General features: G+C 68.4%; 35 protein-coding genes and 1 pseudogene (1 of these 36 only partly in view). 22 read left to right on the top strand and 14 right to left on the bottom strand.

The genetic code is table 11. The features are described from left to right. Window positions 1–462, top strand: a pseudogene (locus A5694_RS23950) (hypothetical protein); the annotation flags it as partial. Here the strand turns inward: A5694_RS23950 and A5694_RS06140 are convergent. Then, a complete protein-coding gene (locus A5694_RS06140) occupies window positions 459–1,433 on the bottom strand; it encodes a quinone oxidoreductase family protein (RefSeq protein ID WP_064920939.1) in 975 nt (324 codons plus the stop codon). The pseudogene A5694_RS23950 and the gene A5694_RS06140 sit on opposite strands and share 4 nt — an antisense overlap. Before the next feature lie 31 nt (window positions 1,434–1,464). On the opposite strand from A5694_RS06140, the gene A5694_RS06135 reads away from it, so the two are divergent. Further along, the gene (locus tag A5694_RS06135) at window positions 1,465–2,163 is read left to right on the top strand and encodes a hypothetical protein (protein WP_064920960.1); all 699 of its coding nucleotides are present in this window, start codon (window positions 1,465–1,467) and stop codon (window positions 2,161–2,163) included. Here the strand turns inward: A5694_RS06135 and A5694_RS06130 are convergent. The 4 genes from A5694_RS06130 to mptB all read right to left on the bottom strand — a co-directional run bounded on the left by A5694_RS06130 (window position 2,119) and on the right by mptB (window position 6,651). After that, window positions 2,119–3,054 (bottom strand): COX15/CtaA family protein, encoded by a 936-nt coding sequence (locus tag A5694_RS06130; protein ID WP_064920938.1) that lies wholly within the window; start codon window positions 3,052–3,054, stop codon window positions 2,119–2,121. The two genes, A5694_RS06135 and A5694_RS06130, sit on opposite strands and share 45 nt — an antisense overlap. 62 nt (window positions 3,055–3,116) lie before the next feature. Further along, window positions 3,117–3,902 (bottom strand): ABC transporter permease, encoded by a 786-nt coding sequence (locus tag A5694_RS06125; protein WP_064920937.1) that lies wholly within the window; start codon window positions 3,900–3,902, stop codon window positions 3,117–3,119. Further along, window positions 3,899–4,837, bottom strand: a complete 939-nt coding sequence (locus tag A5694_RS06120) for an ABC transporter ATP-binding protein (protein ID WP_109535610.1) — start codon at window positions 4,835–4,837, stop codon at window positions 3,899–3,901. The genes A5694_RS06125 and A5694_RS06120 overlap by 4 nt, the downstream gene beginning before the upstream one ends. Beyond that, window positions 4,834–6,651: a polyprenol phosphomannose-dependent alpha 1,6 mannosyltransferase MptB gene (gene mptB / locus A5694_RS06115; protein ID WP_267887739.1), complete on the bottom strand. Its 1,818-nt coding sequence runs from the start codon at window positions 6,649–6,651 to the stop codon at window positions 4,834–4,836. The genes A5694_RS06120 and mptB overlap by 4 nt, the downstream gene beginning before the upstream one ends. A 61-nt stretch (window positions 6,652–6,712) precedes the next feature. Here mptB and A5694_RS06110 point away from each other — a divergent pair, with 61 nt between their 5' ends. The 9 genes from A5694_RS06110 (at window position 6,713) to A5694_RS06070 (ending at window position 15,813) form a co-directional block, all read left to right on the top strand. Continuing rightward, the gene (locus A5694_RS06110; RefSeq protein WP_109535609.1) at window positions 6,713–7,513 is read left to right on the top strand and encodes a helix-turn-helix transcriptional regulator; all 801 of its coding nucleotides are present in this window, start codon (window positions 6,713–6,715) and stop codon (window positions 7,511–7,513) included. A gap of 67 nt (window positions 7,514–7,580) precedes the next feature. Next, window positions 7,581–9,041, top strand: a complete 1,461-nt coding sequence (gene sufB, locus A5694_RS06105) for a Fe-S cluster assembly protein SufB (RefSeq protein WP_064920935.1) — start codon at window positions 7,581–7,583, stop codon at window positions 9,039–9,041. After that, on the top strand, window positions 9,041–10,222 hold the full coding sequence (sufD, locus tag A5694_RS06100) for a Fe-S cluster assembly protein SufD (protein WP_064920934.1): 1,182 nt from the start codon (window positions 9,041–9,043) through the stop codon (window positions 10,220–10,222). The genes sufB and sufD overlap by 1 nt, the downstream gene beginning before the upstream one ends. Window positions 10,223–10,251: 29 nt before the next feature. After that, window positions 10,252–11,034 (top strand): Fe-S cluster assembly ATPase SufC, encoded by a 783-nt coding sequence (sufC, locus tag A5694_RS06095; RefSeq protein WP_064920933.1) that lies wholly within the window; start codon window positions 10,252–10,254, stop codon window positions 11,032–11,034. Window positions 11,035–11,037: 3 nt separating this feature from the next. Continuing rightward, a complete protein-coding gene (locus A5694_RS06090; protein ID WP_064920932.1) occupies window positions 11,038–12,294 on the top strand; it encodes a cysteine desulfurase in 1,257 nt (418 codons plus the stop codon). A gap of 4 nt (window positions 12,295–12,298) precedes the next feature. After that, the gene (gene sufU / locus A5694_RS06085; RefSeq protein WP_064920931.1) at window positions 12,299–12,796 is read left to right on the top strand and encodes a Fe-S cluster assembly sulfur transfer protein SufU; all 498 of its coding nucleotides are present in this window, start codon (window positions 12,299–12,301) and stop codon (window positions 12,794–12,796) included. Continuing rightward, window positions 12,793–13,134, top strand: coding sequence for a metal-sulfur cluster assembly factor (locus A5694_RS06080; RefSeq protein WP_064920930.1), 342 nt, complete (start codon window positions 12,793–12,795; stop codon window positions 13,132–13,134). The genes sufU and A5694_RS06080 overlap by 4 nt, the downstream gene beginning before the upstream one ends. A 14-nt stretch (window positions 13,135–13,148) precedes the next feature. After that, the gene (locus A5694_RS06075) at window positions 13,149–13,961 is read left to right on the top strand and encodes an MBL fold metallo-hydrolase (RefSeq protein WP_064920929.1); all 813 of its coding nucleotides are present in this window, start codon (window positions 13,149–13,151) and stop codon (window positions 13,959–13,961) included. A 118-nt stretch (window positions 13,962–14,079) separates the two neighbouring features. Further along, window positions 14,080–15,813, top strand: coding sequence for an amidohydrolase (locus A5694_RS06070; protein WP_064920928.1), 1,734 nt, complete (start codon window positions 14,080–14,082; stop codon window positions 15,811–15,813). 137 nt (window positions 15,814–15,950) lie between these two features. On the opposite strand, the gene A5694_RS06065 is transcribed toward A5694_RS06070, so the two are convergent. Next, a complete protein-coding gene (locus A5694_RS06065) occupies window positions 15,951–16,526 on the bottom strand; it encodes a helix-turn-helix domain-containing protein (protein ID WP_064920927.1) in 576 nt (191 codons plus the stop codon). A gap of 230 nt (window positions 16,527–16,756) precedes the next feature. Between A5694_RS06065 and A5694_RS06060 the strand changes: the two genes are divergently transcribed. Both A5694_RS06060 and A5694_RS22410 read left to right on the top strand, forming a co-directional pair. Continuing rightward, complete coding sequence (locus A5694_RS06060) at window positions 16,757–17,269, top strand: hypothetical protein (RefSeq protein WP_064920926.1); 513 nt, start codon at window positions 16,757–16,759, stop codon at window positions 17,267–17,269. Window positions 17,270–17,318: 49 nt separating this feature from the next. After that, window positions 17,319–17,666 (top strand): helix-turn-helix domain-containing protein, encoded by a 348-nt coding sequence (locus tag A5694_RS22410; RefSeq protein ID WP_131809527.1) that lies wholly within the window; start codon window positions 17,319–17,321, stop codon window positions 17,664–17,666. Window positions 17,667–17,796: 130 nt separating this feature from the next. On the opposite strand, the gene A5694_RS06050 is transcribed toward A5694_RS22410, so the two are convergent. From A5694_RS06050 to A5694_RS06025, 6 genes are all read right to left on the bottom strand, one after another. Continuing rightward, the gene (locus A5694_RS06050; RefSeq protein WP_131809525.1) at window positions 17,797–19,788 is read right to left on the bottom strand and encodes a hypothetical protein; all 1,992 of its coding nucleotides are present in this window, start codon (window positions 19,786–19,788) and stop codon (window positions 17,797–17,799) included. 91 nt (window positions 19,789–19,879) lie between these two features. Beyond that, a complete protein-coding gene (locus A5694_RS06045; protein ID WP_064920923.1) occupies window positions 19,880–23,992 on the bottom strand; it encodes an Eco57I restriction-modification methylase domain-containing protein in 4,113 nt (1,370 codons plus the stop codon). Further along, complete coding sequence (locus A5694_RS06040; protein ID WP_082952528.1) at window positions 23,989–26,889, bottom strand: helicase-related protein; 2,901 nt, start codon at window positions 26,887–26,889, stop codon at window positions 23,989–23,991. Before A5694_RS06040 ends, A5694_RS06045 begins: the two co-directional genes overlap by 4 nt. Further along, window positions 26,889–31,997, bottom strand: coding sequence for a DEAD/DEAH box helicase (locus A5694_RS06035; protein WP_064920922.1), 5,109 nt, complete (start codon window positions 31,995–31,997; stop codon window positions 26,889–26,891). Before A5694_RS06035 ends, A5694_RS06040 begins: the two co-directional genes overlap by 1 nt. A gap of 114 nt (window positions 31,998–32,111) precedes the next feature. After that, window positions 32,112–33,239 carry an endonuclease/exonuclease/phosphatase family protein gene (locus A5694_RS06030; protein WP_131809523.1) on the bottom strand — a complete coding sequence of 376 codons (1,128 nt, stop codon included), beginning with the start codon at window positions 33,237–33,239 and terminating at the stop codon, window positions 32,112–32,114. A gap of 63 nt (window positions 33,240–33,302) precedes the next feature. Further along, window positions 33,303–33,953, bottom strand: coding sequence for a DUF5666 domain-containing protein (locus A5694_RS06025; protein WP_064920920.1), 651 nt, complete (start codon window positions 33,951–33,953; stop codon window positions 33,303–33,305). Window positions 33,954–34,131: 178 nt separating this feature from the next. Between A5694_RS06025 and trxA the strand changes: the two genes are divergently transcribed. From trxA to A5694_RS06005, 4 genes are all read left to right on the top strand, one after another. Then, the gene (gene trxA, locus A5694_RS06020) at window positions 34,132–34,497 is read left to right on the top strand and encodes a thioredoxin (RefSeq protein WP_064920919.1); all 366 of its coding nucleotides are present in this window, start codon (window positions 34,132–34,134) and stop codon (window positions 34,495–34,497) included. A 26-nt stretch (window positions 34,498–34,523) separates the two neighbouring features. Continuing rightward, window positions 34,524–35,345, top strand: a complete 822-nt coding sequence (locus tag A5694_RS06015) for an enoyl-CoA hydratase (protein WP_064920918.1) — start codon at window positions 34,524–34,526, stop codon at window positions 35,343–35,345. 23 nt (window positions 35,346–35,368) lie between these two features. After that, a complete protein-coding gene (locus A5694_RS06010; RefSeq protein WP_064920917.1) occupies window positions 35,369–37,006 on the top strand; it encodes an ABC-F family ATP-binding cassette domain-containing protein in 1,638 nt (545 codons plus the stop codon). Between the two features lie 89 nt (window positions 37,007–37,095). Further along, window positions 37,096–37,293 (top strand): helix-turn-helix domain-containing protein, encoded by a 198-nt coding sequence (locus A5694_RS06005; protein ID WP_064920916.1) that lies wholly within the window; start codon window positions 37,096–37,098, stop codon window positions 37,291–37,293. A 76-nt stretch (window positions 37,294–37,369) separates the two neighbouring features. Here the strand turns inward: A5694_RS06005 and A5694_RS06000 are convergent, their stop codons facing one another. Beyond that, window positions 37,370–37,933 (bottom strand): TetR/AcrR family transcriptional regulator, encoded by a 564-nt coding sequence (locus A5694_RS06000; RefSeq protein ID WP_064920915.1) that lies wholly within the window; start codon window positions 37,931–37,933, stop codon window positions 37,370–37,372. A 23-nt stretch (window positions 37,934–37,956) separates the two neighbouring features. Next, window positions 37,957–40,752, bottom strand: a complete 2,796-nt coding sequence (gene acnA, locus A5694_RS05995) for an aconitate hydratase AcnA (RefSeq protein ID WP_064920956.1) — start codon at window positions 40,750–40,752, stop codon at window positions 37,957–37,959. 196 nt (window positions 40,753–40,948) lie between these two features. On the opposite strand from acnA, the gene A5694_RS05990 reads away from it, so the two are divergent. From A5694_RS05990 to A5694_RS05970, 5 genes are all read left to right on the top strand, one after another. Next, entirely contained in the window at window positions 40,949–41,455 is a 507-nt protein-coding gene (locus A5694_RS05990) for a DUF6676 family protein (protein WP_328589405.1), read from the top strand. Between the two features lie 244 nt (window positions 41,456–41,699). After that, window positions 41,700–43,106, top strand: a complete 1,407-nt coding sequence (gene ripA / locus A5694_RS05985; protein WP_064920914.1) for an NlpC/P60 family peptidoglycan endopeptidase RipA — start codon at window positions 41,700–41,702, stop codon at window positions 43,104–43,106. 11 nt (window positions 43,107–43,117) lie between these two features. Further along, entirely contained in the window at window positions 43,118–43,813 is a 696-nt protein-coding gene (ripB, locus tag A5694_RS05980; protein ID WP_064920913.1) for an NlpC/P60 family peptidoglycan endopeptidase RipB, read from the top strand. A 121-nt stretch (window positions 43,814–43,934) separates the two neighbouring features. Then, on the top strand, window positions 43,935–45,044 hold the full coding sequence (locus A5694_RS05975; RefSeq protein ID WP_064920954.1) for an AAA family ATPase: 1,110 nt from the start codon (window positions 43,935–43,937) through the stop codon (window positions 45,042–45,044). 59 nt (window positions 45,045–45,103) lie between these two features. Continuing rightward, window positions 45,104–45,461, top strand: partial view of a DUF58 domain-containing protein gene (locus A5694_RS05970; RefSeq protein WP_064920953.1) — the beginning only. The gene runs 554 nt beyond the window's last position; the window shows 358 of its 912 coding nt (coding positions 1–358); its start codon is at window positions 45,104–45,106; its stop codon lies off the right edge, out of view.

The raw sequence follows: 45,461 nt of genomic DNA, 5'->3' as shown, positions 1-45,461 counted from the left end.
GTGCTTTCCTGCTGGCGCTCGCTGGGGCACTCGCCCCCGCCGCTGCCCACCCGCCGGCCCCCGCCGGCCCCGGCGCCCCCGCCGGCGGCAGCACAGGCGTTTGCCTACCCGTACCTGGTCGGCGGCGGGCCCGGATGCACGCCGCGGGTCGGCACCGGCGCCGGGGCGAGTGCCCCAGCGAGCGCCAGCAGGAAAGCACCGGAGCCGGATGCTGCCGCTGTGGCGGCTGCGGCCACCGCACGAGCACGCGCGCGCCGCCGCCGGCGCGCGATCAAACGCGACCACGGCGACGCCGTAATCAAAGTCGGCGCCGACTCGGGCCAGGGGGCGGGGCCGCTGGGCGACAGCGGGAGCGTGAGCAGGCCGGGCGTCAACGCGACCGGCTTGACCCGGCTGGCCGCGGCGGAATTCGCCGACAGCCCACGGCTGCCATTGCTGCCCGACGGTTGGCGGGCCGGCTAGGGCACCAGCACAATCGAGCCGGTGGTCTTGCGGGCCTGCAGATCCCGGTGCGCCGCGGCCGCCTCGGCCAGCGGGTAACGCCGGCTCACCGTCACCGCGATCAGGCCTGTCGCGATCGCGTCGAACAATTCTGCTGTGCGCCAGGAGAATTCCTCGGCGGTACGGGTGAAGTGAGCCAGGTTCGGCCGGGTCAGGTACACCGACCCGGCGGCATTGAGCCGTTGCGGATCCACCGGCGCAACCGGACCGCTGGCCGCACCGAACAGCGCCAGCGTGCCCCGGATCGCGAGACTGGCCAAGCTGGCGTCGAAGGTCGCCGCACCTACGCCGTCGTACACCGCAGCGGCCCCGCTGCCGCCGGTCAACTCCCGGATGCGGGCGCCGAACCCGGCGGCATCAGTGGGGTAGTCGAGTACCTCGACCGCGCCGGCCCGACGCGACAATTCGGCCTTGGCCGGAGTCGACACCGTGGTGATCACCCGGGCGCCAAGCGCCGTGGCCCACTGGGTCAGGATCAGCCCCACCCCGCCCGCGCCGGCGTGCAACAACACCGTGTCGCCGCGTTGCACCGGATACACCGACGTGATCAGGTAGTGCGCGGTCAGACCCTTGAGCAGCGCGGCCGCCGCCACGCCGGAGTCGACGCCCGCGGGGATCGCGGCCACCAAAGATGCTGGCGCCGTGCAGTATTGGGCATAAGCGCCGGTCGCGGCCGCAGTCACCACGCGGTCACCCACGCTGAGCGACGTCACCCCCGCCCCGACCGCGGCCACGGTGCCGGCGGCTTCGCTGCCGACCACGAACGGCAGTTCTGCCGGGTATATCCCGGAGCGGAAATAGGTGTCGATGTAGTTGACCCCGACCGCCTCGGCCTGGATCACCACCTCACCGGCGGCGGGGGAGGGCTGGGGCCTGTCGACCAGGGTCAAGACCTCTGGGCCGCCGGTCGCGGCGACTTCCACGGCGTACATGGTGACTATCATCTCCGACTGTGAGGTCTGCATGAAGCTGGCCCGGCCCGATATCCTCCACCCGCGCATCGTGCTGGCGGGCGATCCGCGGCGCGGTGACGATGACGGTGCGGCCGCGGCCGACGACGCGGGCCTGGTCGCCGCGCTGCGGCATCGGGGGCTGCACGCCCACCGCTTGCCCTGGGACGATCCGGGCACCGTCGAGGCGGACCTGGTGATTCTGCGCACGGCCGGCGGCGCCCCGCACCGGCGCGCCGAATTCGCGGCGTGGACCCAGCGCGCGCGCAACCTGCTGAACCCGCCGGAAGCGGTGGCCTGGAACGCCGACCGGCGCTACCTGGCCGATCTGCAGTGTGACGGGGTGCCGACCTCGCCCGGCGGATCGAGCAGCCACACGGCGCTGGTGTTTTTCGGCGGAGGCCGCTCGCACGCGTTCGGCGCGGCCGGTAGCGACCCGGACTTCGAGCTGTGGGATGTCGGTCGCGCCGCCCTGCGCGCAGCCGCCGAACGGTTGAGCATCCGGATCGAGGAGCTGCTCTACGCCCGCGCCGACGTCACCGGGACCGCCGCCGACGCGCGACTGGTCGGCCTGGACCTGGTTGCGCCGCAACTGGGTTGGGCCGATATCGATGCCGACGAACGTGACCGGGCGCAGCGCCGCTTCGCCCGCGAAGTCGGGGCGGCGTTAGAGCGGCTCGGGCTGGGCCCGCTCGCGCAACGACACCCATAGCGCCGCCGTCGCACCGGTGACCAGCACCGCGCCGGCCACATGCATGGTGACCAGCACGGCGGGCACCCCGGTGAAATATTGGACGACGCCGATCAGCCCCTGCCCGAAGGTCAACACGATCACCACCGCAAGCCGGCGCAGCACCGGCGTGGCCGCCCGCACCGCAGCCAGCCCGAACGCCAGGCCCACCAGCAGCCCCAGGAACGCGATCAGCAAAGACTCGTGCAGGTGAGCCAGCGTGGCCACCTCGACTTTGAGCCGGGCCACCGTGCGGGTCGCGCTCTTGTCGCCGGCGTGCGGCCCGGCGCCGGTGACCAGGGTCCCGGTGACCAGCACGGTGGCCAGCGTGGCGGCGCACAACCCCGTCAACGTGCGTAGCGGCGCCGGCACCCGCTGACGCACCACCGTCGCAGCCCCGTCGGGTTCGCCGACCTTGACATAGAGCAGCACCGCCAGCCAGACCATCAGCATCGAGACCAGCAGGTGTACGGCCACCGTCCACCAGGCCAGCCCGGTGCGCACCGTGATCCCGCCGATCACCGCCTGTGCCACCGTGGAGGCCGGCATCAACCAGGCGTAGACCAGCACCTCGGTGCGCCGCCGCGCCCGGATCAGCGCCAGCACCGCCAGCGCCGAGGTGATGACCACCGCGAAGGTCACCATCCGGTTGCCGAACTCGATGGCCTGATGGATCCGCGGCACTTCCGAAACCGCCACCGGGACGTAACTGCCCGGGAAGCACTGCGGCCAGGTGGGGCAGCCCAGCCCGGAGGCGGTGACGCGCACGATCGCACCGGTCACCGAGATGAAGCCCTGGGTGAAGACGACCGCGGCGGCCAGCAGCCGCTGGGTGCGCAGGCTCGGGTCCGGCAGCAGATCCACCAGGCGCATCAGGAATCGTCCCACGCAGGGATCGTAGAGGATCGGTAACTACAGGTCGTAGTAGGCCGGCGTCAGCTGAAGCGGAACCAGCGCACCGCGCCGGCCCCGGCCAACAGCCCCCACACCGCCACCACCGCGACCCCGAACCAGTCGAACGAGACGGTCAGCGCTTGGGCCAGCGCCTCGGTGAGCGCCCCCGACGGGGTGAGCCGGGCGAGCCAGCGGATGGTGCCGGGCACCAGATCGGTCTCCACCGTCAGCGCCGAGAATCCGCCGAACACGAACCACATTAGGTTGGCCAGGGCCAGCACGATCTCGGCCCGAAGACTGCCGCCGAGCAGCAGGCCCAGCGCCGCGAAGCATGCCGTGCCCAGCGCGATGACCACCGCACCCAGCCCCAGCCCGATCAGCGGTGGGCGCCAGCCGAGCGCGACGCCGATCACCCCGAGCAGCACCGACTGCAGCAGTACCACCGTCGCCACCGACAGGGACTTACCGGTGATCACGCCCCACACCGGCAACGCGGTGGCGCCCAGTCGTTTCAGTGCCCCGTAGCGGCGGTCGAAGGCCACCGCGATCGCCTGGCCGGTGAAGGCGGTGGCGATCACGGCCAGCGACATGATCACCGGCAGCAAGGTGGTAGCGCGCTCGGCGTGGCCCTCGCCGAACGGGCCCAGCGGCAGCACCGACATCCCGATCAACAGCGTGATCGGAATGAACATCGTCAGCAGCAGCTGCTCGCCGTTGCGCAGCAGCAGGGTCAGCTCCAGCCGGTATTGCGCGGCCAGCATGGCCGGTACGCCGGCCGGCCGGGGGGCGGGGGTGAAAGTGCCCGGTGGGAACGACTGATGGCTCATGCGCGCAGCTCCCGCCCGGTCAGCTCCAAGAACACGTCCTCCAGGCTGCGCTGTTCCACCCGCAGCTGGGTGGCCAATACGTCGAGGCGAGCGCACCAGGCGGTGACGGTCGCCAGCACCTGCGGGTCGACCGGTCCTTCGACGAGGTATTCGCCGGGCTGCACCTCGCTGGCCCGGTAGCCCTCCGGCAGCGCGGTGGTCAGCAACGACAGATCCAGGCGCGGGGGTGCGGTGAACCGCACCTGTCCCTGGGCGCCGCTGCGGGTCAGCTCCGCCGGGGTCCCGGCGGCCACCGCCGTCCCGTGGTCGATGATCAACAACCGGTCGGCGAGCTCCTCGGCCTCCCGAAGATGGTGCGTGGTCAGCACCACGGTCACACCGTCGCGGCGCAGCGCGTCGATCAGCTCCCAGACCAGCAGGCGCGCGTGGGCGTCCATGCCGGCAGTGGGCTCATCGAGGAACACCAGTTCCGGGCGACCGACCAGGGCGCAGGCCAGGGCGAGTCGCTGTTGCTGGCCGCCCGAGAGCCTGCGGTAGGTGGTGCGCGCCGCATCGGTCAGGCCGAGGGTGTCCAGCAGCCACTGCGGGTCCAGCGGGTTCGCCGAATACGACGCCACCAGCTTGAGCATCTCGCCGGCGCGGGCGGCCGGGTAGCCGCCGCCGCCCTGCAGCATCACCCCGATGCGTTCCCGCAGCCGGGCGTTGTCGGCAACCGGGTCGAGTCCGAGCACTTCGATGGTGCCGGCGTCCGGGCGGACGAAGCCCTCGCACATCTCGACCGTCGTCGTCTTGCCGGCACCGTTGGGGCCGAGCAGCGCGAATACTTCGGCAGTGTGCACCTCGAGATCAAGGCCGGCGACCGCCTCGGTCGCTGACGGACCGGCCCCGTAACGTTTGCGCACTCCGCGCAACCGCACCGCGACAGCTGAGTTCACGGGGAATCAGCGTAAGCGTCGGCAACGGCGGCGGACCGCGGGGTGGGTCCCGGGCTCGGCTCATCGGCCGGGCGGCCGGGCGGGGCGGGCAGCTCCCGCCACGGCAGGTGCCGGTAGGTCAGCAGGAACAACGCCAGCACCACGACGGCGCTGGCCAGGGTGGCGTCGACGATCTGGAACAACGCGAAGCGGTCGCCGTTGGCGGTCGGCCCGAAGATGCCGACCACCAGCGTGACGGCGATCACCGCGATGCGGAAGCTCGGGCGGGTTGCCCAGGCGGCGAGCGGGATGATCGCCCACAGCAGATACCAGGGCTGCACCACCGGGAACAGCAGCACCGTGATGCCCAGCGCGACGCCGAGTCCGCCGACCGGATGCAGCCGGCCTTGGAACACCACCAGCAGCAGCCAGATGACCATCACCGCGATGATCAGCACGCCGATGCCACGCGTCAGCGAGAGCACCGCGGTGGTGTGATCGCCCAGGCCCAGCAGGATGCCCACCTGGCCGGTGCCCAGGGCGAGCAGCGTCGGGGGCGACATCCAGCTGCGGACCACGTTGGCGGTGCCGAGGGTGAACACCCAGCCAAAGCCCAGCCCACTAGCCCAGCCGATCAGACCCATCACCGCCGCCGCCAGCGCGCTGCTTCCGAGCCCGGCCAGCACAAACGCCCGCAGGTCACCGCCCCAGCGCCAGCCCAGGGCCATCGCCACGAAGCCGAGTGCCAGCAGTGACGGCAGTTTGACCTGCGACGACATCGTGATCAGCACCGCGCCGAGGAGCAACGCGGCCAGCGGAGCCCAGTCCCGCCGGCGGTTCAGCGAGGCTCGACGGAGGAGAGGCGAAGCTGGGACCGCCGCATGAACCCGCCGGCACCGACCCGGCAGCAGGGGCTTGGCCGCGGTGATCCCACGCAGGGCGAACTCCGTGCCGGTCAGCATCAGGCCAAGCATCAGCGCCTCGTTGTGGATCCCGGCGACCAAATGCATCAGCAGCAGCGGATTGGCCGCGCCCAACCACAGGGCGCTGACCTCGGCCACCCCGCAGCGGGCCGCCAGCCGCGGCACCGCCCACACGATCAGCCCGACGCCCAGCAGCACCACCGCCCGGTGGCACAACACCGCGGTGACGATGTTCTCGCCGGTCAGTGCCGAGATTCCCCGGCCGATCCACAAGAACAGCGGTCCGTAGGGGGCCGGCGTCTCCCGCCACAGGCTGGGCACCGACAGGGTGAACACGTGGTCGAGCCCCAGCGCCGGCGCCGGCCCCACCCGGTAGGGGTCCAGTCCCAGCCGGGAGATCTGACTCTGGGCCAGGTAGGAGTAGACGTCCTTGCTGTACATCGGCGGGGCGACCAGCAGCGGCAGCATCCACAGCAGCAGGGTGCGGTCGAGCTGGCTGCGTGACATCCGCCGCTTGCCGAGAGCGAAACGGCCCAGCATCAGCCAGGCCAGTGCCATCATCACCGCGCCGGTGGTGGTCATGGTCAGCGCCACCGTCTGCAGCCGGGACGGCAGGTTGAGCAGCCGCACCCCGAAGGTGGGGTCTTGGATCACCGGCCGCGCACCGGCCCCGAGCGCCCCGATCGCCATCAGCACGGTGCCGGCCGCACCGAACAGCCGGGTGCGCCGCAGCGCGACCAGTTCGGCGTCGTTGAGGGGGGTGCCGACGGTGCGCTCATCGCCGTGCAGGTGCGCGATCGACGTGCTCAGCGAGTGCCGGCGGGCTGCCATCCCAGCAGCGTAACGGCCGCCCGCCGAAACCCTCGGGCCCCGCCGGTAGGCGCGCGGGCTGTGACCAGCGTAACTGCCGATTCCGGCCGAACTGAGGTAACCCTTTCTAGACCCGGCCCCGGAATTGCGTCACACTGGTGTTGTGAAATTCGAGGCTGAGGCGAAGGCCGCCACCGAAACCGCCGGGCAACGTCCCGGCGGTGCGGTTTCGCCTGCGACTCAGCCGGACGTCGCCGGTGGTCACGACTCACCGGAGGGCCGGACCCGTCAGGCGGTGGTGCGCCTGCTGATGGAGTCCGGTTCCATCACCGCCGGTGAGATCGGCGCCCGGCTGGGATTGTCGGCCGCCGGGGTGCGGCGCCACCTGGATGCCCTGATCGAGATGGGTGACGCCGAGGCACATGCGCCGGCGTCCTGGCAGCAGGTGGGGCGCGGCCGGCCGGCCAAGCGGTTCCAGCTCACCGCTGCCGGTCGGGGCAAGCTCGGCCACCGCTACGACGACCTCGCGGTGGCCGCGATGCGTCAGCTGCGCGAGATCGGCGGCGAGGACGCGGTGGTCGCCTTCGCCCGCCAGCGCATCGACGGCATCCTGTCCGAGGTCGCCGCCGTCGCCGCCGGTGCCGACAGTGACTCCGACGAGGACCTGGAGGCCACCGCAGAACGGATCGCCGCGGCGTTGACCGAGGCCGGCTACGCCGCTTCCACCGCCCGGGTGGACGGCGGTGTCCCGGGGGTGCAGATCCTGCAGCACCATTGCCCGGTGGCCAACGTCGCCAAGGAGTTCCCGGAGCTGTGCCGGGCCGAACGGCAGGCCATGGCCGAAGTACTCGGCACCCACGTGCAGCGGCTGGCGACCATCGCCGACGGCGGCTACGTCTGCACCACCCACGTACCGCTGATCAACAAGACCACCAAGACCGGCAAGAGCAGCAAACGTCGCTGACCGCACTTACCGACCTTCGGCGCACAGCCTGCGCCGAAGCCACCACGAGCATCAAAGGAGCGTCACCATGACACTCACCCCCGAGGCCGCCGCAGCGGTCTCCCCGGCAGGCGCCGAGCCGGCGACCCAGGAAGAGACGATCGCGTCGCTGGGCCGCTACGAATACGGCTGGGCCGACAGCGATGTCGCGGGCGCCGCCGCCCAGCGTGGCCTGACCGAGGACGTCGTGCGCGACATCTCCGCAAAGAAGAACGAGCCGGAGTGGATGCTGGAAGCCCGGCTGCGGGCGTACCGGACGTTCATGAAAAAGCCCATGCCCAACTGGGGTTCGGATCTGTCCGGCATCGACTTCGACAACATCAAGTACTTCGTGCGGTCCACTGAGAAGCAGGCCCAGACCTGGGATGACCTGCCCGACGACATCCGCAACACCTATGACCGCCTCGGCATCCCGGAAGCCGAGAAGCAGCGCTACATCGGCGGGGTAGCCGCCCAGTACGAATCCGAGGTGGTGTACCACAAGATCCGCGAAGACCTTGAGGCGCAAGGGGTCATCTTCCTCGACACCGACACCGCGCTGCGGGAGCACGAGGAGCTGTTCCGGGAACACTTCGCCACCGTGATCCCGGCCGGGGACAACAAGTTCTCGGCGCTGAACACCGCGGTGTGGAGCGGCGGATCGTTCATCTACGTGCCCAAGGGCGTGCACGTGGACATCCCGCTGCAGGCCTACTTCCGGATCAACACCGAGAACATGGGCCAGTTCGAGCGCACCCTGATCGTCGTCGATGAGGACGCCTACGTGCACTACATCGAGGGCTGCACCGCACCGGTGTACTCGAGCGACTCGCTGCACTCGGCGGTGGTGGAGATCGTCGTCAAGCCGCGCGGCCGCTGCCGCTACACCACCATCCAGAACTGGTCGGTCAACGTCTACAACCTGGTCACCAAGCGGGCGCGGGCCGAAGAGGGCGCCACCATGGAGTGGGTCGACGGCAACATCGGCTCCAAGGTCACCATGAAGTACCCGGCGGTGTGGATGACCGGCGAGCACGCCAAGGGCGAGGTGCTCTCGGTGGCGTTCGCCGGCGAGGACCAGCACCAGGACACCGGCGCCAAGATGCTGCACCTGGCGCCCAACACCTCATCCAACATCGTCTCCAAGTCCGTGGCGCGCAGCGGCGGCCGCTCCTCCTACCGGGGCCTGGTGGAGATCCACAAGGGCGCCCACGGCGCGAAGTCGAGCGTGAAATGCGATGCGCTGCTGGTCGACGACGTCAGCCGCAGCGACACCTACCCGTATGTCGACATCCGCGAGGACGACGTCACCGTGGGCCACGAGGCCACCGTGTCCAAGGTCAGCGAGAACCAGTTGTTCTACCTGATGAGCCGGGGCCTGACCGAGGACGAGGCGATGGCGATGGTGGTGCGCGGCTTCGTCGAGCCGATCGCCAAGGAACTGCCGATGGAGTACGCCCTGGAGCTCAACAAGCTGATCCAGCTGCAGATGGAAGGCTCGGTGGGCTAGTGACGACCTCCCTCTCCGGAACCAACCTCACCGAAGCGGCCGAAAGCATCAACAAGGGAACCCAATTCACCTCGTTCGACGTCGACGCCTTCGAGGTGCCGCACGGCCGCGACGAGATCTGGCGATTCACCCCGCTGCGCCGGCTGCGCGGCCTACACGACGGTTCCGCGGTCGCCGACGCCGCGGCCACGATCGAGGTCTCGGCGGATGCGGCGGTGCGCACCGAGACCGTGGCGCGCGGTGATGACCGGCTGGGCGCCGCGGGAGTGCCCGCCGACCGTGTTGCGGCCCAAGCGTTCTCGGCGTTCCGCGAGGCGACGGTGGTCACCGTGCCCAAGGGCGCGAGCATCGAGGAGCCGATCACCATCACCGTCACCGGTCCGGGTTCCGGTGCGACGGCCTACGGGCACCTGCAGCTGCGCGCCGAGGAACTGTCGCGTGCCACCGTCGTGATCGACGTGCGGGGCAGCGGAACCTACGCCGACAACGTCGAATTCGTCGTCGGTGACGCCGCGCAGCTGACCGTGGTGTGGCTCGCCGAGGCCGCCGCCGACCTGGTGCACGTCAGCATGCACCACGCGGCGCTGGGCAAGGATGCGGTGTTGCGCCACACCGCGGTGCAGCTGGGCGGGGAGGTGGTGCGGCTGACCGGCCGGGTCCGCTTCGACGGTCCGGGTGGCGACGCCGAGCTGCTCGGCCTGTACTTCGCCGACGACGGCCAGCACCTCGAATCGCGGCTGCTGGTCGACCACAGCCAGCCCAACTGCCGCTCCAACGTGCTCTACAAGGGTGCGCTGCAGGGCGACCCGGATTCGGCGCTGCCGGACGCGCACACCGTCTGGGTGGGCGACGTGCTGATCCGCGCGGCGGGCGTGGGCACCGACACCTTCGAGGTGAACCGCAACCTGGTGCTGGCCGACGGGGCCCGCGCGGATTCGATCCCCAACCTCGAGATCGAGACCGGCGAGATCATCCAGGCCGGCCACGCCAGCGCCACCGGGCGCTTCGACGACCTGCAGCTGTTCTACTTGCAGGCCCGCGGCATTCCGGAAAAACAAGCCCGGCGCCTGATCGTGCGGGGTTTCTTCGGCGAGATCATCGCCAAGATCCCCGTGCCGTTCATCCAGGAGCGCCTCTCCGAAGCCGTCGAGCGTGAACTCGCGGTCACCGAGAACAACTAGCCACCACGACTTAAGGACACCAATCACCAATGAGCACACTGGAAATCAAGGGCCTGCACGTCAGTGTCTCCCCGGGCGGCGCCGATGACGGCACCTCGGCTATCCCGATCCTGCACGGCGTCGACCTGACGGTGAACTCCGGTGAGACGCACGCCCTGATGGGGCCGAACGGGTCGGGCAAGTCCACCCTGTCGTACGCGATCGCCGGCCACCCCAAGTACACCGTGACGTCCGGATCGATCACCCTCGACGGCCAGGACGTGCTGGAGATGACCGTGGACGAACGCGCCCGCGCCGGTCTGTTCCTCGCCATGCAGTACCCGGTCGAGGTGCCGGGTGTGTCGATGTCGAACTTCCTGCGCACCGCGGTGACCGCCGTGCGCGGGGAGGCCCCGAAGCTGCGGACCTGGATCAAGGAGCAACGCGCGGCGTTCGCCGAGCTGGGCATCGATTCGGGTTTCGCCGAGCGCAACGTCAACGAAGGCTTCTCCGGCGGGGAGAAGAAGCGCCACGAGATTCTGCAGCTGAGCCTGCTCAAGCCCAAGATCGCGATCCTGGACGAGACCGACTCGGGCCTGGACGTCGACGCGCTGCGGGTGGTCAGCGAAGGGGTGAACCGCTACCAGGAGGCCGAGAACGGCGGCGTGCTGCTGATCACGCACTACACCCGCATCCTGCGGTACATCCAGCCGCAGTTCGTGCACGTCTTCGCCGGTGGGCGCATCGTCGAGTCGGGCGGTCCGGAACTCGCCGACGAGCTGGAGGAGAACGGCTACGAACGCTTCACCGCCGAGGCGACAGCGGAGGCCTGAGAAATGACACTGTCGGTCAGTCGTCCGGCGCCGCCGGACCTCGACGCGATTCGGGCGGACTTCCCGATCCTGCATCGCGTCATGCGTGGCGGAAGCCGGCTGGCCTACCTGGATTCCGGTGCCACCTCCCAGCGCCCGCTGCAGGTGCTCGATGCCGAGCGCGAGTTTCTGCTGAACTCCAACGGCGCGGTGCACCGGGGGGCGCACCAGCTGATGGAGGAGGCAACCGACGCCTACGAGGACGGCCGCGGCGCCATCGCGGCCTTCGTCGGCGCCGACACCGACGAGCTGGTGTTCACCAAGAACGCCACCGAATCGCTGAACCTGGTGTCCTATGCGCTCGGTGATGACCGCTTCGAGAACGCGGTCGGCCCCGGCGATGTCATCGTCACCACCGAGCTGGAGCACCACGCCAACCTGATTCCGTGGCAGGAGCTGGCGCGGCGCACCGGCGCCACCCTGCGCTGGTACGGCGTGACCGACGACGGCCGCATCGACCTGGACTCGCTGCAGCTCGATGAGCGGGTCAAAGTCGTTGCTTTCACCCATCATTCAAACGTGACCGGTGCACTGGCCCCAGTCGGCGAGCTGGTGTCGCGGGCCCGCGCGGTGGGTGCGCTCACGGTGCTCGACGCCTGCCAATCGGTGCCGCACCAGCCGGTCGACCTGCACGCCCTCGACGTCGACTTCGCCGCGTTCTCCGGCCACAAGATGCTGGGCCCCAACGGGATCGGGGTGCTCTACGGCCGGTCGTTGGCGGCGCTGCCGCCGTTTATCACCGGCGGCTCGATGATCGAGACCGTGACGATGGCGGCGAGCACCTATGCGCCGCCGCCGCAACGTTTCGAGGCCGGTACCCCGATGACCTCGCAGGTGGTGGGGCTGGCCGCGGCCGCCCGCTACCTGGACGCGATCGGGATGGACGTGGTGGAAGCCCACGAACGCGAACTGGTGGCCGCCACCCTCGAGGGGCTGGCCGGCATCGACGGGGTGCGCATCGTCGGGCCGACCACGATGGCCGACCGCGGGTCGCCGGTCTCGTTCGTGATCGACGGCGTGCACGCGCACGATGTCGGCCAGGTGCTCGACGACGACGGGGTCGCGGTGCGGGTGGGTCACCACTGCGCAATGCCGTTGCACCGCAAGTTCAACGTGGCGGCCACCGCCCGGGCGTCGTTCGCGGTGTACAACACCCACGACGAGGTCGAGCGGCTGCTGGCGGGGATTCACCGGGCCGTGAAATTCTTCGGGGGAGCGTGACCGGATGCGGCTGGAGCAGTTCTATCAGGAAGTGATCCTCGATCACTACAAGCACCCGCAGCACCGTGGCCTGCGCGAGCCGTACGGCGCCGAAGTGCACCACGTCAACCCGACCTGCGGTGACGAGTTGACCCTGCGGGTGGCGCTCTCCGATGACGGCACGACGATCGCCGACATCTCCTATGACGGGCAGGGCTGCTCGATCTCGCAGGCGGCGACCTCGGTGCTGGCCTGCGAGGTGATCGGAACGACGATTCCGCAAGCGCTGGCGACCTTCGACGCGTTCCACGAGATGATCTCGTCGCGGGGGACCGTGGCGGGCGACGAGGAGGTGCTCGGCGACGGGGTCGCGTTCGCCGGGGTGGCCAAGTATCCGGCACGGGTCAAGTGCGCGCTGCTCGGCTGGATGGCATTCAAGGACGCGTTGGCGCAAACGCTTGCAAAGACAGAAGAACACGCGCTGGCATCGGCCGGTGTGACAACTCAGGAGATGGAGCAATGAGCGAAACCGCACCGGAAGACTTGTTGGCCGAGGTCGAGGAGTCGATGCATGACGTCATCGACCCCGAGATCGGCATCAACGTCGTCGACCTGGGGTTGATGTACGACCTGTCGATCCGGCAGGACGAGGACGGCCCGGCCGCCGTCGTGACCATGACGCTCACCTCGCCGGCCTGCCCGCTGCAGGACATGATCGCCGAGCAGATCGAGAACGCCACGGTGGGCGCGGGCCTGGTCAAAAAGGTCGACCTGTCCTGGGTGTGGGAGCCGGCCTGGGGCCCCGACAAGATCACCGACGAGGGCCGCGAGATGATGCGCGCCGTCGGCTTCACGGTCTAAGCGGAGCCGGCCGCGTGTTCTGGCTGTGCCGGACATGCGGCGTCGAGCACGCTGCCACGCCGGATGTCTGCGCGATCTGTGCCGACGAGCGGCAGTGGGTGCCGGCCGAGGGCCAGCAGTGGGCGACGCTCGAGGAGCTGGTCGCCGAGGGGATGCGCTCCACCGTCGCCGACTTGGAACCCGGGCTGATCGCGGTCGGCAGCACCCCGCCGCTCGGCATCGGCCAGCTGGGCAAGCTGGTGTGCACTGCGGGCGGGAACGTGCTGTGGGATCCCTCGGGGTTCCTCGACGACGCCGCGGTGGCCGCGGTGACCGAGCACGGCCCGGTCGTCGGGATCGTCGCAAGCCACCCGCACATGTTCGGCGCCCAGGTGCAGTGGAGCCGCCGGCTCGGTGGGGTGCCGGTCTACGTCAACGCCGCCGACGCGCGCTGGGTGATGCGCCCTGACCCGGTGATCAGCTACTGGTCGGACCGGCTGGAGTTGACGCCGACCCTCGCGGTTGTACAGGTCGGTGGCCATTTCCCCGGCAGCGCGGTGGCCTGCTGGGACGACGGCGCCGACGGGCGCGGGGTGCTGCTGGTCGGTGACACCATCTTCCCGAACCCGGACCGGCGTACCGTGGCGTTCCTGCGCAGCTATCCGAATCGGATTCCGCTCTCAGCCGCGGTGGTGCACCGGATGGCCGACACCTTGGCGCGGTTGCGCTTCGACCGCATCTACGGGCTGCAGGCGAACACCATCGACACCGACGCCGCGGCCGCGGTCCGGTTCTCGGCCGACCGGCACGCCGCCTGGGTCCGCGGTGACCACGACGACCTGACCTGATGCGCCGCCGGGTGGCTGGTCGGCGCACGCGCGCGGGTCGCTGCCATACTCGTCGCGTGAACCGCGTAAGGCCGCTGGCGGCGGCGGTCGACTGCGACTGAGGAAGAGCAGACACACGGTGACGACGAGCAGGCGACGGTTCCTGGCGGGGATGGCCGCTGCGGCGGCCGGCACGGCGGTCGGCGGGCTCGCCGGATGCGGATCGCGGGGGCCGGGCGCGGACACCATCTTCATCGGCGGCCCGGTGGTGACGGTGGCGCCAGGGCTTCCCGAGGCCGAAGCGCTCGCGGTCACCGGCGCCCGGATCAGCAAGGTGGGCACTGCCGAGGAGGTGCTGCGGCTGCGCGGATCGGGGACCACGGTGGTCGACCTGCGCGGGCGGGCGTTGCTGCCGGCGTTCGTGGAACCGCATGGCCACCCGTTCGAGATGGGCACCACCTTGGCCCCGCCGGCCATCGACGTGCGCCCCTTCACGGTCTCAAGCGCCGGCGGCGTGTTCGAAAAGCTCACCGAGGCGGTGGCCGACACACCCAAGGGCCAGCCGATCCTGCTCAACGGGGTGGACCCGCTGCTGCAGACCGGGCTGCGTCCGTTCAGCCGCACCGAGCTGGACCGATTGGCGCCGCACAACCCGGTCGTGATCATCAGCAACAGCGGGCACGCCGGCTACGCCAACACCGCCGCGTTCGCCGCGGCCGGGATCACCAAGACCACCCCCAACCCGGCCGGGGCGCAGTATCTGCACGGGCCCGACGGGCAGCTGAGTGGCGAGGTGCGCGAGGCGGCGGCGCTGAAGGCGCTGACCGCTCCGTTCTCCGGGGCGATCATGGCCAACGCCGGTGACAATCTGCGCTGGGCCTATGCGCAGCTGGCCCGCGCGGGTATCGCCACGGCCACCGAGCACTCCTATGACGCGCGCTCGCAATCGGAGGTGTTCAGCAAGCTGGCCCAGCAGGCCGACTGCGCAGTGCGCGTCCGTGCCTACGAGATCGGTACGCCGGAGCTGGCCGAAGACCCGAACAATGTGCGCGGCAAGCGGGCCGGCGCGGACGTGCTGTTCGACAAGATCGGGATGAAGCTGTGGGCGGACGGGTCGCCATGGCAGGGCAACATCTTCACCACCTTCCCGTATCTGAACAATGCGACCACGGCGAGCATGGGCCTGGGCCGCGACCACCGCGGCGGGATGAACTACACCCCCGAGCAGATCCAGGAGCTGGCAACGGCTTTCATCGATCAGCGCTGGCAGGTCTCCTGCCATGTGCACGGTGACGCCGCGATCGACGTCGTGCTGGACGTCTTCGAGCAGGCGCAGGTGCCCCCGGCGCTGCGGCCCCGGCTCGAACACGTCGGCGCGATGCGGCCCGACCAGTTCGCCCGGGCGGCGCACCTGGGCGTCACCCCGAGCCTGTTCATCGAGCACATCTACTTCTGGGGAGATGTGCTGGTGAACAAACTGTTCGGCCCCGATCACGGGGCGCACTGGATGTCGGCGCGCTCGGCTTTCGATGCCGGGCTGCGCGCCTCCTTCCACAACGACGGCACCGTCACCCCGCCCGACCCGATCGGCAACATCGCCACCGCGGTGAACCGGATCGCCAAGGGCAGCGGCCGGGTGTTGGCCCCCGAGCAGCGGATCGGTGTCGACGCCGCGATCAGGGCGCAGACGCTCAACGCCGCCTGGCAGCTGCGGTTGGATACCGAGATCGGCAGCCTGGAGGCCGGCAAGTACGCGGATCTGGTGGTGCTCTCCGACAATCCGCGCCGGGTGCCGCCAGCCGACCTGCGCGACGTCGCGGTCGAGGCGACGTATCTGATGGGGCGGCAGACCTACGGGAAGGTGCTGGGGTAGGGGCTGTCGCAGGTGCCCCAGGCGCCACTGGGGGAGGGCATCGGTGTGTTGCCCGCCTATGCGCGACACAGGTCTGTCGGGCCGGCCCTCTCAGCCGATGCGACAGCGCTTGCGGCGCCCGCGATGTGGGCGCTCGGTCACCAGTGTTCGAGATCCGCGAGAAAGCCTGCGATCAGGGCGGAGTCGCCACCGGCCGCGAGATAGTCGATCGGGGTTCGATCCTCGAAATCCGGTTGTGCGGTGCGCATGAACGCATCCATCACCGCCGGGGTGGTTCCCGCTTGTATCGCAGGCACGATGGTGGCCAACCCGGGCAACAGTCCCGCGTCGAGGAACTGCCATCGCGGGATGCGTCGACGACTCCGAAGATCGAACGCCCACAGCGTGCCCCTGGTGATGAGCCGTGACACCTGGGAACGATTTACCCCGAGGATCGCGGCGGCTTCCTTGATGGTGACCGATCCGGAGAGGGCCTCGGCGAGTTCGCGCACAGCCGCGCGGGAGCGGGAACTGCGCTCTGTGATCGGGGACCAGTCATCGACCGCTGCGCCAATGCCGGTGTGCTGGCCGAGAAAGTCCGCTTCAGCCGTCGACAGCGGTTCGGCTCCGGCACCGGCGAGAGCGGCGAAGCCGGAGTCCAGTTCAGCGAGAACCTCATCGCTTGTCAGGCCGATTTGATGCTTGGCCAGCAGTGCATGCAAGGCCGTGCCCATAGTGCGCAGTCTAGAGCGCCGGTTCGGCAACCTGGCGGCTAAGGCGGGCGGGTGTTCGGCACGCTCCAGTGGTGTCAGTCGAGGGTCCTAAGGTCCGGCTGACAGGCATAGGGCGCATGCGAACGCGTCGGGACGAAAACGACCTGTCAGACCGTCGTGTCACGCTGGTGGCAAGTTCGCCCAATAGCTGGCGGTGCGAGAGGCTCCGCTTGACGGAGGGGGTTTTGTCGATGGACATCCCAGCGGCTGCCAAGCGGGGACGTGTCAATGCGGCCGGATGCCGGTGGGACACCACCCTTGCGCAGCCCAGCCTGGACGACCTTCACGTGGCAGATCGCGGTGCGTGGGCGAAGCTGGTTGCCCTGATTGCGGATTCCGAGCAGTACGGGCTGCCTTTTGATGCGAACGGCTACGACTACAGTGCACCGGTCGGCGAGCGGGTCAGGTCGGCTACGTTCCGGGGTCGATCCGTGCCCTGGCTCGGTGAGCTGCGGGTGGAGGAGCGAACCCCCCAACGTGCGAGCCGTCTCGGCGACGCCGCGCAGTATCGGCTGTATTTCGGTGAGCCAAACGATCCGCCCGATCTGGTGTTGGGGCTGTCGATCGGGCAGAAGCGGGGCAGAGACCGCGACGCCGGTCGGAAGCAGACGCGGCAGATGATCGACGCGATGTGGAAGCTGATCCGTTGGTGCGAATCGCGTACGCCGAAAACGGGCTGGCGCGAGCGGGCACAGAAGGTATAACGTTGACTTATAAATCAACGCGGTGTTGCGCGGGGAGGAGGTGAAGGCGATGGGTGTCGCAGACGGGGTGCCCGCTGCTGACCGGCTCGGTGTCGACCTCGCGCGATCCGAGAACCACCTGATCCGCGAGCTGATAGCCGTGCGCCAACGGCGCGGGCTCAAGCCGGCCGACGTTGCCCGGGCGATGGGAGTCGATCGCAGCGCGGTGACGCGTTTCGAGTCAGGGGGAACCAATCCGACGATGGCCACGATCAACCGCTACGCCGAGGCCGTCGGTGCGATGATCCGGTACACGGTCGAAACGACTTCTACTAGCCCAGCTTTGTCCACAACGCCGTCCTCATCGCATTTCACAGGTGAAGTGATCCGCCCTGGGGAGATTGGCGGTCTTCTCTAGAGGCAGCTCGGTAGGCGCGGCGGCATCGAACTCGTCGAAGGCCTCGGTGACGAGTTTGGTGATCGGCTTGCCCAGCTTGGCCAGACCGGTCCCGACTCCCTTGTCGAAGGCTAGTTTTGGCATGGCTCGCTCACTCACCGACCTCCTGCTCACCGGGTGCTGGGTTCTCGTCATATTCACTTGCGACGAACAACGCGTCGACATCGCCTGCGGTTCTGATGCGTTCGAATCTTTCGATGCGATCCGCCCGGTAATCGGCCATATGCGATGGAATGTCGCGGCCCGTCAGTAATGCCCGCATGACTTCATTGAGGCATTGGTGACCCAAGTTGAAGGCGAAGGTCGCTACCGACTCACAAGCTGCATCGGAGACGGGGCCGCCGTGGATCGCGGAGTTACGCAGTCTCTTCAGGCGTTTCAGCTGACGGTCGAACCGCCGGCCCTGTTCCTCGAGCCGGGCGTACATGCCGGCCGGTGTTGCGAGGGTTGTTTCCAGCTCACCGAGCCCGCGCGCTAGCCAGTGGCCCGCGTAGATCCGGTGCAGTGCGCTGACTTCGTCTGCGGCGCCGCGAGCGTGGAACACCTGGTGCGGCCATCTGAACCGTTCCAGCCGGGACCGGATTTCAAACAGTTCATTCTGGGCTGGCGCACCGGGTCTGCGATCCGGAACGTTGTCGATGGCGGCCCTGGTGAAATAGCTGATGAACTCGACGAGTCGAATCCTGGCCTGGTCCTTCTTGAGGTAGCTGGAGACGAAGTCGGCCCAGTTCTTGACCCCGCCGGTGGTCCAGACATTCGCGTGCTCAAGGGCTCGGACCGCAGTCATGACGATGGCCTGGGGGCCCTCGTCGGCTGCGGCCTTGAGGGCCGTGCTCAGTTCAAGGGCTTGTTGGAGGTCCTGCATTGACCCGACGTCCAACGGGCGGTCGAACCGCGACATCCGTTCGACGTCGCGTCCCATCCAGTCGTTCTCCGGATAGTACCGATCCGGAATGTCGTGTTTGGGGCCCCATGAGAACCGTGATCGGCGTTCACCATCGACGAACAGGATCGATCCGTTCAACAGCTGCCACGTGTCCTTGGTGGCGTGGTTGACGGATTTCAGCGCCTCGACGAGGACCCGGGCCTTCCGCTCCGCCGTGTGCACTTCGATCTCGGGGAGTACGACCCGTGCGTAGGTCATGTTCCAGTCGTTCTCCCACTCGACCTCGCCGTCGCGCAGGATCGGCGCGTGCTCCGGCGAGACGGGGCTGAGAAGTTCGGTAGGCGGGGTTTGGAAGTTGTCCGCGAATTCGGGATGCCCGACGCAGCCGCTGAGACAGGACGCGTTATAGAACGTCACCTGCCCGTGCGTGACCTCGTGTTGAGGCAGCGAAGTTGGTGCGAGCCGCAGCCAGACGATGCAATCCCCTCGGTACGGCTCGCGAGTCAGAATCCGTTCACAGAGCTGTAGACGCCGCCAGACCGGGATCCCGGTGGGTTCCCAAGTTGGCGGAAAGACAGGTATGTGGTCGACCCCGGCTTCCCCGTCCAGTTCCCTCTGTACCGCGTCGGCGTTGTCGGTGAGCACCTCCCGCAGACTGGCGAACAGACCGAAGCTGCCGACCACGTCGAGGTTTCGGCTTTGCGCGACGGCGAAGAGGGTGTCACGACGGAATGACACTTCATCGACGGTCCGATTCAACCTCTCAACCGAGGTCACCAGGTCGCGCCACGCAGCGACGATCGCCGCCTCGGTCGACAACTCCGTCGCAAGTTGCTCCAGATGGGCCCGTATATCCGCACGCTTGGCGGCATCGATGGTGTAGGTGCAGCTCCCGTCGGCAGCGATGTCGGACTTGAACAAATCTCGGAGAAGTGCTTCGACGTGCGCCGTGGTCGCCGCGACAACGCTGGTCAGTTTCGGGCCGGTCGTTGCCAGGCTGTCGTGGAAGTCGGCAATCACCTGCATCCAGTCGTCGTACTGCACCGGAAGGAACTTGCGCCGGTCGGCCACCCAGTCGGTCAGGTCGGCGGTTGCAGCGGGGAGCGTCATCACGGCCCCGCTACTGGTAATCACCTCGCGGAACCCTAGTTCAACATCGAGTTCTTCCACCTCCCGTTCATGCTGACGAACCAGCATCAGCCCTCCTCGCAGAAGTGGAAGCCGCCCGACCTTGTCGAGTCGGTGGCCGGCCGATGATGTGAGCCGAAGGCGCGTGTCCTCAGAGACATCACGCCCCGAGGCGGTTCGGGTGACGTGGTCCTTGGCCGGCTGGGATGTCCGCCAAGGGTTTCCAGCCGGTGCCGCCGTTGGCGATGGCGGTTGCTATGCGGTCGTAGGCCTCGAGGACGAGGCGGCGGGTGCGGTACTCGCCGAAGTCGCGTTCCTCGTATTTGCGGACCACGAAGAACGAGTCGAGGACGTGCTCGGCCTCGTCGCGGCGCAGGCCGTAGATGTGCAGGAAAGCGGCATCCAGGTCGGCGCGCAGCAGGGCGCGGCGCTCGGAATCCCAGCGGAACGGCGGGCCATTGTCGCCGAGGTCTTTGGCGTAGGGCTGCAAACGCCACGAGGTGTACGAGAGTTCGAGGACGTAGGGGAGCAGCCAGTCGGCGAGAGAGGTGGTGGGGTGCCATGGCGCGGGGCGGGTGAAGTCGTCCGGTGTAGGGCAGGCGAATTGCTTAACGACGTTGTACGTCATGTGTGTCCCGCTGACCTTCTGGCGTACCAGATAGTCGAAGCAGAGACTGGTCCATGTTGCGTGCAAGACCGGGAGTCGTGAGTAATCAGGAGACATGACGATGGGAAACACGTGTCCGACCGCTGACATCGGAAACACTGACGGTACGAAAGTTCTCTCGTTGGTGACATTCGTTATGTCGCGCCAGCCAATGAGCCATTGGCGGTCCCACTGGCCTTTGAGCGCGGTGTCGACTTCGGATCGGCTCACCCAATACCTTGCCAGCGCCTCAAGGTTCGGATCGTCATGCTGCTCGTCGGTCAGCCTTGGGAGCATCCCTTTGTTTAGCTGAGCCCGGGTTGCATCGCGATAGGTGGAGAAGCGGTGATCGAAGTGGCTGAGCATCTTCGCTTCGTACAACGGCACGTATTCGGTGCCGTCCCGCACGTAGGACCAGTCGGTGAAAGTGGCGTCGGCGAGATCATCTGCGGTCTGGAACATGCCAGCGGCAGAGGACATATTGAACAAACCCTGGCTGAACGACAGGCTCCACGGGTTGCCGTCAGGTGCGCCGTCACGGATCAGCACCTGGTGGCGGGAGTAGATACCGAGGGTGATGTTGGCGTCAACGCGGGTGCGGAACATAGGCAGCGTTCCGGTGTTCGGGTTTAGGGCAAGAAGTTCGTCGGCAGCCAATTCAAAGCGTCGTTCCGGTATATCGGAGATCCGGCGGTTGAGAAATGCGAACCTAGTGCGTCCGACGGTGCGTCGAGTTCCGGTCATCACGGTCACCGCGAAGCGCACGCGGTTAGTGATGTCGGGGAAGAGTTTCGGAGCTTCGTTCTCAAAATCGTAGAACGCGTATAGCCGGTTCTTGCTCAGCGTGTCTTTGAAGAAGTCGGAGGTGTTCTTGTCAGTCGCGAGGCCAGTAGGGGTGATAATTCCAGCCGCACCGTGTGGGTCGGTCACAGTGCGCATGTTCTCAGCGAACACGCTGTAGGTGTTGATCTTGCCCTGTGCAGTCAAGGGGTAGCGGCCTCCGCGCACCAGGTGGTTGGTGGCATCGGATTGCCGCCGTGCAGCTTGGTAGAGCCCGAAAAGATCTGGTTCGGAGTCCTCCAGGTTGGCGATCAGCTTCTTACGTGCAGCCGCGTTGGGTGCGTTCTCGATGTCCCGGCGACCAAGGTTGCCGAAGAACTGTTCGTCTTCTAGCTGAAGCGTCTCCCACGGCGGGTTGCCGACCACGCAGGAGAATCCGCCGCTCCAACCGGTGGAGACCTCCGCGCTACCGTCGCCGGCGACGGTGAAGATGCCGGGGAACTCCAGGTGCCAGTGGAAGAACCGGTACTGGCGGGCCAGCGCGTCGATCTGTGCGACCACATCTGCCGGCACCGAATCCGGGTTCTCGGACAGGGCCCGCAGCGTCGCGTGGGTGATGCCGGGGCCCGAGCCGCCGGTTTTGGGTTGCACGAACGCCGCGCACCATGCGTCGGCGACGCGGGTGGCGGCGAGCAGTTCGGGGTCTTCTTCTAGCCTGCGCCACGCGTCGGCGCGGGCCCGCATCGCCGCGACCGAGATAGCGCTGCCGGCGTCGGCGTCCAGGGCGGCCTTGGTGAGTCGGTCGGTCGCCACGTCGAGGGTGTCGCCGTCCAGCGCCAGGGTGAGCTGGCTATCGGATTGGCGCTCGGTTTTGTTGCGGGCTTTGAGTTTCTTCGTCCAGTCGGGGTCGTCGTCACCGAGGGCGACGAACGCGGTGTCGGGGACGTTGTGGCGCAGCAACTCCGGGGTGGTGCCCAGCAAGGTGTTGCCGACCCGGAAGTGCGCGTCAAGGAACGCCGCCGGCCGGTCGGGGTCGAACGCTTCCAACCACAGCGCGACCTTGGTGATCTCGATGGCCAGGTCGTTGAGGTCCACCCCGTACACGCAGCGTTCGATGACATCGGCGGTGGCCGCCCGCAACTCTGCCGGGCTGGTTTCGGTCTCCCCGGTGCGGACGGTCGCCAGGGCGGTAGCGATGCGTCGGGCCGCCGCGACCACGAAATGCCCACTGCCACACGCCGGGTCGATCACGGTCAGCTCCAGCAGGGCGCGCTGTGGGTCGGGGCTGTTTACCGCCTCGGCGATCAGCGGGGCGAGTGCCTCATCCAGAACCAGGGCGATCAGCGCGGAGGGGGTGTAGTACGAGCCGGACTTCTTGCGGTCGCTGCCGGTGGCGGTCTCCAGGGTGAAGGTGCGGTCGTCGGCGTGATAGCGCGGCGTGTAGGCCAGCAGGCCCTCATACATGCCGCCGAGTTCCTCGCTGTCGAGGTTGCGGTAGTCCACCCGCCGCGGCGCCCCGGTGACCGGGTCGTCGATCTGGGCCAGAGCGCGCACCGCGGCCAGCAGGTGGCGGTTGGGCAGCACCGCACCGTCGAGCACAGCCAGCGCATCCCGGGCGAACATGCTCGCACCCAGGCCCGGCAGCCCCAGCCGGGGGAGTCCGTCGCCGGCCAGGGCGTCGGTGACGATCCGGTGCGCCGCCCACAAATCGGTGTGCCAGCCGCCGATCGGCTCAGTGGCCAGCCGGCGCAGCCGGGCGGTGGAGAAGTAGTCGGCGTAGAGCCGGCGGGCCGGCTCGGGGGTGTCGGCGGGGTGCAGCAGTTCGCGGTCCTCGACGACGAACAGCACGATCAGCCGGTAGGCGATGTGCAGCAGTGCCCGGTGCAGGTCCTTATCGGCGTCGGCTGCGGCGGCCAGGGTGTCGCGCAGCGCGGTGTTGGCCGGATGGGACACGAACCCGGTGCCCAACTCCTGCAGGGCGATTGCGACACCGTCGCGCAGGTTCAGCAGCGCCCGGGCGCCGTCGTCGATGGCGGTGGTGCGCCAGCGTTCCAGCAGGCAGTTGTCCAGTTTGGGGGTGGCCTGTTCCAGCTCGGCGTCCTCGTCGCCGGCATCCTCGGCGGTCTGCCGCGCGGCCTTGGCGGCTTTCTCGTCGAGGCGGGGGGCGAACCGGCTGGCGTGCACGGTCAAAAACAGCACCCGGAAGTCGGCGTAGAGCTGATCGGTGAAGATCGCGTCCAGGTCGAACTCGATGAATGACTGGCGGGTCAGCGCGGAGGCGTCGCGCAGCAGCCGCAGCACGCGTCCGTTGGACAGCACTCCCCACAGGGCGCGGTCCTCGCGGTTGAGGTAGTCCTGCAGCATGGCCTGCGGGGCGCGGGCGGTCACCCCGGGGGTCTTAGTGTCCAGGTCCACCCCGGCGCCGAGCAGGTGCAGCGGCGCCCAGGCCACCGGGTCGGCGGCGTCCGGCCACGAGACCCGGTGCGAGACCGGGAAGTGCGGGGCCTCGGTCTCACCCAGCCCGGGCGGCACCGCCAGCCCGCCGCTGATCACCTCGGGGCGGCCCCAGCCCAGCTCATAGAGCAGCGGCAGCAACCATTTGTCGCGGGTGAGTTTGGTGGCCGCGTCGCCGGCGGGCAGTTTCTCCAGTGCGGCATGCCATTTCGCGTGGGCGCCCAGCATGGCCTCCCAGGCGCGGGCGATCGCGGCGTTGATCGCCATACCCGGCGGCAGCTGGTAGTGCTCGGCGCTCTGGCCGGGCAGCCGCAGCTCGCCTGCCCGCGGAATGGCCTCGGCGGGCAGGGCGGTGCCGACGGTGCGGGCCGCGCGGAACACCGATGTGCTCATTGGGAACTCCCGTCGGGCAGGAAGACGTAGACGCCGAGCACGTCGGCGGGCGGCAGGAACTTCACCTTCGGTGTCTTGCCGCCGGTTTTGGCGGCGGCCCGCACCGCCTGATGTTCAGCGACCAGCGTCGCCGCGGCATCGGTGCCGGTGCTGGCGAGATGATCGGCCAAGGCGGTCAGCCGGTCCAGCGCGCGACCCAGCTGGGTGCGAGCCAGGGTGTCGTCGACGTTGCCGGACGGGCTCAGCGTCAGCAGCGCGTCGACCTCGGGTTGCGGCAGCCAGGTCAGCGTGTCGCCGCTGGCGGTGAACGCCACGAAGCGGGCCTCCTCGGCGACCTGGGTGACGGTGGTGGCCGCGCCGGGCAGGGTGATCTCGAGCCGGTGGCGCACCATCAGCAAGGTGGTCACCTTGGCGACCCCGTTGGTGCGCATTACCCCGGCGCGCCGGGCTGGGCGGCCCGTCGCATCGAGCCGGGCATCCAGCGCGGCGTCCAGCACGTAACGCGACAGCGCCTCCACGCACGTGTCGGTTCGGGTCAGCACGTGGTGGCCGGGCGGCACCGGAAGCGAGCGGTGGAAAGCCAGCGTGGCATTCCTGGTGGGCGGCAACTGGTCTCGTACCGCGGCCGGCAGGGTGTCGATGCGGGCGGTGAACCCGTCGGCGGTATCGCTGATCGGCGCCCCCAGCAGGGACAGCGCGGCGCGGGTGAAGGATTCGACGTCGGCCGGCCCGCCCAGGGCGCGGCGCACCTCGATCAGGGCCTGCTCGACGGTGTCGGGTTTGAGCCCGGCTTGGCGGAACCGTGACCGGGAGGCCTTCTCCCGTTCTGCGGCATCCGACCAGGCGACCTCGACCTGCTTGGCCAGGGACGCGGTGGTGGCCGCGGCGAGGTCCAGGGTGAGCTGTTCGGCGTCCTGGCCGCGCAGCAGCAGTGACTCCCAGATCGCTTTCATCACGGTGGCCGAGTCGACCGGGATCGGCACCGACACTCCGATGCTGCGTTTGATGTGTTCGTGGCGGCGGATCAGCACCTGCAGCACGATGCCGTCGATGCCGTTGTCCTCCCCGTAGTAGGTGACGGTGCGCACCACCGGGGCCTGCTGGCCGAACCGGTCGACGCGGCCCTCCCGCTGTTCGTGGCGGGTCGGGTTCCAGGCCAGGTCGTAGTGCACGACCGCGGTGAACCCGTCTTGCAGGTTGACGCCCTCGGACAGGCAGTCGGTGGCGATCAGCAGCCGCGGCCCGTCGTGTGCGGTCAACGCCGCCACCCGGGCTTCGCGTTCCTCCGGGGGCAGCGCGCCGGTTACCACGTCGATCCGCAGGCCCGGCACCTTGGCCAGGGCGGCACCCAGGTGTTCGCCCAGATAGTTGGCGGTGGGGATGAAGCGGCAGAACACGATCGGGTGGAACCCGTCGGCGATGAGGTCTTTGATCAGCGGGATGGCCCGTTTGAGCTTGGCGTCGCTGCGGGGTCCTTGCAATGCCGCCGCAGCTGCGGCCAACTCCCGCAGCCTCTTTCGGGCCTTGGTGTCGGGGCTGTCGTCGCCGGCGGTGGTGTCGGCACCGACGGTGACGTCTTCGGCCTCGGTCGTGTCGTCGAGATCGGAGTCCAGCACGCGGGGTTCGGCGTAGGCGTCGATGACGGCTTCGTCGTCGGTGTCGGCTTCCTCGATAATGGCGGCCGCTGCCGAGCGGTTGAGCAGGGTCTGTTCGGCGGCGGCCGGGCTGGAGGCCAGGCAGCGCAGCAGCGCGATCGCCGACCACCAGCGCACCCGCTGACGCACCGCGGGCAGCTTGGGGTCGGTGACCTGTTCGCGGACGTAATCCATCACGTCGTCGAACAACGCGCGGTAGCCGGCGGTGAGTTTGTAGGCGGTCTCACCGGTCTCCCGCTGCGGGAACGGGGTGTCCTCCTGAAATTCTCCGCGGAGGTACTCGCGGATGTCGGCGCGGCGACGCTGGACCATGAACTGCGCCAGCAGTTTCCGGTCGTCTTCGCGATCCTTGCCGGACAGGTCCGCCGGCAGCTCACCCAGCCGGTTGTCGAGCAGCCCGATCAAGTTCTGCCAGGCGGTGTCGTCGCCGCTGTGCGGGGTCGCGGTCAACAGCAACAGGTGACGACTCTTGTCGTCGGCGAGCTTGCGCAGCAGCGAATACCGCAGATGGGCCTGGGATGAGCGGGCTGTGCCGGCGGAGGCCACACAGGTGTGGGCCTCGTCGACGATCACCAATTCCGGGCAGTGCAGCGCGAACTCGTCACGGCGGGTCTTCTGTTTGATGAAGTCGGTGGAGATCACCAGGTGCGGATACTGCTGGTAGAGATTCGAGCCGAATGGCACCTTGCGGGTCAGCCGGTTCACCGTTGAGGGCAACAACAGTTCGGCCTCGATACCGAACTTGTGGCGTAACTCGCCCTGCCACTGCGGGGCCAGCTGCGGCGAGCACAGCACCACCAGGCGCTGCGCGTCACCGGTGGCCAGCAGTTCCGCGGCGATCAGGCCGGCCTCGACCGTCTTGCCGACGCCGACCGCGTCGGCGATCAACAGCCGCACCGTGTCCTGGCGGGCCGCCATCAGCAACGGCACCAGCTGATAGTTGCGTGGGGTGACCGCCAGCCGCGCGAACGAGCGGAACGGGCCACCGCTCGCCTGAAACGACAGCCGCAGCGCGTCCCGCAGCAGCCGGGCCCGGGTGGCGTCGCCGCGGTCGGCGACGGTGGGCGGGGTGAAGGTGGCCGCTGCAAAGTCGTCGATGCCGGGCAGCAGCACGGTGGTCTCGTCCTCGTGGCCGCCCAGTGGGCGGACCAGCAGGGTGCCGTCGGGGGAGCCGGGCAGCACCAGCCAGTCGCGGCCGCGGGCGGTCACCAGGGCGCCGGCCGGGTAGTCCAGGGTTGTCATCACAGCGCTTTCGGGGTGCCGAAGATGCCGCTGTGCTCGGTGAACGTCTTGAGCCAGCCGGCGTCGGCGTCCTGGTGGCCGAATCGCAGTACCAGCCAACCGGCTTCGTCTTCGAGCTTCATCCGGGCCTGCTCGTCCTTCTCGTGTTGATGGGCCGAATCGTGGACGGGGCCGTCGATGAACACCGCCACGTCCATGCCGCCGGTGTGGTAGGCGAAGTCGGGGCGCACGTAGTAGCCGTCGACGATCTGCTGCGCGTCGTCGGGGAGCCGGTAGCCGTGCTCGTCGAGCAGGGCCAGGAACCGGCGCTCCAGTTCGCTGTCGCATGCCGCCTTGAGCTTTTCCAGGTGCTCGGAGCGTTCCGCGCCGCCGGCGCCGACGGCGATGCTCGCGGTGGTGAGCCGGGTTAGGAGCTCTTGGACGCAGTGCCGGTCCAGGTGCTGGTGATCCCACTGGTTGGCGTACGACAGCAGGCAGTCATAGCAGGCCTGTGCACAGTCCTCGGTGGCGTGCGGTGCGCGTTGGCGGTCGTCGCCGGTGTCGGGGTCGAAGTGCAGGATCTCCAACGCTTTTCGGGCCACCGCGCGCAGCTGGCCGTCCTCGGTGGCCAGCCGGCGCAGCACTCCTGCGCCGCCCTCGGCGGCCTCGAAGAACAGCAGGCGCGACCAGGCCTGGTCCCCGGTGTTGCTGGGCAGGGCCTCGGCGGCCAGCTCGCTGTCCTCCAGCTGGTAGGTGGTTTCGATGCCGCGTTTGAGCGCGTAGGCGGCGGCCATGCGCTGCTCGGCGGGGATCGACGGATCCAGGTGCAGCAGCAGGGCGTTGCGGTGATCCTCAACGTGGGGGATCACCCGCTGGTAGCGCGGTGCCTCGCCGTGGATGTTCTTGTCCAGGTCGGCCTCACTGCACCAGCGGCCGTCCACGGTGTCGAGGACATGGCCGCGGATCTCCTTGTTCTTGCGGCGGCGCAGCCCGACGTTCATTCGCCGGATCAAAGCGGTGTCGCCGTAGGTCATGGTGCCCAGCTGGGTTCCGTCGGCGTTGATAGTGCTGGTGAGCTGTCCGGCGCGCTCACCGTGCGGCACGAACCGGATGCTGGTGACGATCTCATGCCCGGCGCGCTGCCGCTCCTCCTCGTCGGCGCTGATCCGGTCGCGGCGGCGGGTCTTGACCGACAGCAGCCGCATCATGTTGCTCAGGGTGTCCAGCGACGGGCTGCCGCAGTGCTGGCAGAGATCCACTGTGGTCGAGTCGTGCAGGTAACCGCAAGCGTCGCAGCGTTTGATCTCGGTGATCGACACCCCGGTGCCATCCTCGCGGGCGGGCAGGCTGACCCGGGTCACCTGGTAGCGGGCGCCCTCGTGGTAGATGAACGCGCCAGGCCCGAACTCGCTGATCGCGATGAACCGCGGCCGCTGGATGAAGTCGCCCTCACCGTTGCGGGTGCGCCGCTCGGCGGGGATGAACGCCGACAGCGGCAACCGCGGGAAGGAGTAGCCGGGCAAGAACCCTTCGGAGGCGAAATAGCGGTAGGTGTAGAAGTCGCCCTGCATGATGTCGTCGACCTGGCCCTTGAGCAGGTCGAGGGCGGCGCGGGCTTCCGAGATCCGGCCTCGGGCACGCTGTTTGGATGCCTCCGAGGCGCCGATGGTCTTCAGCGTGGTATTGGCGTTATCCAATTCGGTCTGTGCGTCGTGGTACAGACCCCGCCAGCGGTCGGCGGCCCGGTCGAAGCGCGTCGCGGCATGATCGACGGTCTCGGTGACCCAGCTCGGCGACCACCACGGCGCGGTCATGACCTCGCTGGTGGCCGACAGCACTTTGGTGATCGCGTCAATGGCCGCCGCGCGGCTGGTGGCCGACTCGATGGTTGCCAGCACTTCGGGGCGCAGCGGCTGGCCGGGCTGGTCGATATCGAGCAGATCGACCATGCTGACCTTGAGGTCGAGTCCACAGTTGACCAGCCAGATGGCATGCGCGTGGGCGCGCACCAGGTCCTGGTTGCCCAATTCCAGCCGCGGAGGAGCGACTGCGCCGGCGACCATGTCCTGGCTGCGCCGGAAGTAGTAGGCGTCGTGGGCGTTTCCGGTGGCGCAGTAGGTGAAGGCAATCGCGGGTTGTCCCGACCGCCCGGCGCGGCCGGACCGCTGCGCGTAGTTCGCCGGGGTCGGCGGGACGTTGCGCATCCCGACGACGTTGAGGCTGTTGATGTCGACGCCGAGCTCCATGGTGGGGGAGCAGTACAGCACCGGAAGCCGGGCCGCACCGAACTCTTCCTCACGGTGCTGCCGCTTGGCCGGTTCGACCTGGGCGGTGTGTTCGCGGGCCTCCAACCCGACCAACCCTTGAGCGGTTTCGGCGTAGAGATCGCGGAAGTACGGGTTCACCCGACCCTCGGTTTGGTTGCCGCGCAACGGGTCCGGTGCGCGATGTGCGCCGGCGCCGGGATGCCATTCGATGAAGTCGGCGCGCACCCGATATCCGGTCGGGCGTTTCGGGTGCTTGACCCGCGCCAGGATCCCGGCCGTTGCCAGCGCCTCCATCAGCTGCTCGATGATCAATTGGGCGTCATCGGTCTTAATCGGCTGCGTGTGCGCGGGAAAGCGGTTGGGCCGCCGCAACCAGCGGCCATAGGCACCCAGCCCGGACAGGTAGAGGTCGGCGCCGGTTCCCGCCGTCTTCGGCCGGCCGCCCGGGTAGGCGGTCCCGGCATAGGTGCCGTTCTCTTCGGAGATCGCCCACGGGTCTTTGAGCCACTCCCGGCTGGTGCGGCGCATCGCGTCGAACTTGTCCTCGGTGAGGAACTCGGTTTCGATGCACAGGTTTCGGCGCAGCTCGTCGAGCAACACGTGTGTCAGCTCGCGGCGGATCTCGGGGCTTGCGCTCGCCAGCGGCTCACCGCGGCTCGACCACTTCGAGTTGTCGGCCGCCAGTGCGTCCAGCCCCTCGTAGGCCAACCGCAGTTGGCCGGTCTGCTCCAGGTTGGGCATGGTGATACGCCAGCCGCGCTTGAGGTCGGCCCACAGGCGGTAGCTGACCACGTCACGCAGGGCGCGAGCGATCTTCTTGCGCGGGCCCGGCTCGTCGGCGGTGTCCTCATCGCGGGCGAAGAACTTCAAACCGGTGCCGCCGAGTGCGGTGACGACCGTCGGCCCGAGGTCCTCGTCGGTGAGCGGGCCCTGGTGATCGCGCGCCGCACGATACAGCGCCGACCGGATCAGCCCGACCAGCACGAAGTCGTTGAAGTGACCGGCCTGCAGGCTGGCGTCTTGGCGATTGTCGCTGAACGCCAAGAACTTTCGGGCCACGTCGTCGAGATCGGTTTCTTGGCGCAGGGCACGCACCACCGACTGCGACAACACGGTGACCGCGCTGGCGCGGCCCTCGGTGCCCAGGCTGGCGACCCGGGAGAACTCAGACTGCCGCACGCTTTCGTAGCTGGTCTTACACGACGGGCAGAAGTGCAGGCGTTCGAAGAACGCGACCGGCATGCCGTCGTCGGTGATCGTGCCGTATGCGTCGACCCGCAATGACGTGGGCAGTTTCGATTCGCGGGCTTTGTCGAGGACCCGGCCCGCCCCGGTGTCGACCACCCAGTCATCGGGTACCAACTTGAGCAGCGCCGGGTCGCGGGGATCGGGCCACGGGGTTTCGGTGAGGTAGAGCAGTCCTTCGGCGTCGGGCTCCTCGGCCAGATCGGAGCGCAGGGTGCGCGGGCTGAAGTTCTCACCGCCGCGCTCCCGGTTGACCACCAGGAAGTCCTGGCCGCATTCGCGGCAGAACGCCAACGGGAACAGCGGTTGCCCCGGCGGGCGGCCCGGTGCGCTGCGCTGGTACTGGGTGGTCAGATGCCGGGTGGCGGGCGGCTCCAAGGTGGTGTAGACGGTGTCGCCCTTGCCGATGAACTGGTGCAGTTTGAACGCGAACAGGGTGCGGCCCTGCGGGTCTCGGGCACGCGAGCCGGCCAGCAGCAGCTCTTGCAGCTTCGCGTGGCAGATCTGCTCGTTGACGCCGGTGTCGGCGCTGAGCTGCTTGGCGGCGTCGGTGAGTTTGGACGGCGTTCGGCGGGTGAGGTTGCCCTCGTCGTCTTCTTTCAGGCCGAAATGGTGTTCGATCCAGACCGCCAGCGGATCGGCTCGAAGCTCGTCCCACGAGGTCGGTGCGGGCTGGTTGAGCCGCCGTTGCAGGGCGGGCGGTTCGGCTTCCCCGTTGGTGGCGCGCCGCAGGGTCTCGCCGATGATGTTGCCGGCGGGGATCTGCACGCCGAAGATGCGGGTGGCCAGCTCGGCGACCTGCTGGCGCTGTTCGGCCTTGGTGCCCGGTCCGGCGAGTGTCGCACTGGTCCCGATGCACTGCATCGCGTCGGTGGCGACCGCACCGCGCAGCCGGCGGATCAGCATCGCCACATCGGCACCCTGGCGGCCCCGGTATGTGTGCAGCTCGTCGAGCACCAGAAACGACAGCCTCTCGGCGCTGGCGATCAGCGCCTGGCGCTCCCGCGGGCGGGTGAGCATCAGCTCGAGCATCACGTAGTTGGTCAGCAGGATGTCGGGGGGATTTTTGAGCGTCTCCTCGCGCTCATCCCGGTTCTCCTGGCCGGTGTAGCGCTTGAAGGTCACCTTCGGGTTGGTGGTGCCGAGGAACTTCTCCAACTCGTTGCACTGGCTATTGGCCAGGGCGTTCATCGGGTAGACAACGATGGCCCGCACACCCTTGCCGGATCCCTCGCGCAGCACCCGGTCGACGATCGGCACGATGTAGGACATCGACTTGCCCGACCCGGTGCCGGTGGTCAGTACGTAAGACTCGCGGCGGTTGGCGATTTCGAAGGCATCGGTCTGGTGGCGATGGAAGGTGATCGGCTGGCCGCTCGGAGCCCGGAAAACGGTCTCGGTGTCGGAGTGCAGCACCTGCCGCTTGACCAACTCACCGACCGTGCCACCGGACTCGAACGCCGGGTTCAGTGCCAGCCACGGCTCCGGCCAGAGCAACCCGTCCGCTATCTCCGACTCGACCTTGGTGCGGATCTGGTCGTCCTTGATCTCCAGAAAACCCGTGACGAAATTCCGATAGTCGTTCAGCACCTCATCGAGGACACCGAACGCGTCCATGACACCTCCTGCCAGCACACCGGACCCACGATCGAGCCGACCATACTGGCCCGGTCCGACAAATGGAACGTTAGTTCAACTTTTGTGGCTTCGTGGGGTGAAGTCAGGTACCGGTTAACGCCTCTTAGCGCTGTAGTCCCGGAGTCGACGCGCCACCGCCGACGGAAGAGCGTTGATGTCGATCGGGGGCTTCCGCCAGCAATGATCGAGCATTCGAACCCCGGTCGAGCCGTCTTGAAGCACCCGCGGCCCCCAGATTCTGACCTCGGCCAGGTGGCCGCCGGACCACGTGGCGGTGAAATAACTGGGGCGGAACGCTTGGGTCAAGGGCTTGCCGTCGTTGCCGCAGATCATGTCGTCGAGTTCGCCGGCCGCGAGGTCGAAGTGACCCTGGTGTGTTCCGGTCATCCTTGTCTCCTGTTGTGGCGGCGTCGGTTCGGGCGGTTCAACCGGTGACCGCACGGTGGTCGCCTCGACGGCGGCGCGGGCGGTACCGCGTGGCGTCACCCGGAGGTCGACGGTCATCGGCGGGTGATCGCTGTAGGCGAGCCACTCGGTGTGGGTGCCCGTGGTGACCTCGTCAATCGCCTCGGCGGGGCAGACGAAGGTGTAGTCGACGTGGTAGGGCTTGTCGATGTTGCGGGTCCACCACAGGGTGGGGTGCGCCTCGGTGCCGGGCACGCAACTGTGCTGGTGGTGGTAGGCGCTGACCAGTCCGCGCGATTGCAGCTGATCCATGAAGTCGCCGAATCTGACCGTGCCGCCGGGCTTGTCCCAGTAGACGGAATTGTTGAAGTCGCCACTGATGACGGTCAAATCCGCGGGCCCAGAAAGGAATTCGGCATAGTGCTGCATAGAGGCGCGGCAGGCGCCCAATTTTCGGGCGCTGTCGTGCCCGCGGCCGCGGTGGTTCATGTCCCAGACCGCGAGCATCCGAAGGTGGACGGGGCCTTCGACGTGCAGCGGCATCACCCACTGATAGCCGGGGTCGTAAGAGTCGTCGATCCGCAACGTCCAGTCACCGAAGGCGGCGACCAGCAGCCCTTTGTTGGGACTGGCGCCGATCCACTGCATCGAGGTGACGCCGACAGCTGCTAACGCATCGCCGACCCGATCCGGGTGCGCTGACTCCGGCAGCACCGCGATGTCGGGCGCCAAGGTCTTTACGAGATGGGCTTTGGCATGCAGCGCCATCGCCACGTTCCACTCGACGAGTCGTACAACGCGCGCATTACCAGTCACGCCGCGAAACACTGCCATGCGGCACTGACAAAGCGCCGCAAATCAGCAGCCCGAGTTGGCCGGCTACACCGCCGGCTCGGGGCATGCGTCGCCGTCGGGTGCCCACACACTGACCCGCGTGGCCTGCAGCACGCCGTCGCCGTCGCGGGTGCCGCGGGCGGCGACGCACTTGCCGGCGCTGATCACCCCGGCGCCGACGGTGACCATCCTGCGCAGGTGGGTGTCGTCGGTGACCGTCACGGTGGTGGTCTGCCCGCTGGCGCCGGTGACGGTGACCGTGTTGCCGGCCACGGAGTCGACGACACCGCGGACGCCGCGATGCGGTGCCGGCGGTGCGGGGGCGTCGGCGCCGCCGGGCCGCTGCGGGCACTTGCCGTCGACCGGGGCGCTGATCGCCACCCATTTCGCGGAGATCGCACCGCTGTCGGCCGGGGCGCTGTCCAGGGTGGCACCGGCCCGGATGCAGGTGCCTGCGGTGATCTCGCCCAGCTGCGCGGGCACCGGCTCGACGATGCGGGTGGCGTCGGTGAAGGCCACCGTGGTGGCGCCGGCCGGGCGGGCGACCTCGAAGGTGTTGCCGGAGACCGAGGTGACCGGGCCGATCACCCGGTCGCCCTCGGCGTGGGCCGCTGCCGGGACGAACAGCGCGGCGCCGAACACGGCGGCGGCGCCGGCGAGGGCGTAGATCGCGGGGGTGCTGGGGCGGGCGGACATCAGCAGTTCTCCGATCGTCGACGTCGGCGGCGACGGTGCCGCCGACAGGTAGCTACCACCGTCAATGGCCGAGTTAGCGCACAGCTAGCTCTGTGCTGTGTGCCCGCTGTGTAAGCGTCTCGGTCTTTGCCCGGCCGGGGCCGGGAACACCGCGGGAAGCCCGGGCGTTGGGCCAATCATGGCAACTCAAGACTTAACTGCAGCGAAATTCGAAGAAACCATCGCCGACAACGACATCGTGCTGGTCGACTTCTGGGCCTCCTGGTGCGGGCCGTGCAAATCCTTCGCGCCGACGTTCGAGTCCGCCTCCGACAAGCACCCCGACGTGGTGTTCGCCAAGGTCGACACCGAGGCCGAGCAGCAACTGGCGGCCGCCGCCCAGATCCGCTCCATCCCCACCCTGATGGCGTTCAAGAAGGGCACCTTGGTGTTCAACCAGGCCGGCGCGCTGCCGCCGGCGGCGTTGGAGCACTTGGTTCAACAGGTCAAGGATCTCGACGTCGAGGCCGCCCTGGCCGCGCAGGACAAGCCCGAACAGGCCTGATGCGTCGCACGCGATAGCGTGCAACGGTGAGCACCGCATCCCAATTCGTCCTTGTCGAACGTCCGCGTCCGCAGGTCGCGCTGATCACGCTCAACCGCCCGGAGCGGATGAACTCGATGGCGTTCGACGTGATGGTGCCGCTGCGTGATGCGCTGGCGGAGATCAGCTACGACAACGCGGTTCGGGTGGTGGTGCTGACCGGCGCGGGGCGGGGATTCTCCTCGGGCGCCGACCACAAATCGGCCGGTTCGGTGCCGCACGTGGCCGGACTGACCCGGCCGAGTTTCGGGCTGCGGTCGATGGAACTGCTCGACGACATCATCTTGGCGTTGCGGCGCCTGCACCAGCCGGTGATCGCCGCGGTCAACGGCGCGGCCATCGGCGGCGGCCTGTGCCTGGCACTGGCGGCCGACATCCGGGTCGCCGCGGCGGGCGCCTATTTCCGGGCGGCCGGGATCAACAACGGCCTGACCGCCAGCGAACTGGGCCTGAGCTACCTGCTGCCCAGGGCGATCGGGGCCTCGCGCGCGTTCGAGATCATGCTCACCGGCCGCGACGTCGACGCCGCCGAGGCCGAGCGGATCGGCCTGGTCTCCCGGGTGGTGGACGGCCCGGATCTGCTGGACACCTGCTACGAGCTGGCCGAGCGGATCGCGGGATTCTCCCGGCCGGGCACCGAACTGACCAAGCGGACGCTGTGGAGCGGACTCGATGCCGGTAGTCTGGAGGGGCACATGCAGGCCGAGGGGCTTGGACAGCTCTATGTGCGCCTGTTGACCAGCAACTTCGAGGAAGCCGTCGCTGCGCGCGCCGAGAAGCGCCCACCGGTCTTCACCGACGACAAGTAATCGATTCAGGAGAATGCGCGCCCGTGATCACCGCTACGGACCTGGAGGTCCGCGCCGGAGCGCGCACCCTGCTCGACTCGGTCGGCTCGGTGCTGCGGGTGCAACCCGGCGACCGGATCGGCCTGGTCGGCCGCAACGGCGCCGGCAAGACCACCACGCTGCGCATCCTCGCCGGTGAAGGCGAGCCCTACGCGGGCACCATCACCCGTACCGGCGAGATCGGCTATCTGCCGCAGGATCCCCGCGAAGGCAATCTCGACGTCCTGGCCCGCGACCGGGTGCTGTCGGCCCGCGGCCTGGATGCGATCTTGGCCGACTTGGAGAAGCAGCAGGTGTTGATGGCCGAGGTCGTCGACGACGCCGAACGGGACCGCGCCATCCGCCGCTACGGCCAACTCGAGGAGCGGTTCGCCGCACTGGGCGGTTATGCGGCCGAGAGCGAAGCGGGCCGGATCTGCACCAGCCTGGGCTTGCCCGAGCGGGTGCTGACGCAACCGCTGCGCACCCTGTCCGGCGGCCAACGGCGGCGGGTGGAGCTGGCTCGCATCCTGTTCGCCGCCGGCGAAGGGGGTTCCGGCGGCGCCGGTTCGAGCACCACCTTGCTGCTCGACGAACCGACCAACCACCTGGACGCCGATTCGATCGGCTGGCTGCGCGACTTCTTGAAGGGCCACAGCGGGGGACTGGTGCTGATCAGTCACGACGTGGATCTGCTGGCCGACGTGGTCAATCGGGTCTGGTTCCTCGATGCGGTGCGTGGCGAGGCCGACGTCTACAACATGGGCTGGCAGAAGTACCTCGACGCCCGGGCCACCGATGAACAGCGGCGCCGCCGGGAACGCGCCAACGCCGAACGCAAGGCCTCGGCGCTGCGCACCCAGGCCGCCAAGATGGGCGCGAAAGCGACCAAAGCCGTTGCGGCGCAGAACATGTTGCGACGCGCTGACCGGTTGATGGCCGCGCTGGACGAGGAACGCGTGGCCGACAAGGTCGCCCGGATCAAATTCCCGACCCCGGCCGCGTGCGGGAAGACTCCGCTGATGGCCAGCGGCCTGACCAAGACCTACGGATCGCTGGAGGTGTTCAGCGGCGTGGACCTGGCCATCGACCGGGGATCGCGGGTGGTGGTCCTGGGCCTCAACGGCGCCGGCAAGACCACGCTGCTGCGCGTGCTGGCCGGCGTGGAAACCCCCGATACCGGTCAACTCGAGCCCGGATTCGGTTGCAAGATCGGCTATTTCGCCCAGGAGCACGACACGATCGACAACGCGGCCACGGTGTGGGAGAACATCCGGCACGCCGCACCTGACACCGGCGAACAGGATCTGCGTGGCCTGCTGGGCGCGTTCATGTTCACCGGGCCGCAGTTGGAGCAGCCGGCCGGAACGCTGTCCGGCGGCGAGAAGACCCGACTGGCGTTGGCCGGGCTGGTGGCCTCGACCGCGAACGTGCTGTTGCTCGACGAGCCGACCAACAACCTCGATCCCGCCTCGCGGGAGCAGGTGCTCGACGCGCTGCGCAGCTATCAAGGCGCGGTCGTACTGGTCACCCACGACCCGGGGGCGGCCGAGGCGCTCGACCCGCAGCGGGTGGTGTTATTGCCCGACGGCACCGAGGACCACTGGTCGGAGGAGTACCGCGACTTGATCGAGTTGGCATAGCAAGGCCGCATTTCGGCCAAAGCCGCCCGGTATCGCCGAGGCCTTCTTACGCTGAACCCGTTGGGTCGGCGAGGGGATGGTGAGGGGACGTGGCGACGACGAAGCCGGACAAGGCGCGCGATCGACAGCTGGTCGAATTGCGCAACGCCTACGAACGGGGGGCCAGCATCCGAAGCCTGGTGGCGTCTACCGGGCGGTCGTACGGATCGGTACACAGCATGCTGCGGGAGTCGGGTGTGGCGATGCGCAGCCGCGGGGGACCCAACCACCGCACCCGTTCGCGCTAAGCGAGCGTGTAACCACTGCGATTTCGCGGCAATTTTTTCGCAGCGGGTGCACGTTCGGCCGATGTCGGGGTCGAAATCAGCGCTGCCGCACCGAGTCCTCGACCAGATCGAGGACCGCGGACAGCCGCTGGGGATCCTCGCCGGAGGCCAGCCGTGCCACCAGGCCGTCGAGCACCAGGTCCAGATAGGTGTGCAGCACGTCGGCCGGAACGTCGTCGCGCAGCCGGCCGGCCTGCTTCTGGCGCTGCAGCCGATCCGTTGTGGCAGCGGACAATTCGGCTGACCGCTCCGCCCAGCCCCGGCTGAACTCCGGGTCGTGGCGCAGCTTGCGGGCAATCTCCAGGCGGGTGGCCAGCCAGTCGAACTGCTCAGGCGCGGCCAGCATGTCCCGCATCACGCCGATCAGGCCCTCACGTGAGGCGACGTCGGCCATCCGCTCGGCGTCCTCACGGGCCAGCTCGAAGAACAACGTGTCCTTGTCGCGGAAGTGATGGAAGATCGCCCCCCGCGACAGCCCGACCGTCTGCTCCAGCCGGCGCACCGTGGCCCCGTCGTAGCCGTAGGCGGCGAAGCACCGGCGCGCGCCGTCAAGGATCTGGCGACGCCGGGCCGCCAGGTGGTCCTCGCTGACCCTGGGCATCAGCAGTTCGCCGACTACGCGGGCTACTTGTTGGCCTTGAGCATGTTGCGCAGCACGTACTGCAGGATGCCGCCGTTGCGGTAGTAGTCGGCCTCACCGGGGGTGTCGATGCGCACCACGGCGTCGAACTCGACAGCACTACCGTCGGCCTTGGTGGCCTTGACGTGCACCGTCTTCGGGGTCTTGCCCTTGTTGAGTTCTTCGATACCGGTGATGTCGTACACCTCGGTGCCATCGAGCTTGAGCGACGCCGCGGACTCCCCGGCCGGGAACTGCAGCGGGATCACGCCCATGCCGATCAGGTTGGAGCGGTGGATGCGCTCGAACGACTCGGTGATCACCGCGCGCACCCCCAACAGCACCGTGCCCTTGGCCGCCCAGTCACGCGACGAACCGGAGCCGTACTCCTTGCCGCCCAGCACCACCAGCGGGATGTTCTGCGCCGCATAGTTCTGCGCGGCGTCGAAGATGAACGCCTGCGGTCCGCCGTCGACGGTGAAGTCGCGGGTGTAGCCGCCGGACACATCGTCGAGCAACTGGTTGCGCAGCCGGATGTTGGCGAACGTGCCGCGGATCATCACCTCGTGGTTGCCGCGCCGCGAGCCCAGGGAGTTGAAGTCCTTGGGGGAGACGCCGTTGGCCTCCAGATACTGGGCGGCCGGGGTGCCCTTCTTGATCGCACCGGCCGGGCTGATGTGGTCGGTGGTGACCGAATCACCCAGCAGCGCAAGCACTCGGGCGCCGGTGATGTCGGCGACCGGGGTCGGTTCGGCGGGCATGCCGTCGAAGTACGGCGCCTTGCGCACATACGTCGACTTCTCGTCCCAGGCGAAGGTGTTGCCCTCCGGGGTAGGCAGCGAACGCCAGCGCTCGTCGCCCTTGAACACATCGGCATACGAGCTGGCGAACATGTCCCGGTCGATCGAGGAGGCGATGGTCTCCTGGATCTCGGCGGTGGACGGCCAGATGTCCTTCAAGAACACGTCGTTGCCGTCGGTGTCCTGACCCAGCGGCTCGGTGGCGAAGTCGAAGTCCATGGTTCCGGCGATGGCGTAGGCGATGACCAGCGGCGGGGAGGCCAGGTAGTTCATCTTCACGTCCGGCTGGATGCGGCCCTCGAAGTTGCGGTTGCCCGACAGCACCGCCGTCACCGACAGGTCGTTGTCGTTGATCGCCTTGGAGATCTCCTCGGGCAGCGGGCCGGTGTTGCCGATGCAGGTGGTGCAGCCGTAACCGCCCAGGTAGAAGCCGAGCTTCTCCAGGTACGGCCACAGGCCGGCCTTGTTGTAGTAGTCGGTGACCACCTGCGAGCCGGGTGCCATGTTGGTCTTGACCCACGGCTTGGAGGTCAGGCCCTTCTCGACAGCCTTCTTGGCCAGCAGCGCCGCACCCAGCATCACCTCGGGGTTGGAGGTATTGGTGCACGAGGTGATGCCCGCCACCACGACGGCGCCGTGGTCGAGGATGAAGTCACCGCGGTCGGCCGAGGACACTTTGACCGGCTTGCTGGGCCGGCCGCTGCAGTTCTGCGCCGCCGAGGGCACTGCCGCGTCGTCGTCGGCGAACGACAGCACCGCCGGGTCCGATGCCGGGAACGACTCTTCGACCGCCTCGTCGAGCTGGCTGTGCGGGGCGTCGCTGTCCTCACCCACGTAGTTGTGAATGTCCTTGCGGAACGCGGTTTTGGCATCCGAGAGCTCGATGCGGTCCTGCGGGCGCTTGGGGCCGGCGATCGAGGGGACGACGGTGCCCAGGTCCAGCTCGATGTACTCGGAGTAGGCCGGCTCGCGCGCCGGGTCGTGCCACATGCCCTGGGCCTTGGCGTAGGCCTCCACCAGGGCCAGCTGCTGCTCGCTGCGTCCGGTCAGCCGCAGGTAGTTGATGGTCTCTTCGTCGATCGGGAAAATCGCTGCGGTGGAACCGAATTCGGGGCTCATGTTGCCCAGGGTGGCGCGGTTGGCCAGCGGCACCTCGGCCACGCCCTTGCCGTAGAACTCGACGAACTTGCCCACCACCCCGTGGCGGCGCAGCATGTCGGTGACGGTCAGCACCACGTCGGTGGCGGTCACGCCGGGCTGGATCTCACCGGTCAGTTTGAACCCGACCACCCGGGGGATCAGCATCGACACCGGCTGGCCCAGCATGGCGGCCTCGGCCTCGATGCCACCCACGCCCCAGCCCAGCACGCCCAGGCCGTTGACCATGGTGGTGTGGCTGTCGGTGCCCACGCAGGTGTCGGGGTAGGCGACCCCGTCGCGCACCATCACGGTGCGGGCCAGGTACTCGATGTTGACCTGGTGCACGATGCCGGTGCCCGGCGGGACCACCTTGAAGTCGTCGAAGGCGCCCTGGCCCCAACGCAGGAACTGGTAGCGCTCGCCGTTGCGCTGGTACTCCAGTTCCACGTTGCGCTCGAAGGCGTCGGCGCGACCGAAGACGTCCAGGATCACCGAGTGGTCGATCACCAGCTCGGCCGGGGCCAGCGGGTTGACCTTCTCGGGGTCACCGCCCAGCGCCGCGACGGCCTCGCGCATGGTGGCCAGGTCGACGATGCAGGGCACGCCGGTGAAGTCCTGCATGACCACCCGCGCCGGGGTGAACTGGATCTCCACGCTGGGCTCGGCCTGCGGATCCCAGCTGGCGATCGCGTTGATGTGGTCCTTGGTGATGTTGGCGCCGTCCTCGGTGCGCAGCAGGTTCTCGGCCAGCACCTTGAGGCTGTAGGGGAGTTTCTCGGTGCCGGGGACGGCGTCGAGGCGGTAGATCTGATAGTCCTCGTCACCCACGGTGAGGGTGTCGCGGGCTCCGAACGAATTCAGCGAATCTGTGCTGGTCACTTCAACTCCCCGAGATTGAGTTCTCCTGCGTCGACGGGTCCGCGCCGACGGGCGCGATAACTCTAACAGTACGATTGTCCTGTATAAAGTAAGGTTTACCTCACCTCGAGCGTGGTTGATACCGTCATCCCTCGTGACCACCCTGCATCCGCCCGCCTACATCCCCGGCGAGCTCTGCATCACCGTCGGCCTCGACCCGGCGACCCCGCCCGACGAGTGCATGGCGCTGGTCAAAGTCGCCGTGGCCGTCGACGGAGTGAGCGCGCCGGCCGCCGACGTGCCGGCGCTGCGCAACGTGGTCGCCGACGCGGCCCGCGACGGTATCGACCTCAAGATCGTCGAGGTCGCCCGCAACCCCGGGATGGACACCGCGCTGCGTGACGTCGCCACGGTGGTCGGCTACGACTATCCGGATGCGACCGTGCTGGTGCTCAGCACTACCTACGTCGGCAGCTACAGCGGACAATTTCACCGCGCCAAATTGGAGGCCGCCGAGGATCACGCCAAAACCGGTGATCCGGTGACCTCGGCGCAGAATTTCGTCAATGAATTGAACACCCCCGATCTGCCGTGGACGGGAATGACGGTGGCGCTGTTGATCGGGGTGGCCGCGGCGGCCGTCGGCACCCGGTTCCTGCAGCAGCGCAGCAAACGCGCCTCTGAGCGCGTCGATGCCGCCGAATAGCGCTCTCAACTGGCACAATCCTCGCCTCTGGGCGATCGGTTGATCGCCCCTATTCGGGCTGCGGCAAAGAACGAGGTCACCGCTTGGTCACAACCGGCTTAATTACAACGACGTAGTTTGTTACGAACGTTTCTCCAGTGACTGATGTGACGTATGGTTCAAAAGGCGTAGCTGTTGTAACTGTGCTTTGCCGCCGGTCGAAGCGCGGCGCCGCCTGCTGAGAGTCCGAGGAGATCCAAGCCGAATGAGACGCATCCGCTGTGGCTCCGATGGCTCTGTCTTCCGGCAGGCCGCCCCGCTCCGCCACCCCGCCGCAGCGTCGGTGCTCAGCGTCGCGCTGCTGTTGGGCACGCCCGGGTTGGCGGCGGCTCAGCCGGTAACAGACCCCGACGGCATCGCCGCGCTGATCGCCGACGTCGCGGAGGCCAATCAGCAACTGCACGACCTGGGCGCACAGATCCAGCAACAAAAGGAGGGCGTCAACAAGGCCCTGGTGGAGCTGCAGACCGCACGCGAGGACGCGGCCGCCGCCCAACACGAGGTGGAGGCCGGCCGCCAGGCGACCGCCGATGCCGACGCCGCCATCGTCGCCGCCCAGAAGCGGTTCAACACCTTCGCCGCGTCGACCTACGTCAACGGGCCGTCGGAGAGCTACCTGACCGCGACCGACCCGTCGGAGATGATCGCCACCGCCGCCGCCGGCCGGACCCTGGCGCTCAGCTCCCAGCAGGCGCTGGACAACCTCAAGCGGGCCCGTACCGAGCAGCTCAACAAGGAGTCGGCAGCCCGGCTGGCCAAGCAGAAGGCCGACCAGGCGGTCGCCGACGCGCAGTCCAGCCAGGACGCCGCGGTGGCCGCGCTCACCGAGACCCAGCGCAAATTCGGCGAGCAGCAGGGCGAGATCGACCGGCTGGCCACCCAGCGTGATCGGGCCCAGGCCCGGCTCGCCGCCGCTCGCCCCCCGCAGCCGCCCGCGGCGGCCGGTGACCGGTGGGGCAACCCTGCCGCGGCCCCGCAGGCCGTCAAGCGCGGCGAGCAGTGGGATGGCGAATGGGATCCGACGCTGCCGATGGTGCCCAGCGCCAACATCCCCGGCGACCCGATCGCCGTGATCAACCAGGTGCTCGGGATCTCGCAGACCTCAGCGCAGGTGACCTCGAACCTGGGCCGCCAGTTCCTGCAGTCGATCGGGCTGGCCAAACCCGACGACTCCGGTATCACCAACGGCCGCATCCCGCGGGTGTACGGCCGGCAGGCCTCGGAATATGTGATCCGCCGGGCGCTCTCCCAGCGCGGCGTGCCCTACTCGTGGGGCGGTGGCACCGCCGCGGGACCCAGCCGCGGCATCGGCTCCGGTTCGGGCACCGTCGGCTTCGACTGCTCGGGACTGATCCTGTACGCCTTCGCCGGGGTGGGCATCAAACTGCCGCACTACTCCGGGTCGCAGTACAAGATGGGCCGCCAGATCCCGACGGCGCTGGCCCGCCGCGGCGACGTCATCTTCTACGGCCCCGGCGGCAGCCAGCACGTCACGCTGTACCTCGGCAACGGCCTGATGCTCGAGGCCCCCGACGTGGGCCAGGTGGTGAAGGTGTCGCCGGTGCGGAAAAGCGGCATGACGCCCTTTGTTGTCCGATACATCGAATACTGACGGTGGAGCGAATGCGACTGAATGCACGACGGTTATCTCGCCTCATCGGGTCGCTGCTGGTGGCGGGCCCGGTGATGCTGGGCCTGGCCGCGCCGGCCGCGGCGGACCCGGGATGGGATCCCACCCTGCCGGCCACGATCAGCGCCGGGGCCCCCGGTGATCCGCTGGCGGTGGCCAACGCGTCGTTGCAGGCCACCGCGCAGGCCACCCAGACCACCATGGACCTGGGCCGCAAGTTCCTGTCCGGGCTGGGCTTCAACGTCGGCGATCAGACCAACGTCTCACCGGGCCAGCGGGTGCACGGCAAGCAGGCCATCGAGTACGTGATCCGCCGCGGCGGATCGCAGCTGGGCGTGCCGTACTCCTGGGGCGGCGGCTCCCTGACCGGTCCCAGCAAGGGGATCGACTCCGGGGCCGGCACCGTCGGCTTCGACTGCTCGGGGCTGATGCGCTACGCGTTCGCCGGCGTCGGCGTGCTGATCCCGCGGTTCTCCGGCGACCAGTACAACGCCGGCCGGCACATTCCGCCCAGCCAGGCCCGTCGCGGTGATCTGATGTTCTACGGCCCCGGCGGCGGCCAGCACGTCACCATGTACCTCGGCGGCGGGAAGATGCTGGAGGCCTCGGGCAGCGCCGGCAAGGTGGTCGTCAGCCCGGTGCGGACCGCCGGGATGACGCCGTACCTGACCCGCATCATCGAGTACTGACGCACCTTACGTCGACGGATGCTGCGAACCCTGGAATAGTGAAACGCGGGCACAACGCTGCCCCTCGGCCCCGGGCCGTGCAAGCAGTTGTGTCTGACCGACCTTTGTGGAGGATTTCTCGATGACGTCATCGGATGGGACGCCCGCGGGCGCCAGCGGTTTCCCCGGCCCGGAGGGTGCCCAAGGCCCCGGTTCAGGTCTGGCCGCCGACGTACACGCGCTGGAGCGGGCCATCTTCGAGGTCAAGCGCGTCATCGTCGGGCAGGACCAGCTCGTCGAGCGGATCCTGGTCGGGCTGCTGGCCAAGGGCCACGTGCTGCTCGAGGGTGTGCCCGGGGTCGCCAAGACGCTGGCGGTGGAGACCTTCGCCAAGGTGGTCGGCGGGACGTTCGCCCGCATCCAGTTCACCCCGGACCTGGTGCCCACCGACATCATCGGTACCCGCATCTACCGGCAGGGCCGCGAGGAGTTCGACACCGAACTCGGCCCGGTGATGGTCAACTTCCTGCTGGCCGACGAGATCAACCGGGCGCCGGCCAAGGTGCAGTCGGCGCTGCTGGAGGTCATGCAGGAGCGCAAGGTGTCCATCGGCGGCAAGACCTTTCCCCTGCCCAACCCGTTCCTGGTGATGGCCACCCAGAACCCGATCGAGCACGAGGGCGTCTACCCGCTGCCCGAAGCGCAGCGCGACCGCTTCCTGTTCAAGATCAACGTCGGCTACCCGTCGCCGGAGGAGGAGCGCGAGATCATCTACCGGATGGGGGTCACCCCGCCGGAGCCCAAGCAGATCCTCAACCCCGGCGACCTGCTGCGGTTGCAGGGGCTGGCGGCCAACAACTTCGTGCACCACGCGCTGGTCGACTACGTGGTCCGGGTCATCACCGCGACCCGGCAGCCCGAGCAGTTCGGCATGCCGGACGTGAAGAGCTGGTTGTCCTTCGGGGCGTCACCGCGGGCCTCGCTGGGCATCATCTCCGCGTCCCGGGCGCTGGCCCTGGTGCGCGGACGTGACTACGTGATCCCGCAGGACGTCATCGAGGTCATCCCCGATGTGCTGCGGCACCGGCTGGTGCTGTCCTACGACGCGCTCGCCGACGAGATCACCTCGGAGATCGTCATCAACCGGGTGCTGCAGACCGTGGCGCTGCCGCAGGTGAATGCCGTTCCGCAGCAGCCGCATTCGGCGTCGCCGGGTGCCCCGACCGCGGCGGCAGTGGCCAGCGGTCGGTGAGCGACCCGGGCACCGGGCAGGGCGCACCAGACCCGGGAACCAGCACCGCACCGCCGTCCATGCTGCGCGGCGACATCCGCGACCCCAAGCTGGCGGCGGCGCTGCGGACCCTTGAGCTGACCGTCAAACGCAAGCTCGACGGGGTGCTGCACGGTGATCACCTCGGCTTGATCCCCGGCCCCGGCTCCGAGCCCGGCGAGTCACGGCTGTATCAGCCCGGCGACGATGTGCGCCGGATGGACTGGTCGGTCACGGCGCGCACCACCCATCCGCACGTGCGCCAGATGATCGCCGACCGGGAGCTGGAGACCTGGCTGGTGATCGACATGTCGGCCAGCATGGATTTCGGCACGTCGACCTGCGAGAAGCGTGATCTGGCGGTGGCCGCGGCCGCGGCCATCATCTTCCTCAACAGCG

It is taken from the genome of Mycolicibacter sinensis (genome assembly GCF_001667945.1).
In the GTDB taxonomy this organism is placed as follows: domain Bacteria; phylum Actinomycetota; class Actinomycetes; order Mycobacteriales; family Mycobacteriaceae; genus Mycobacterium; species Mycobacterium sinense_B.
Note: the sequence above shows the minus strand (reverse complement) of the source record. Positions and strands in the feature narration are given on the sequence as shown.

What these genes read in the sequence shown, in the direction of transcription:
- A5694_RS06060 (WP_064920926.1), top strand. Translation starts at nt 16,757, where the DNA reads ATGGACATCCCAGCGGCTGCCAAGCGGGGACGTGTCAATGCGGCCGGA.
- A5694_RS06080 (WP_064920930.1), top strand. Translation starts at nt 12,793, where the DNA reads ATGAGCGAAACCGCACCGGAAGACTTGTTGGCCGAGGTCGAGGAGTCG.
- sufU (WP_064920931.1), top strand. Translation starts at nt 12,299, where the DNA reads ATGCGGCTGGAGCAGTTCTATCAGGAAGTGATCCTCGATCACTACAAG.
- A5694_RS06025 (WP_064920920.1), bottom strand. Translation starts at nt 33,953, where the DNA reads ATGTCCGCCCGCCCCAGCACCCCCGCGATCTACGCCCTCGCCGGCGCC.
- A5694_RS06090 (WP_064920932.1), top strand. Translation starts at nt 11,038, where the DNA reads ATGACACTGTCGGTCAGTCGTCCGGCGCCGCCGGACCTCGACGCGATT.
- ripB (WP_064920913.1), top strand. Translation starts at nt 43,118, where the DNA reads ATGCGACTGAATGCACGACGGTTATCTCGCCTCATCGGGTCGCTGCTG.
- A5694_RS06135 (WP_064920960.1), top strand. Translation starts at nt 1,465, where the DNA reads ATGAAGCTGGCCCGGCCCGATATCCTCCACCCGCGCATCGTGCTGGCG.
- A5694_RS06045 (WP_064920923.1), bottom strand. Translation starts at nt 23,992, where the DNA reads ATGAGCACATCGGTGTTCCGCGCGGCCCGCACCGTCGGCACCGCCCTG.
- A5694_RS06040 (WP_082952528.1), bottom strand. Translation starts at nt 26,889, where the DNA reads ATGACAACCCTGGACTACCCGGCCGGCGCCCTGGTGACCGCCCGCGGC.
- A5694_RS06140 (WP_064920939.1), bottom strand. Translation starts at nt 1,433, where the DNA reads ATGTACGCCGTGGAAGTCGCCGCGACCGGCGGCCCAGAGGTCTTGACC.
- A5694_RS22410 (WP_131809527.1), top strand. Translation starts at nt 17,319, where the DNA reads ATGGGTGTCGCAGACGGGGTGCCCGCTGCTGACCGGCTCGGTGTCGAC.
- A5694_RS06050 (WP_131809525.1), bottom strand. Translation starts at nt 19,788, where the DNA reads ATGCTGGTTCGTCAGCATGAACGGGAGGTGGAAGAACTCGATGTTGAA.
- A5694_RS06125 (WP_064920937.1), bottom strand. Translation starts at nt 3,902, where the DNA reads ATGAGCCATCAGTCGTTCCCACCGGGCACTTTCACCCCCGCCCCCCGG.
- A5694_RS06130 (WP_064920938.1), bottom strand. Translation starts at nt 3,054, where the DNA reads ATGCGCCTGGTGGATCTGCTGCCGGACCCGAGCCTGCGCACCCAGCGG.
- trxA (WP_064920919.1), top strand. Translation starts at nt 34,132, where the DNA reads ATGGCAACTCAAGACTTAACTGCAGCGAAATTCGAAGAAACCATCGCC.
- A5694_RS06035 (WP_064920922.1), bottom strand. Translation starts at nt 31,997, where the DNA reads ATGGACGCGTTCGGTGTCCTCGATGAGGTGCTGAACGACTATCGGAAT.
- sufC (WP_064920933.1), top strand. Translation starts at nt 10,252, where the DNA reads ATGAGCACACTGGAAATCAAGGGCCTGCACGTCAGTGTCTCCCCGGGC.
- sufB (WP_064920935.1), top strand. Translation starts at nt 7,581, where the DNA reads ATGACACTCACCCCCGAGGCCGCCGCAGCGGTCTCCCCGGCAGGCGCC.
- A5694_RS06000 (WP_064920915.1), bottom strand. Translation starts at nt 37,933, where the DNA reads ATGCCCAGGGTCAGCGAGGACCACCTGGCGGCCCGGCGTCGCCAGATC.
- A5694_RS06065 (WP_064920927.1), bottom strand. Translation starts at nt 16,526, where the DNA reads ATGGGCACGGCCTTGCATGCACTGCTGGCCAAGCATCAAATCGGCCTG.
- A5694_RS05975 (WP_064920954.1), top strand. Translation starts at nt 43,935, where the DNA reads ATGACGTCATCGGATGGGACGCCCGCGGGCGCCAGCGGTTTCCCCGGC.
- ripA (WP_064920914.1), top strand. Translation starts at nt 41,700, where the DNA reads ATGAGACGCATCCGCTGTGGCTCCGATGGCTCTGTCTTCCGGCAGGCC.